This is a genomic window from Agrobacterium sp. 22-210-1 (assembly GCF_053522525.1).
The window spans coordinates 1-57,671 of the sequence record NZ_JBNWCI010000002.1; the positions used below are offsets into that span (position 1 = coordinate 1).

General features: G+C 58.7%; 49 protein-coding genes and 1 pseudogene (1 of these 50 running past the window's edge). 20 read left to right on the forward strand and 30 right to left on the reverse strand.

What is annotated here, in order from left to right; genetic code table 11:
- The first annotated feature begins 1,207 nt into the window (after positions 1-1,207).
- The 3 genes from ACQZ5F_RS13035 to ACQZ5F_RS13045 all read left to right on the forward strand — a co-directional run bounded on the left by ACQZ5F_RS13035 (position 1,208) and on the right by ACQZ5F_RS13045 (position 5,462).
- Positions 1,208-1,828, forward strand: a complete 621-nt coding sequence (locus ACQZ5F_RS13035) for a hypothetical protein (RefSeq protein WP_448731275.1) — start codon at positions 1,208-1,210, stop codon at positions 1,826-1,828.
- A gap of 227 nt (positions 1,829-2,055) precedes the next feature.
- A complete protein-coding gene (locus tag ACQZ5F_RS13040) occupies positions 2,056-3,270 on the forward strand; it encodes an HlyD family secretion protein (protein ID WP_448731274.1) in 1,215 nt (404 codons plus the stop codon).
- Positions 3,267-5,462 (forward strand): peptidase domain-containing ABC transporter, encoded by a 2,196-nt coding sequence (locus ACQZ5F_RS13045; RefSeq protein WP_448731273.1) that lies wholly within the window; start codon positions 3,267-3,269, stop codon positions 5,460-5,462. Before ACQZ5F_RS13040 ends, ACQZ5F_RS13045 begins: the two co-directional genes overlap by 4 nt.
- A gap of 296 nt (positions 5,463-5,758) precedes the next feature.
- Here the strand turns inward: ACQZ5F_RS13045 and ACQZ5F_RS13050 are convergent, their stop codons facing one another.
- Entirely contained in the window at positions 5,759-6,010 is a 252-nt protein-coding gene (locus ACQZ5F_RS13050; protein WP_448731272.1) for a ribbon-helix-helix domain-containing protein, read from the reverse strand.
- A gap of 192 nt (positions 6,011-6,202) precedes the next feature.
- Between ACQZ5F_RS13050 and ACQZ5F_RS13055 the strand changes: the two genes are divergently transcribed.
- Positions 6,203-6,565 (forward strand): hypothetical protein, encoded by a 363-nt coding sequence (locus ACQZ5F_RS13055; RefSeq protein WP_448731271.1) that lies wholly within the window; start codon positions 6,203-6,205, stop codon positions 6,563-6,565.
- Positions 6,566-6,627: 62 nt separating this feature from the next.
- On the opposite strand, the gene ACQZ5F_RS13060 is transcribed toward ACQZ5F_RS13055, so the two are convergent.
- Together ACQZ5F_RS13060 and ACQZ5F_RS13065 are read right to left on the reverse strand one after the other, a co-directional pair.
- Entirely contained in the window at positions 6,628-7,551 is a 924-nt protein-coding gene (locus ACQZ5F_RS13060; RefSeq protein ID WP_448731270.1) for an SRPBCC family protein, read from the reverse strand.
- Positions 7,548-7,889, reverse strand: a complete 342-nt coding sequence (locus tag ACQZ5F_RS13065; protein WP_448731269.1) for an ArsR/SmtB family transcription factor — start codon at positions 7,887-7,889, stop codon at positions 7,548-7,550. The genes ACQZ5F_RS13060 and ACQZ5F_RS13065 overlap by 4 nt, the downstream gene beginning before the upstream one ends.
- 284 nt (positions 7,890-8,173) lie before the next feature.
- Here ACQZ5F_RS13065 and ACQZ5F_RS13070 point away from each other — a divergent pair, with 284 nt between their 5' ends.
- From ACQZ5F_RS13070 to ACQZ5F_RS13085, 4 genes are all read left to right on the forward strand, one after another.
- Entirely contained in the window at positions 8,174-8,392 is a 219-nt protein-coding gene (locus ACQZ5F_RS13070; RefSeq protein WP_046800490.1) for a hypothetical protein, read from the forward strand.
- Between the two features lie 46 nt (positions 8,393-8,438).
- Complete coding sequence (locus ACQZ5F_RS13075) at positions 8,439-8,843, forward strand: hypothetical protein (RefSeq protein ID WP_046800489.1); 405 nt, start codon at positions 8,439-8,441, stop codon at positions 8,841-8,843.
- A gap of 306 nt (positions 8,844-9,149) precedes the next feature.
- Positions 9,150-10,043: a DMT family transporter gene (locus ACQZ5F_RS13080; RefSeq protein ID WP_444562278.1), complete on the forward strand. Its 894-nt coding sequence runs from the start codon at positions 9,150-9,152 to the stop codon at positions 10,041-10,043.
- Positions 10,044-10,196: 153 nt separating this feature from the next.
- A complete protein-coding gene (locus ACQZ5F_RS13085; RefSeq protein ID WP_448731268.1) occupies positions 10,197-12,206 on the forward strand; it encodes a hypothetical protein in 2,010 nt (669 codons plus the stop codon).
- A 438-nt stretch (positions 12,207-12,644) separates the two neighbouring features.
- Here the strand turns inward: ACQZ5F_RS13085 and ACQZ5F_RS13090 are convergent, their stop codons facing one another.
- The 5 genes and pseudogenes from ACQZ5F_RS13090 to ACQZ5F_RS13110 form a co-directional block, all read right to left on the reverse strand.
- The gene (locus tag ACQZ5F_RS13090; protein ID WP_225339019.1) at positions 12,645-15,434 is read right to left on the reverse strand and encodes a bifunctional aconitate hydratase 2/2-methylisocitrate dehydratase; all 2,790 of its coding nucleotides are present in this window, start codon (positions 15,432-15,434) and stop codon (positions 12,645-12,647) included.
- 275 nt (positions 15,435-15,709) lie between these two features.
- The gene (locus ACQZ5F_RS13095) at positions 15,710-17,653 is read right to left on the reverse strand and encodes a methyl-accepting chemotaxis protein (RefSeq protein ID WP_225339020.1); all 1,944 of its coding nucleotides are present in this window, start codon (positions 17,651-17,653) and stop codon (positions 15,710-15,712) included.
- Positions 17,654-18,006: 353 nt separating this feature from the next.
- Positions 18,007-19,086, reverse strand: a complete 1,080-nt coding sequence (locus ACQZ5F_RS13100) for an alpha/beta hydrolase (protein WP_046800478.1) — start codon at positions 19,084-19,086, stop codon at positions 18,007-18,009.
- 89 nt (positions 19,087-19,175) lie between these two features.
- A pseudogene (locus ACQZ5F_RS13105) lies at positions 19,176-19,565 on the reverse strand (cyclophilin-like fold protein); the annotation flags it as partial.
- Positions 19,562-20,770, reverse strand: coding sequence for an MFS transporter (locus tag ACQZ5F_RS13110; protein ID WP_263647242.1), 1,209 nt, complete (start codon positions 20,768-20,770; stop codon positions 19,562-19,564). The pseudogene ACQZ5F_RS13105 and the gene ACQZ5F_RS13110, both read right to left, overlap by 4 nt.
- 109 nt (positions 20,771-20,879) lie before the next feature.
- Between ACQZ5F_RS13110 and ACQZ5F_RS13115 the strand changes: the two genes are divergently transcribed.
- From ACQZ5F_RS13115 to ACQZ5F_RS13145, 7 genes are all read left to right on the forward strand, one after another.
- Positions 20,880-21,773, forward strand: coding sequence for a LysR family transcriptional regulator (locus tag ACQZ5F_RS13115; RefSeq protein WP_225339023.1), 894 nt, complete (start codon positions 20,880-20,882; stop codon positions 21,771-21,773).
- Positions 21,774-21,958: 185 nt separating this feature from the next.
- The gene (locus ACQZ5F_RS13120; protein ID WP_225339024.1) at positions 21,959-23,110 is read left to right on the forward strand and encodes an extracellular solute-binding protein; all 1,152 of its coding nucleotides are present in this window, start codon (positions 21,959-21,961) and stop codon (positions 23,108-23,110) included.
- Entirely contained in the window at positions 23,107-23,991 is an 885-nt protein-coding gene (locus ACQZ5F_RS13125) for an ABC transporter permease (RefSeq protein ID WP_137086159.1), read from the forward strand. The genes ACQZ5F_RS13120 and ACQZ5F_RS13125 overlap by 4 nt, the downstream gene beginning before the upstream one ends.
- Before the next feature lies 1 nt (position 23,992).
- On the forward strand, positions 23,993-24,817 hold the full coding sequence (locus ACQZ5F_RS13130; protein WP_052820073.1) for an ABC transporter permease: 825 nt from the start codon (positions 23,993-23,995) through the stop codon (positions 24,815-24,817).
- A gap of 8 nt (positions 24,818-24,825) precedes the next feature.
- Entirely contained in the window at positions 24,826-25,860 is a 1,035-nt protein-coding gene (locus tag ACQZ5F_RS13135; RefSeq protein ID WP_448731267.1) for an ABC transporter ATP-binding protein, read from the forward strand.
- 2 nt (positions 25,861-25,862) lie between these two features.
- Positions 25,863-26,699, forward strand: coding sequence for a glycerophosphodiester phosphodiesterase (locus ACQZ5F_RS13140; protein ID WP_052820071.1), 837 nt, complete (start codon positions 25,863-25,865; stop codon positions 26,697-26,699).
- Positions 26,696-27,502 (forward strand): inositol monophosphatase family protein, encoded by an 807-nt coding sequence (locus tag ACQZ5F_RS13145; protein WP_065116462.1) that lies wholly within the window; start codon positions 26,696-26,698, stop codon positions 27,500-27,502. Before ACQZ5F_RS13140 ends, ACQZ5F_RS13145 begins: the two co-directional genes overlap by 4 nt.
- A gap of 76 nt (positions 27,503-27,578) precedes the next feature.
- Here ACQZ5F_RS13145 and ACQZ5F_RS13150 read toward each other — a convergent pair whose 3' ends face one another.
- The 9 genes from ACQZ5F_RS13150 to ACQZ5F_RS13190 all read right to left on the reverse strand — a co-directional run bounded on the left by ACQZ5F_RS13150 (position 27,579) and on the right by ACQZ5F_RS13190 (position 37,306).
- Entirely contained in the window at positions 27,579-28,340 is a 762-nt protein-coding gene (locus ACQZ5F_RS13150; protein ID WP_448731266.1) for an SDR family NAD(P)-dependent oxidoreductase, read from the reverse strand.
- A 3-nt stretch (positions 28,341-28,343) separates the two neighbouring features.
- Positions 28,344-30,026 (reverse strand): SMP-30/gluconolactonase/LRE family protein, encoded by a 1,683-nt coding sequence (locus ACQZ5F_RS13155; protein WP_448731265.1) that lies wholly within the window; start codon positions 30,024-30,026, stop codon positions 28,344-28,346.
- Positions 30,023-31,006, reverse strand: a complete 984-nt coding sequence (locus tag ACQZ5F_RS13160; protein ID WP_448731264.1) for an NAD-dependent epimerase/dehydratase family protein — start codon at positions 31,004-31,006, stop codon at positions 30,023-30,025. The genes ACQZ5F_RS13155 and ACQZ5F_RS13160 overlap by 4 nt, the downstream gene beginning before the upstream one ends.
- Complete coding sequence (locus ACQZ5F_RS13165) at positions 31,003-32,085, reverse strand: ABC transporter ATP-binding protein (protein ID WP_225339030.1); 1,083 nt, start codon at positions 32,083-32,085, stop codon at positions 31,003-31,005. Before ACQZ5F_RS13165 ends, ACQZ5F_RS13160 begins: the two co-directional genes overlap by 4 nt.
- Before the next feature lie 2 nt (positions 32,086-32,087).
- The gene (locus ACQZ5F_RS13170; protein WP_448731263.1) at positions 32,088-32,918 is read right to left on the reverse strand and encodes a carbohydrate ABC transporter permease; all 831 of its coding nucleotides are present in this window, start codon (positions 32,916-32,918) and stop codon (positions 32,088-32,090) included.
- Positions 32,919-32,928: 10 nt separating this feature from the next.
- Positions 32,929-33,855 (reverse strand): carbohydrate ABC transporter permease, encoded by a 927-nt coding sequence (locus tag ACQZ5F_RS13175; RefSeq protein WP_046800464.1) that lies wholly within the window; start codon positions 33,853-33,855, stop codon positions 32,929-32,931.
- 83 nt (positions 33,856-33,938) lie between these two features.
- Positions 33,939-35,210 carry an ABC transporter substrate-binding protein gene (locus ACQZ5F_RS13180; RefSeq protein WP_448731262.1) on the reverse strand — a complete coding sequence of 424 codons (1,272 nt, stop codon included), beginning with the start codon at positions 35,208-35,210 and terminating at the stop codon, positions 33,939-33,941.
- Between the two features lie 24 nt (positions 35,211-35,234).
- Positions 35,235-36,401: a mandelate racemase/muconate lactonizing enzyme family protein gene (locus ACQZ5F_RS13185; RefSeq protein WP_080820106.1), complete on the reverse strand. Its 1,167-nt coding sequence runs from the start codon at positions 36,399-36,401 to the stop codon at positions 35,235-35,237.
- Complete coding sequence (locus ACQZ5F_RS13190) at positions 36,398-37,306, reverse strand: dihydrodipicolinate synthase family protein (RefSeq protein WP_448731261.1); 909 nt, start codon at positions 37,304-37,306, stop codon at positions 36,398-36,400. The genes ACQZ5F_RS13185 and ACQZ5F_RS13190 overlap by 4 nt, the downstream gene beginning before the upstream one ends.
- A 115-nt stretch (positions 37,307-37,421) precedes the next feature.
- Here ACQZ5F_RS13190 and ACQZ5F_RS13195 point away from each other — a divergent pair, with 115 nt between their 5' ends.
- Positions 37,422-38,333 (forward strand): 2-dehydro-3-deoxygalactonokinase, encoded by a 912-nt coding sequence (locus ACQZ5F_RS13195; protein WP_046800460.1) that lies wholly within the window; start codon positions 37,422-37,424, stop codon positions 38,331-38,333.
- A 105-nt stretch (positions 38,334-38,438) separates the two neighbouring features.
- Here ACQZ5F_RS13195 and ACQZ5F_RS13200 read toward each other — a convergent pair whose 3' ends face one another.
- From ACQZ5F_RS13200 to ACQZ5F_RS13215, 4 genes are all read right to left on the reverse strand, one after another.
- Positions 38,439-39,215 (reverse strand): ABC transporter permease, encoded by a 777-nt coding sequence (locus tag ACQZ5F_RS13200; RefSeq protein ID WP_448731260.1) that lies wholly within the window; start codon positions 39,213-39,215, stop codon positions 38,439-38,441.
- Positions 39,202-39,969, reverse strand: coding sequence for an ABC transporter ATP-binding protein (locus tag ACQZ5F_RS13205; RefSeq protein WP_046800509.1), 768 nt, complete (start codon positions 39,967-39,969; stop codon positions 39,202-39,204). Before ACQZ5F_RS13205 ends, ACQZ5F_RS13200 begins: the two co-directional genes overlap by 14 nt.
- Before the next feature lie 64 nt (positions 39,970-40,033).
- Positions 40,034-41,035, reverse strand: coding sequence for an ABC transporter substrate-binding protein (locus ACQZ5F_RS13210; RefSeq protein ID WP_052820061.1), 1,002 nt, complete (start codon positions 41,033-41,035; stop codon positions 40,034-40,036).
- A gap of 46 nt (positions 41,036-41,081) precedes the next feature.
- The gene (locus ACQZ5F_RS13215; RefSeq protein ID WP_225339034.1) at positions 41,082-42,164 is read right to left on the reverse strand and encodes a 4-oxalomesaconate tautomerase; all 1,083 of its coding nucleotides are present in this window, start codon (positions 42,162-42,164) and stop codon (positions 41,082-41,084) included.
- A 105-nt stretch (positions 42,165-42,269) separates the two neighbouring features.
- On the opposite strand from ACQZ5F_RS13215, the gene ACQZ5F_RS13220 reads away from it, so the two are divergent.
- Entirely contained in the window at positions 42,270-43,166 is an 897-nt protein-coding gene (locus tag ACQZ5F_RS13220; protein ID WP_046800456.1) for a LysR family transcriptional regulator, read from the forward strand.
- A gap of 138 nt (positions 43,167-43,304) precedes the next feature.
- On the opposite strand, the gene ACQZ5F_RS13225 is transcribed toward ACQZ5F_RS13220, so the two are convergent.
- Positions 43,305-44,639: an aspartate aminotransferase family protein gene (locus ACQZ5F_RS13225; protein WP_225339035.1), complete on the reverse strand. Its 1,335-nt coding sequence runs from the start codon at positions 44,637-44,639 to the stop codon at positions 43,305-43,307.
- 103 nt (positions 44,640-44,742) lie between these two features.
- On the opposite strand from ACQZ5F_RS13225, the gene ACQZ5F_RS13230 reads away from it, so the two are divergent.
- Positions 44,743-45,591 carry a LysR family transcriptional regulator gene (locus ACQZ5F_RS13230; RefSeq protein ID WP_225339083.1) on the forward strand — a complete coding sequence of 283 codons (849 nt, stop codon included), beginning with the start codon at positions 44,743-44,745 and terminating at the stop codon, positions 45,589-45,591.
- On the opposite strand, the gene ACQZ5F_RS13235 is transcribed toward ACQZ5F_RS13230, so the two are convergent.
- The 3 genes from ACQZ5F_RS13235 to ampC all read right to left on the reverse strand — a co-directional run bounded on the left by ACQZ5F_RS13235 (position 45,588) and on the right by ampC (position 49,882).
- A complete protein-coding gene (locus ACQZ5F_RS13235; RefSeq protein ID WP_225339036.1) occupies positions 45,588-46,916 on the reverse strand; it encodes a solute carrier family 23 protein in 1,329 nt (442 codons plus the stop codon). The genes ACQZ5F_RS13230 and ACQZ5F_RS13235 overlap by 4 nt on opposite strands.
- Positions 46,917-47,113: 197 nt before the next feature.
- Positions 47,114-48,523, reverse strand: coding sequence for a diguanylate cyclase domain-containing protein (locus tag ACQZ5F_RS13240; protein WP_225339037.1), 1,410 nt, complete (start codon positions 48,521-48,523; stop codon positions 47,114-47,116).
- A gap of 201 nt (positions 48,524-48,724) precedes the next feature.
- Positions 48,725-49,882, reverse strand: a complete 1,158-nt coding sequence (gene ampC / locus ACQZ5F_RS13245; RefSeq protein ID WP_225339038.1) for a class C beta-lactamase — start codon at positions 49,880-49,882, stop codon at positions 48,725-48,727.
- A gap of 133 nt (positions 49,883-50,015) precedes the next feature.
- Between ampC and ACQZ5F_RS13250 the strand changes: the two genes are divergently transcribed.
- Positions 50,016-50,894 (forward strand): LysR substrate-binding domain-containing protein, encoded by an 879-nt coding sequence (locus ACQZ5F_RS13250; protein ID WP_225339039.1) that lies wholly within the window; start codon positions 50,016-50,018, stop codon positions 50,892-50,894.
- A 6-nt stretch (positions 50,895-50,900) separates the two neighbouring features.
- Here the strand turns inward: ACQZ5F_RS13250 and chrA are convergent, their stop codons facing one another.
- The 5 genes from chrA to ACQZ5F_RS13275 form a co-directional block, all read right to left on the reverse strand.
- Positions 50,901-52,130 carry a chromate efflux transporter gene (chrA, locus tag ACQZ5F_RS13255; protein WP_432704567.1) on the reverse strand — a complete coding sequence of 410 codons (1,230 nt, stop codon included), beginning with the start codon at positions 52,128-52,130 and terminating at the stop codon, positions 50,901-50,903.
- Positions 52,131-52,296: 166 nt separating this feature from the next.
- Entirely contained in the window at positions 52,297-52,767 is a 471-nt protein-coding gene (locus ACQZ5F_RS13260) for a hypothetical protein (RefSeq protein WP_225339040.1), read from the reverse strand.
- A gap of 157 nt (positions 52,768-52,924) precedes the next feature.
- Entirely contained in the window at positions 52,925-53,467 is a 543-nt protein-coding gene (locus ACQZ5F_RS13265; protein ID WP_225339041.1) for a hypothetical protein, read from the reverse strand.
- Positions 53,468-53,696: 229 nt separating this feature from the next.
- Entirely contained in the window at positions 53,697-55,565 is a 1,869-nt protein-coding gene (locus tag ACQZ5F_RS13270; protein ID WP_225339042.1) for a tyrosyl-tRNA deacylase, read from the reverse strand.
- A gap of 49 nt (positions 55,566-55,614) precedes the next feature.
- Positions 55,615-56,514 (reverse strand): hypothetical protein, encoded by a 900-nt coding sequence (locus tag ACQZ5F_RS13275; RefSeq protein ID WP_225339043.1) that lies wholly within the window; start codon positions 56,512-56,514, stop codon positions 55,615-55,617.
- A gap of 566 nt (positions 56,515-57,080) precedes the next feature.
- Here ACQZ5F_RS13275 and ACQZ5F_RS13280 point away from each other — a divergent pair.
- On the forward strand, positions 57,081-57,671 hold the 5' portion of the coding sequence (locus tag ACQZ5F_RS13280) for a hypothetical protein (RefSeq protein WP_448731259.1). It continues 237 nt past the right edge of the window; only the first 591 of its 828 coding nucleotides appear in the window; the start codon lies at positions 57,081-57,083; the stop codon falls past the right edge of the window.

Genomic DNA, 57,671 nt, shown 5'->3' on the forward strand with positions numbered 1-57,671 from the left:
TATCATGATATTGTTATTATGATCGATCGCCGCTCGAATCTGATCTCTGCTCCAATCAATTCCATCTCACTCATATAGTTTCTGCGCATAACCATTCTCCAACCATATCGGTATTTTCAACATAAAAATCATATATTTACGCGTTCTCGTCCCACAATCCGCAAATTGCAGGCCGTAAAAGCAAGGTTTTAGCCGCGGATTTTCATCCGTCCTCAAATATTCATATACAATTCAACGCAGCATATATTTTATATGTTTCCGCATATATATCCTTATAAATATATGTTTATGGAATCCTCCCAGGCCGAAGGGTGCTCCCCTCTTCGTCTCGGTTTCCAAATCCAGATTCTTCTTATGGTTGTGTAAATATTGCTTTTTGCGTCGACGATTCATAATCTTCGCCACCCTTCGCCTCATCAGAGCTGTATCTGCACGAGCTGCAAGAACGTACATTTCATAGAGGCCCATTTGAACACACCTTTCCTATCACGCGACGCAGTTGCGACCGTGTTATGAGCTTCATCTCTCTTTCCCATCTGCCTTTCGGCTCGATGGGCATTGGAACGGGGCACTGAAATGCCACCTGGGGGAATAAAAGACACTTATCAGTGCCCCGCATCAGCGGTTTATGCTTGGCAAACCTGCCCACCAGCCAATGAGCTTCAGAGAACAGAAAGGCCCACCACAAACCCATCATCTCTCCTCCGTTCATTGCAAGAGGAATTTCACTGTCAGGACCGAAATATGAGAGTACCGTCTTCTCTCACAAACGAAGCTGGTTACGTTTCAAAACCGGAATATCTTTCGGTTAATCACGGAACAGGGAGAGTATAGAGTAGGTAAATAGGGTGAGGATGAACAAGGAGGTAAAAATCATCCTAGACCGTGTGACGAGAAGACAGAGCACTCGGCGGCGACGGACAATTTTGTTGAAAGGAAATACGTTTTCGATAACAAGTCGATGACTATGGTGCCGAACAAAATAATTGGAAAAAATTTTTCTTCATCTGCAATCCTCAAATTAAATTAATAAAACTGCAGTAAAAATAATATTTTTATAATATATAAAAATAAAAAAATAAAAAATACTTGGAATTTTCATTTAAATAAGTTGATAATCTCAAAAATGTTAGATAAAAATAAGCGTACCTTTTTGGTATACATTTATCTTTGAAACAGAATTTTTTAAATCACATCGGAGGCTTTTATGACTGATGCTTTGCATACACAATCTGTAGCCGGTCAGTACTATATTGTTCCGTTTGACGACGTCGAATTCGATGAAATTGCCGGTGCCGGCACATGGCGCGGCCATGTCGATCGCGGATATATTTCGGGCACATTTGCCGCGGGCGGAGCTTACGCTGCAACAGGCAGCATAAGCAGGTCAGCAGTTGCAGGAGGGTTTGGTTTCGCAGGAGGTGCAGGTATGAGTATATACAATGGTGGCTGGAGTGGGAGCGGGAACAGCAGTGGTCGTGTGATTTGCACGCACTTCTTCCGTAGAGGAATGCTTGACCGAGACCTATGGCGTGCGGACCTTGAATTCACCTTCAAGAACCTCTCCCCCGCTACTATCCGAGGGTACCAATATTGGGCCATACCATATGTCCGCCTTATGAGAAAAAGCCCTCTTGCCGAAAAATTGATGTATCCTCTCGCAAAAGCGCGAGCGGAAGAGCTCGGTTATCTGGTGGGCGTCCGTGCGAAAGGCTCATTCCGTGGAAAGCTGGTTCGCCTAGTTGGAGAAGCTATTTGCTACACAGTCGGGATGTTCGTGGGCCAAAAGGATTGGAGCGCGCTCTGGTCTGAAGATTCAAAGGCATGATCGAAAGGATCAGAACAATGGGAAATACAAGAAAGACGATAATTAAAGAAATAATTTTATCATTCGTGATTTCTATTGGATCTGTTATAGTACTTCCACAGATATTTGATGCGAAATACTCCCCAAACTACGCGATTGCACTAGTAGTATTTCTAGCCATGTCAGCGACATTTGTCGGATACGAGACGATTTTTAAGAAAAAATAACAATACAATAGAGAATTGCACTTGTTTTCTGTAATTCACATAGGAAGAAAGCTTGACATTGGCGCGGGACAAACCTGGGCCAATGTTTGCTGGATATTCATTATCGCTACAGTTGGCTTGGCGATATTTCTTCTGACTGCAAATTTCTCCCGGCGCGAGCAAGCGACCGGGTTTCTTACGGCCGAACCTCAAATTTCCCGGATCAACGCCCCCAGACCAGGCAGAGTACAGCAAGTTGTTGTTAGAGAGGGGCAGGAGGTGAAGCGGGGCGACATTTTGATATATATCGCCCCAGATCCCTCTTTAGTAAATGGCAAGCCGATCGCCGAGGCCGAGCTAGAGCACCTCCGACTAACGGAGCTTGAACTGCAGCAACGTATGCAATCAATATATGCACAAGTGAAAATTAAAGTCTCGGAGTTAGAAGAACGTGCTGCTGCGGTTGCTAATCAAATTACCGCGATCCGCGCAGGCCTGGATCGCCAAAACCAAATAATCGACGTGTTGACCGAGCAACTAGCTACAGGTCAGACCTTAAGTCGAGTTGGTGCGGTCAGCGTCAACGAAATCCAAAAACGTGAAACCGATCTGCGAAACGCACAAGTGTCGGCTCAGACTTTACTCTCTTCCCTGCACGAAAATGAAGCACTACTGGCTCAATTGAATGGTGAAAAGAGGCAGGCCCCAGTTGAGACAGAATTGCGGCTATCGGATATTCGGCAATCTCTAGTCGAATTACGACAAAAGCGTATCGACGCTCACGGGCGCCTCGCTTTTCAAGTCACAGCACCTGACGATGGCTTCGTGGACGCCATTTTAAGTAAAGCCGGGCAGTCAATAGATACAAATTCAACGTTAATTTCTCTCCTGCCAAAATCCTCGGTTCTCGTTGCGGAACTTTATGTTCCCAGCAGGGCCATCGTGTATATGCAGTCAGAACAGCGTGTACGCATCGCCTATAACGCATTCCCTTATGCTCGATACGGCTTCGCTGAAGGAAAAATTCAGTCGGTGTCAGAGACGATCTTAAAGCCAAGCGAAATCGATAAACCCATCTCGCTACCTGAACCGAGTTACCGTGTTACCGTCGCGCTACAAAATCAGAAGATGAAAGTAGGCGAAAAGAATATCCGACTCCGTCCAGGCCTCACCCTTACAGCCGACATTATCTTGGACCGCCAAACCCTAGCGCAATGGATTTTACGCTCAATCAAAGAGCTTTGGGTGAGAGTATGAATCAGACTTTTCGCCTGAAATGGCGCACTATTGCGAGAGAAAAAACCCCGATCATAAGGCAAGCCTCGCTCGCCGAGTGTGGACTGGCATGCATTGCGATGATTGCTAATCATTGGGGTTGGAGAATTGATTTAGGCACACTCCGGGCGATCTCGCCCCCCTCAATGAAAGGAACGAAACTCAAATCGGTAATTCAGCTTGCGAGTCAACACGGATTAGAAGGGCGGATCGTCCGCGCCCGCCAGATTTCCGACTTAGCTAGGCTGCGCCTACCCGCCATGCTCCATCTCAACAGCGACCACTTCGTCGTATTGGTAGAAGCGAAACGAAAAACCGCTGTCCTCCATGATCCTGCGGTCGGCCGCACGGCAATGAGTTGGGAGCAACTTTCAATTCATTTCAATGGGGTAGCAGTCGAGTTTTCGCCAAGTGGCTCCTTTGTTAAAAAAAACGAACGAAGAACCCTGTCACTGTCCTCAATCTGGTCGCATGTATCAGGGGTCGGACCAACCGTTATTCAAATAATTTCACTATCTATTTTGTTGCAAATCGCGGCAGTCGTTGCCCCACTTTACCTGCAGTTAGTGGTCGATGAGGCCTTAACACGAAGTGATACCGATCTGTTGAACGTACTATTTGCTGGCTTTACGGGGCTGGCAGTGATCAATTGCGTTGCTTTCTTTCTTCGCAGAATAATCACGCTGCGTGTTGGCCAATCGCTATCTCTGGGACTGATGAGCAATTTGTTTCGGCATATGCTTAGATTGCCGACCAATTTCTTCGAGCAACGACATCTGGGGGATGTTACTTCTAGGTTTAATTCCACAGGAGCAATACAATCTTTTTTAACTGGACCAGCACTTGACGCGATCGTTGATACCGTTTCTGCAGCCATCGCGCTTGCAGCTCTGTTTCTCTACGGCAGTAAGCTGGCATTCATCGTTCTGGCGCTTGTATGCCTTGAGGGTATACTTCATTTTGGAACCATCGGTATCAGACGCATGTTGACCGAAGACAAACTCGCGACGGAAGCTAGGGAGGAAACACTATTCATCGAAACCATCCGCGCGATCCGAAGCATCAAACTATTCGGAAGAGAGAATGAACGACTGGAGCATTGGCAAACCCGTCTGACAGACATGACAGAAGCGAACTATCGTCATAGCTCGGCCGATGCCGCGATACGCTCCGTTGGAGATCTAATCGAATCGATAGGCGCCGCACTTATTGTCTACATTCTGGCTCGAGAAGCTATGGGAGGACCGTTCACCATTGGCATGATGATGTCGTTCATCGCCTATCAACTCTATTTCGGACGAACTGCAAAGAATGCGGTCGATGCTTTCGTAAGCTGGCGCACACTGTCAGTTCATCTGGACAGACTTTCAGATTTGGCACTAGCACCTGCGGAAGATGGAGAACTTGGCCTTACCCCTCCTCTTTCAGGTATGCTCGAGGTTAATAGCGTCTCATTCCGATACCATCCTGATGAGCCGGAGGTTCTCACCGATATATCGATATCCATGAAGCCAGGCGAAATGGTCGCAATAACAGGTCGATCCGGAGAAGGTAAGACAACGCTTCTTAAGTTGATGTTGGGGCTGGAACAACCAACCGCAGGGGAAATCCGATACGACAATACTAGTTTGAAACGGATCGCCCGAAACCACTTCGTTGCTGCAATCGCTACCGTCCTGCAAGACGATACACTATTGTCTGGCACAATAGCTGAAAACATAGCTTTTTTTGACACTCAGCCCGATCTTAAGCGCGTCGAAGAGTGCGCCCGTATTGCCTGCATCCATGAGGAAATTGAGCAGATGCCGATGCGATACAGGAGCCTTATCGGCGATATGGGCAGCAGCCTTTCAGGCGGCCAAAAACAAAGAATCATGATCGCACGCGCTCTATACCGTGAACCAAAGATATTGTTCATGGATGAGGGCACATCTCACTTAGATATTGAGGTGGAGCGTTCAATTAACAACAATCTGTCAAAATTGAACATAACGCGTGTGGTAATTGCTCATCGGCCTGACACCCTCCGTATCGCGGAAAGAGTTTTTCATTTGAATGCAGGCAAACTCTCAGAGTTGATGGCTAGCCCGAAAGAATTATCCGCCCTTCACAAAGTGGCTTCGAATCTCGAACTTCATATTCCAATGTGCGCCGAAACTGGTGAAACGACTTAAATCTCGGAGGAGCGGTACACTTTGACGTTCCTTACCGCATCAGGTTTCAAATCGCGCTGGTAATGCAGCCACTCGCACCTATAAGCAAGGGCCGGCTCGGGAAAGCCTTTCAGGCTGTAACGGTGGCCATGCACAAGGACATCGGCGCTGCCATATTCCCGAAAGGTGTTGCAAATGCGCGTGCAGGCCACGCATATAGGTCTCAGCCTGCACTTCGCCCCAAGCATCCACAGTGTCATGCCAGATTTTATCCTGTGCGGCGTTGGCAGGCGCATAAAAGCGATAAGTTGCCATAATTAGCGACGTTTGTTGCGGCCGATGACATCGTCAGCAGAGACGGCTATAAACTCGCTATCACCCGCGCGCATGGCAAGAGCCAGTTCCTTTTGCAAGGTATCCCATGCCTTGTCGCGTGTTTGAAGGTCACACCGAATAAGCGCCCGAATATATTCGCTCGCATTCTCATAAAGACCGTCATCACCAATCTGCTGCTGGATATGGTCTTGCAATGCTCCGCTGACTTTAACGTGAATGCTTCCTGACGCCATGGCGTTTTCCTTTGGGTCTCCTCAATTGTGAAAAGCGTAGCATATATTGTCAATATTCATCACAGCGTTACGGCTGCTCCTGCTCCCTAGCCAATCATGAGCATCACCTGAATTAAATCGCTATATCGTTTACTTTGCCAACGGGGCGAAATATTTCTAGTTTAACGAGAAAACACGAATGAGGATCAAGACTTGAAAGTCATCACAGGAAGCGGATTTGCCGCTGCTGCCCTGCTTTTTTCAGGCTCTATTGCTTTTGCCGCGCCGACATATCTCAGCTGCGAATTCGCAGGTTCGAAAGGAACCCCTCAAACGTTCAATTTCGCTCTCGACGAGGCCGCCGGGACATTTGGAGTTTATGTCCCGGCTTCTGGAAGTCAGAGAATGGAGAAAGGCACCTTTGCCGGTGGTAAAGCGAGCTTGAATGAAGGCTCGGTGGCATGGGAGATCGACATCGCCAAGGGTTCGGTCATCCGCGATAAACGCATGGTTGGCGAGAAGGATGGCGGGACCTGCAAGACAATCTCGCACGCGCAGAGCGGCTTTGAAGAGTAATGCCGGCTGGACAAGAGGCCGGTATCGAGACCTCTGCACATGGAGTTGACGGCACGGCGCATCTATAGCGCCTTGGCGAAGCGTTCCAGTTTGCCCAGCGTTTGCTGACCCAGCTCCACGGCGCCGAAACCCTTCGCTTGCTGGAACTCGGCTTCCGTGCTGAACACCATGCCCAGCACAACTTTCGTCGCGCCATCCTGATCTTCGAAGGAGGCCCAGGCGTCGGCATGTTTCGGCCCGTTTTCGCCCCAGAGCAGCGTATAGGCGAGCCTCTCTTCGGGGCGGACCTCGACATAACGATGGTGGTTTGGGAAGACTGTGCCGTCTGGGCCGATCATGTCAAAGACCCATTCCCCGCCGGTTCGCAGGTCAATTCTCTTTGTGCGGCACGAAAACCCTTCAGGACCCCACCATTGCGGCAGCATCTTTTCGTTCATCCAGGCTTTCCAGACGATGTTTCGCGGCACCTTCATCACTCGCTCCAGCACCATGGTTCGCCCGGCCACGCTGGCCAGATTGTTGAGACCGGCGCTGAAACCTTGTTGATAGCCATCGCGCATATCCTCGGCCAATGAGGAAAGCTGCACCGTTACGGTCAAGCGGCTACGCTCTTCCGCCGCCTGAAAATCGGCAGTGACCAGCGCTGCCGACTGGGTTACGCCGCCGGATGAGACCACCTCGTAATTCACGCTGCGGCGGGTTGGCTGCAGCTCCAGCCAGCCGCATTCACAGCGAATATCCGGCTGGCCGGCAACCTTGCAGAGCGAGACTTCGCGACCGCCCAGCCTGCTATCCGCCTCCAGGAATTCCACGGTGACCGAGGGTGAAGGAGAGGCCCACACCGCCCGGGCGGCAGGTGACAGCCAGACCTGCCAGAGAGCCGATAGCGGAACGGCAATCTCCCGTTCGAAGCTGAGCGTCGCAAAACGATCTTGCGGCAGATGCGGTTCAGCGTGTGCGCTTTGTTGACCCGATTTCGTTGTCATTGTGAATCCTCCTTCATGGCCTGCATTGCAAATGCCTCCAACCGGTCAAGCCGGCTCTCCCACATGGCCCGCTGCTCATCGAGCCACGTGCTTACCGGCTCCAGCGCTTCGGGCACTATCGCGCAGGTGCGCACCCGCCCATCCTTGGACGTGATGATCAGCCCCGCCTCTTCCAGCACGGAAAGATGCCGCATAACCGTGGGCAGACGCAGCCCCGTGGGAGCGGACAACTCCATGACCGGTGCCGGCCCGCCGCCGAGGCGGGCCAGAATTGCCCGCCGCGTTGGATCGGCCAGAGCCTGGAAGATCAGTGATAGCTCCTGATGATGCTTAGTCATGTTGCTAACTATCATGCTTCATCGCGACGGAGCAAGGGGAAACTTAGCAAATCAACTAAGTTTTATCAGGAGGCATGGCCTTGAGGATGAAATGCCGATGCGTCTCCCGACCGTTCGTTTGGGTAACCGAGCCTTTCCCCTTCATGCGCCTGGCGTTCGGCAACCGGCAGCAGATGCAACTGCTGGGTCGGAAACAAGCCATCAAAAGTTGCAGAAAAAGATTGACTCTCGCAGCTGCCTGAGTGAGCTTCGCGGGGAAAAGACGGGGAAAATATCAAATCATCATGTCACCAGAACGCTTTAATCAATGCCTGCGGGTCATCCGCTGGACGCCGATCAATATTGCGTCCGCGCTGCAATGCGAACTTTCGTGGATCGAGGCACTGGAGGCGGGCAATGAGGAAGTTCCCGCTGGCCTGGCCACATGGCTAGAAACGCTTGCACAGGCGCATGAAGCTCTCCCGCCCCCATCAACCTACAGAGGAAAACGGTCGGCATTCTGATGCGGCCGATAGCTCTTAATCTTCACCAACAACTGGATTACTCGAAATGAAATATGTCATAGCAGCTCTTGGCCTGATCAGCTTCTCAAGCCCTGCCTTCGCGGCCTCCTGCGAGAAGAACTTCGCTGTCTCCGGCGTGCCGATGGTGACGGCTGTCTCTTACAAATCATGGCAGGAATTGCCGAAGGCAAAAGCGCCCGCTGTGCTTCAAAAGCTCGCTCAGGCTGTGGCCGCGGAAGGTTTTTCCGGTATCCAGATCAACAAGGCACTGTCTTCCATTGATGCGCACCAGGAGACCAGCGGCAGCGGCAGAATTCAGACCCTGCGGGTTGTGGCCCGGCAGAAAGGCGCCGGCGTGCGGATCGACGCTGTTTTCAACATTCAGGCCGGACAGATTGCGGACAAGAACGTCATCCGCGAGGGCATTTGCAATATCATAAACGGCGTGTGAAGTGCTGTAGATAAGACTGTCCTTTCGACGGAGCGGGCCAGCCGCTTCGTCTGCATTGGCATTTCTGCTGTTGGCAACAAGAAGCGGGCCAAGGCCTCACCGCTCATTCGCAATCTTGATATGGTGCACACTGGCATCAGGAATGGCACGACCGCCGGCTGGTCCGGCATAGGCGGTGAACGGTGCACTGCTCCACGCTGTTTATGACGATGCTTATGGGATGGCGGGCGAACCCGGAATCTGCGATGGGTGCAGGCAGGGATAGTGTCCGTGGCCGGAAGCGCGCCATGAAGCGACGGGGAAAAAATGCCGATCTATGAACTGGCTGCCGTGGGCGCCGCAACCTGCTGGGCGATGACCGGACTTCTGGCGGCGCGTCCGGCGGGGCATCTGGGAGCGCTCGCCTTCAACAGGACACGGCAGCTTTTTGTCGCTTCCCTGCTGGGGGTCTATGTCCTCGCTTCGGGAACCTGGCGGGAACTGCAACCCGAGGCGCTTTCGGCGCTTCTGCTATCCGGTTTCATCGGCATCTTCGTTGGCGATACGCTGCTGTTCACCTGCCTCAATCGGGTTGGGCCACGCCGCTCGGGGATCCTGTTTGCCCTCAACGCCCCAATTGCCGCGCTGCTGGGATGGGCGGTGCTTGGCGAACAGCTTTCCGCAACAACGGTCACCGGCATAGGCCTGACGCTGTGCGGTGTTCTGCTCGCAATCCTCTTCGGCAAGCGCAAGGCGCAGCTGCACGAATGGGAAAGAGTGAAGGGACCACTCTGGCTCGGCGTGCTGCTCGGCCTGCTGGCCGCACTCAGCCAGGCCGTCGGCTCGCTGATCGCAAGACCCGTCATGGCGAGCGGGATCGATCCGATTACCGCTTCCATGCTGCGCGTCGGGGTCGCGGCGCTCTGCCTGACGGCGCTTACCATGCTGCCCATCAAGGCAGTCCAGCCGAACGGCCCGCTGACGAAGAGCATTTTCCTGCAGACGGCGCTTACCGGCATCATCGCGCTTGCCTTTGGCATGACGCTGCTTCTTTTCGCGCTTTCCGGCGGCAAGATCGGCATCGTCTCGACATTGTCTGCGACAACGCCCGTCATCATCCTGCCATTGCTCTGGCTAAGAACGCGGGAATTGCCGGCACCCGGCGCATGGGCCGGGGCAGCACTGGTCGTGGCCGGCATGGCGCTGATGTTCTGGAAGTGACCGAAGCCCTCAAAAGCGCCGCAGATGACGCCGCGCGCGCCACGATATACCACTGCAAATAATGTCCAGCTATTCCGGCGGCACACTTGCGCGGCAACTTTCGCGTGTCTAAAAGACGCGCAAAGTTAATTCGCATTACAGAGGACCAATTTCGTGGAACAGGCAAACACTCCAGTCGGCAAGGGCCGGCGCAAGGCTTTATGGGCAGCGGTTGCGGTTATTGCCATCGCGGCTGCAGGTGTCATCGGTGGTAAAGCCTTCTACGAAGCAAAAGTCGACGAGCTGGTTGCCCGCAGCGGCGCAACGGCGCGTTCCGTGGACGTCGATTTTCTCGGACAAATTCATATTCGCGAGCTGACCCTGCCGCTTGAAGACGGGAAGAAGATCCAGATCGCCGCTATCGACGGACGTCCCAAACTTCCTTTCCTGGAAGGCGCGCTCGATATGAATGGCATCGATATTGACGTGCCGACCGGCAAGATCTCCATGGCACATGCCCGTGTCGAGAATGCCGCTTTCAAGAAAGTGGAAACGGCATCTGGCGATGGCAATGCAAACTCCCTGTCCCGGCGCATGGAGCGCTTCGCAGCGACGCGCATTTCCACGCCTGAACTGACATTCACCCAGTCTATCGCCGAGACCGAGCAGAAGACCGTGTACAACAACGCGGCTCTGCTTGATATCGCCGATGGCAGGGTCGCCCGCTATACGATCGACAATGCCAGCTATGACATCAAGATGGCTCTGCCGGACAGCACTGGCACGATGGAAAAGAAGCACATGGTCGTCTCGACAGGTGCGATAACCGGCCAGGACTTCGACGCCGCCTATCTTGCAAGGCTCTACACGGAAAAAGCCGGGCCGGAAGACAAGGATGCAAAACCTCTTTACGGACCACTCTCCGTCAGCAAGGTTTCCTTCTCCGACGGTGACGGTCAATTCAGCTACGACGAAATACGCAGCGACGGCTTTACCGCTCGCATGCCGGCCGAGCCGCTGCTGGAAACCCTGAAGGCGCTGACGACAACCCAAAATGCCGATGAGCTTTCACCGCAGGAGCGCCAGGCATTTTTCGGCAAGGTCGTGTCCATTCTGGACATGATGGGCAAGAGCAACATGCAGCTGCTGGGCTTCAAGGTGGACGCGCCTGATCAAAGCGAAGGGGCGGACGGCAAGCGGGTCAAGGCCACCATCGAGCGCATCGACATGCAGATGGACAGCCGCAAGCTCGATTTCGGCCTGAACGGCATGTCGATTGGCGATGGCGACGGCAAGATCGAGGTCGCCGAAGCAAGCCTCAAGGGCTTTGACTGGAGTTCCACAATCGAAGGTCTCTCCCAGATCGTCGGCTTCGATGAAACGAAAATCGAGACATTCCCGTTCAATCGGCTGATACCGGAACTCGGCAAGGTGCGTGTCGGTGGCATCAACGTTGATATCGCCGCACCGGAAAAGACCGATGAAGAGGCCGCAGGCACGCCTGAGCGCATCAAGTTCACGCTCAAAAATTTCGAGATGGGACTGACCAAACCCTTCAATGGTATCCCGACCGATATCGAGATCAGGCAGGAGGACCTCTCCCTGCCCATCCCGGCGGATTCGACGGAAGAAGTTTTTGTTGAAGCACGCAAACTGGGTCTGGAGTCACTCGCCTTGTCTTACGCCCTCGCCGCTGGCTGGGACGAACCCAACAAAAACCTGCTGATCCGCGAAGTCTCGCTCAGCAGCAAGGATATTGGCAGTGTCAATTTTTCCGGTCTGGTAAGCGGCTTCACGGAAGAGTTTTTCTCCTTCGACCTTGGTCGCGCCCAGGCTGCGCTTTTCGGGCTTGCCGGTCGTGAGGTAAAATTCACGATCAAGGACGAAGGCATGATGGCCAAGGCGATCAAGCTCTATGCCCTGCAGAACGAGATGACCGAGGATCAGGTGCGTGGCACTTTGACGTTGGTTGCCAACGTGATGCTGCAGCAGGTGGCCGCCGAACAACCGAAACTCCAGGAGGCGGTGAACGCACTCGTCCAATTCATCAACACGCCGGGAACCTTGACTGTCACGGTCAAATCGACAGGCCCAAATGGCCTTGGCCTTTTTGATCTTGCTGCAGCCTCCGAGAATCCGATGCTTCTTCTCGACAAGGTGGATATTCAGGCAACGGCGGAATAAGCCGGCCTATCAGCCGCCAATTGTCTCGAGCTCAGTTTCCTGAGCTTGAGATAACCTGAAAATATATATTTCGGCACCCATTTGCGTAGACGCACCGAGCTTTTAAATGTAATTTTTATAAGCTTGTTTAAGCAGTTATGACGATTACTGGAAGTCAAACATTACACTCCCGGCAGCCGCCTTTCAGGATTCCCGGGAAAAGAGGTCGGCGACGTGATGACTCCCGAAAACAACTCCGGAACGAACTGATATCTTGAAGAATCCGGACAGCCCCCGGCGCATTCGGGCCGGCGGTGCGACAATTGCCGCCTCCATGCTGCGATGGGCCGGCGCGTGGTTTCGGATGCCCACCCTTCGGCAGGCATCCGTCAGATCATCATGAAGCGCTCCAGATAACGCGTCATGTCCGGGAGGCTTTCACCTCCCGGTGTCGAAACATCAATAATGGACCGAGAGGGAATCGATCGGCGTGCCCTTCGACGGGGTGAACTTGGTCAGATCGATCCCTTCGACGGCTGCCTTGTATTCCTCAGCGCTCGGCGTGCGGCCAAGGATTGCCGACAGGACGACGACCGGGGTCGAGGCCAGAAGCGATTCACCCTTCTTTTCAGCCGTGTCTTCCACGACGCGGCCCTGGAACAGGCGGGTCGAAGTTGCCAGAACGGTATCGCCCTTTTCCGCCTTTTCCTGGTTGCCCATGCACAGGTTGCAGCCCGGGCGTTCCAGATAGAGGATGTTCTCGTATTCGGTGCGGTTGGTGGTCTTCGGCTTCAGGTCATCGAATTCGAAGCCTGAATACTTCTGCAGGATTTCCCAATCCCCTTCCGCCTTCAGCTCATCGATGATGTTGTAGGTCGGCGCGGCAACGACGAGCGGCGCCTTGAACTCGACCTTGCCTTCGGCCTTTTCGATGTTCTTCAACATCTGGGCGACGATCTTCATGTCGCCCTTATGCACCATGCACGAGCCGACAAAGCCCAGATCGACCTTCTTGGTGCCTCCGTAATAGGACACCGGACGGATCGTATCATGGGTGTAGCGCCGGGAGACATCGGCATTGTTGACGTCGGGGTCGGCGATCATCGGTTCGTCGATGACATCGAGATCCACAACGACTTCGGCGAAATATTTCGCATTGTCGTCGGGGGTCAAGGCGGGCTTTTCGCCAGAACGAATCTCGGCGATGCGCTGATCCGCCTTGGCGATCAGGCCCTTCAGCGTCTGGGCGGCATTGTCCATGCCCTTGTCGATCATGATCTGGATGCGCGACTTGGCGATCTCCAGCGACTCGATCAGCGTCTCGTCCTCAGAGATACAGATCGACGCCTTGGCCTTCATCTCGGCCGTCCAGTCGGTGAAGGTGAAGGCCTGGTCGGCGAGCAGCGTGCCGATATGGACTTCGATGATGCGGCCCTGGAAGACGTTATCGCCATGCTGCTTCAGCATCTGCGCCTGCGTCGCATGCACAACATCGCGGAAGTCCATATGCGGCTGCATCGTGCCCTTGAAGGTGACCTTGACGGATTGCGGGATCGGCATGGTCGCCTCACCCGTCGCCAGCGCCAGCGCCACGGTGCCCGAGTCGGCACCGAAGGCGACGCCCTTGGACATGCGCGTATGGCTGTCGCCGCCGATGATGATCGCCCAGTCATCCACGGTGATGTCGTTCAGCACCTTGTGGATCACGTCCGTCATCGAATGGTAGACGCCCTTCGGGTCGCGCGCGGTGATGACGCCGAAATTGTTCATGAAGGACATGAGCTTCGGAATGTTCGCCTGCGCCTTCTTGTCCCAGACGGAGGCCGTGTGGCAGCCCGACTGATAGGCGCCATCCACCAGCGGCGAAATGACGGTTGCCGCCATCGCCTCAAGTTCCTGCGCGGTCATCAGGCCGGTCGTATCCTGCGAGCCGACGATGTTGACCTTGACGCGAACGTCCGAACCGGCATGCAGAACCTTGCCGGGGGTCACGCCGACGGCGTTGCGGTTGAAGATCTTCTCAACGGCGGTGAGGCCCTGACCTTCGATCGCGATTTCCTTGTTCGGAGCAAAGACCGGCGTAGCCTCGATGCCGAGCGTCTGAGCCGCAAAGGTCTGGAGCTTCTTGCCGAAGACGATGGCGTAGGAGCTGCCCGCCTTCATGAATTCCATCTTCTGGGGCGTGAAGGCGGCGGCAACGTCAACCAGCTCATTGCCGCTTTCGTCGCGAAGCTTGCGGTTCTTGGCGTCGATCTTGAGGACAGTGCCGGTCTCGACCGAATATTTCTGCTCGAGGATCGGGTTGCCGTCATTGTTGAGGATCGGCTTGCCGTCTTCACCGAGCTTCTTCACCCAGTTCTTCAGGTTGATGCCGATACCACCCGTCACGTCGACGGTGGTGGCAAAGATCGGCGAGATGCCGTTGGTGCCGGCGACGATGGGGGCGTAATTGACGAAGGGCACATAGGGGCTGGCCTGCTTGCCGGTCCACAGCGCCACGTTGTTGACGCCGGACATGCGCGACGAGCCAACGCCCATCGTGCCCTTTTCGGCGATCATCATCACCCGCTTGTCGGGATGCTGCTTCTGAAGCGCGACGATTTCCGCCTGCGCTTCCGGCGTGATCATACACTGGCCGTGCAGCTGGCGGTCGGAACGCGAATGCGCCTGGTTGCCGGGGGACAGAAGGTCGGTCGAAATATCGCCTTCGGCGGCGATGAAGGTCACGACCTTGATCTCGTCCTCGACGTCCGGAAGCTTGGTGAAGAATTCAGCCTTGGCATAGCTTTCAAGCACGCCCCTGGCGACGGCATTGCCTGCCTTGAAGGCATCGCGCAGCCGGAACATGTCGGCGTCATAGAGGAAGACCTGAGTCTTCAGAATCTCACCCGCCTGCGCGGCAAGTGCCGCGTCATCACCGAGCGTGATATCGAGCAGCACTTCGACAGAAGGGCCACCCTTCATGTGCGACAGCAGTTCCAGCGCGAAGGCAGGCGTGATCTCTGGCACAACGACTTCGCCGAGAATGATCTGCTTGAGGAAGGCCGCCTTGACGCCCGCAGCACTCGTAGTGCCCGGCAGGGAGTTGTAGATGAAGAATTTGAGGGCGTCCGTCCGGTATTCGCTACCGGCATCCTTGATCAGCGCAATGATTTCGGCGGTCAATGCGCCGTCATCGATCGGCTTGGGTGCGAGCCCTTGTTGTTCTCTGCTTTTGATCTCAGCCAGGTAATCCAAGTAAAGGTTCATCGCTATCCCAACGTCCTGATATGTATGGAGCCAAAACCCAGCACCACCGAACTGTCACGTCAATAGGTCTGGGTCTTTTACCGGTTTCGAGTACGCCAACCGGGGCCGGCTGACAAGATGTCGCATTTCAGTATAATCGTTTCAATCGTTCCGTTGTTCGACTGTCGCGACAAAAATGGGCGGCCCTTCTGCGAACCGCCCATTCCTATATCAGACCATCGTCACGCCGGCGATCAAAAGGAGTTGTGAATTCGCCGCCAAAAATGCGGCAATCATCAAAACTCCTCCCAGCTGTCCGCAGATGTATTCAGTGCGGCATTGCCGGAAAACGCAGCCCTGATCCTGCCGCCAAGAGCGCGCGCCGGAGACGCTGCGGGCCTGTCAGACGAAGAGACGGTGCGAACCGGAGCGGAGGCTTCACTGTAACCGCCTTCGGACAGTTTGAACTGGGCGATAAGCCCGTTGAGCGAAGACGCCTCGCGTGCAAGGCCGTGGCTTGCAGCCGTGCTTTCCTCCACCATGGCGGCGTTCTTCTGGGTGTCCTGATCCATCTGGTTCACAGCCGTGTTGATCTGCTGGAGGCCGGAGGACTGTTCCTGTGCCGATTCCGCGATCGCCGCGACGTGCCGGTTGATGTCCTGCACCTCGGTGACGATCAGTTCCAGCGCCCTGCCGGTTTCGCCAACCAGCTGCACGCCCTGCTCCACCTGACTGTTCGATGTCGTGATCAGGTTCTTGATTTCCTTGGCGGCACCGGCGGAACGCTGCGCCAGTTCACGAACCTCCTGCGCGACAACGGCAAAGCCCTTGCCCGCATCACCGGCACGCGCCGCTTCCACGCCGGCATTCAGCGCCAGAAGGTTGGTCTGGAAGGCGATCTCGTCGATCACGCCGATGATGTTGGAAATCTGATTGGCGGATGTCGCGATCTGTTCCATCGCCGCGACGGCCTTCTGCACAACCTCGCCCGACTTTTCCGCGCCGACCTTGGCGCGGCCGACGAGATGACCGGCTTCCTGCGCGCGTTTGGTGGAGTCCTTCACCGTGATGGTGATTTCTTCCAGCGCCGCCGCAGTCTCTTCAACGGCCGCCGCCTGCTGCTCCGTGCGTCTCGCCAGATCATCTGCCGCGGACCGGATTTCGTTGGCGCCGGCATCGATGCCACGGGCATTCTGCGCCACCTGGGTCAGGGTCGACTGCAGCTGTTCAGCGGCCCGGTTGAAATCACCGCGAATACCGTCAAGGCCGGCAACGAACGGCTGAACGATCCGGTAGGTAACATCGCCCTCAGCGATCTTCGAAAGCGCGGTGGCAAGATTGCCGACGGCAAACTGTACGTCGGCAGCCTCCTTCGCCTTCTGTTTCTCGCGCTCTATCCGGTCCTTTTCAGAAGTCGACCGGTTGGCCTCGGTTTCATTTTCAAGCCGCACACGTTCGATTGCATTTTCACGGAAGGCCTGAACCGCAGCGGCCATCTGGCCCACTTCATCCTTGCGGTCCATTCCGTCGATTTCGCTTGCCGTATCACCGGCCGCCAGCGATCCCATGCGCTCACGAAGCCGCGCAATCGGGGTGGTGATGCCACGCGACGAGACAAACAGGCCGAGTGCGATCAAGGCAAGGGAAACAAGCGCAATGCCGATCAGTCCCGTCCAGATCGTCGTATCGGTGCTGGCGGTGAGCTGCTGCCTGCCATCATTCATGACCTGAATAAGCTGCTCGTTGCCCGCGCTGATCTTTGGCGACACTTCGCCGATTTTCCGAAGGACGTTCAGCGCCATCTGCTGCGCTTCGGCGGCTTTCCCCGCCTGCATCAGAGCGATGACCTGATTGCCGATCTCCTCCACTTCAACGACACCCTTCAGGATATCGCGGGCAGCATCCGTGCGGGCCGGCACCAGTTCCATGATCTTGTTCTGGCGCTCTTCGAGCTGTTTGCGGTCTGCCCTGAAAGTCTTGACCGCCGATTCGAAATCACTGCCGGCGGGATCATTGAGGCTAGCGCGAAGCATCTGCATGCCGAGCGCATTGAGATTGCCGCTGGTCCGCGCGTTCAGCACCGCCGCAAGAGCCTCGTTGGCAATGAAATCGCTATAGACGCGGTCGGTATTCTTATATTGCAGGCTGACGTAGCTAATTCCGGAAAGCGACATCAAACTCATCAGCGAGATGACAAAAACGACCTTCGTTTTTATCTTGGTATTCTTCAGGAAAGACATGAAAGGCCTCGGGGCAAGCGCTCCGCCAGCCGTCCGCATAGGGTGGCCGGGGAGAGATATAAAGATACATCGCGGGTAGCTGTGCCCCTCATAGGGCTACAAGCGGATGCCCTTGTTCGAGCCGCCACGAGGCAGACCGAGGGAACCGCTTGTTCTACCGGCTCCGCCGATGAAACCTTGGAACCTGCTTGTTTAGATTTCACGAAACCACTGAATGAATTGTTACCTAATATATGCAAGTGCTCATAATTTGCTGCGCCGCGACATTCCCGTGCGGCTGCCGACACGCAGGCGCGTGTCAGCCCGCCCCCGAAGTGTGCCGGCAATCATAACCGGCACACTAACGTCCTCGGTTAAGCCAAATGCTGATTGAAGAAACCGGCGATCCGGTCGAACGGGATTTTGTCCGCACGGTCGTAAAGATCGACGTGATTGGTATCCGGAATAATTACGAGTTCTTTCGGTTCCGCCGCGGCGGCGAAAGCGGTTTCACTGAAGTAGCGCGAATGCGCCTTCTCACCATGGATAATCATGACCGGACGCGGAGATATCTCGGCGATATAGGTCAGGATCGGCATATTCATGAATGACAGCGGCGTGGTCTGCGACCAGGCATTGCCCGAGTTGACGGCACGCGGATGATAGCCGCGCGGTGTCATGTAATAGTCGTGATAGTCGATCAGGAACTGCGCTTCACCGCCCTTCAATTCATTGTAGCGCGACTGATAGGCCGGCGTTCCCTTCTCGGCATCCACCCAGCGCTGCCGGCTCATCTGCTCCAGCGCCTGTGTACGTTGTTCAAGGGTAACGCTGTCATTGTAGCCCTTCGACATAACGCGTGACATGTCGTACATGGTGCTGGCAACGACTGCCTTCACGCGCTTGTCTGCGGCAACTGCATTCAAGGCCATGCCACCCCAGCCGCAAATGCCAATGACGCCGATACGCTCGCGATCGACATAGGATTGCAGGCCGATATAGTCCACCGCCGCACTGAAGTCCTCGGTATTGATATCAGGCGAGGCAATGTTGCGGGGCTCGCCGCCGCTTTCTCCGGTATAGGACGGGTCAAACGCCAGCGTGGCAAACCCGCGCTCCGCCATGGTCTGCGCATAAAGCCCCGAGGACTGTTCTTTCACGGCACCGAACGGACCGCCGATGACGAGAGCCGCCGATGGCTGGGTTGCGCGGTTCTTCGGCAGATAGAGATCGCCCACTAATGTGATCCCATAACGGTTCTTGAACGAGACCTTCTGGTGGTCGACATTGTCGCTCTTCGGGAAAACCTTGTCCCAGGCTGTGTTTTGGGCGAAGGCCGGTATTGTGCCCGCAGCCTGCACCATGCTGATCGCGGCAACGGCGATGCCTGTAGCCTTCATCAGGTTGCGCCTGCCGGCATTGAAAATCTCGGTCGTTTCAGTTTCGTTGGTCATGGGAGGTCTCCAGTGGTGGATTAGATGCGTTCGATACGCAGTGGAAATTCCCCGGGGAGATGCAGCGCTTCATAGCCTTGTTCGAAGCGTCCCAGCCGGACCAGACCGGGATGCTTGTAGTCGGCGTAGAACATCGCAAGATTGCCCCAGGGCATGTAATAACAGAGGTCGTATGGTCGCTCATTGTCGAATGGCCCATGGCCTTCGACGGTCAGCTTCCGAGGGAGATAGGCGATCTTCTCGTTGGAGCTGAAGTCCGTGATTTTGAGATCTAGCGGAAGCATGGATGCGAAATCGCGTGCCGATGGATTATCGTAGAGCGTCGCTATCATCGTGTTCCTTGCAAAAGTCAGCTGGATCCTCACCTCAGTTCGCTCCTGATCGTTAGGGCCGCCTTTACTGAAAACTCGGCCGGGGAAGATGAAAGCCGCGACCGCCAGCGCCAGCAGTTTGCGTCGTTTGGCGTGGGCAGATTTCATGCGCCTGCTGGTCTCCGCGTCACACGCCACGCGACAAGGGAAACGAGCGAGGAACCCCAGAGCAGCAACGCGCTCATCGTGAAGGCGGACCACCAGCCGAAAGCGTCGAATAGAACCCCGCCGAGCGACGCCCCGGACGTGATCGCCAGTTGAATGACGGCGACCTGCAGCCCACCGCCTGCCTCTGCGTCATCGGGAAGAATGCGGCTGAGCCATGTGCCCCAGCCCACGGGTGCCGCGGTTCCAAGGAAACCCCAACCGACAAGTGCGGCGACGACGGGAATTTTCGTGCTGCCAAAGGCGACCATGACAAAAGCGATACCGGCCATCAGCAAGGGGACGATCACGAGGATGCTGAACAGGCGACGGTGTAGCAGCCGTCCAATCATCCATGTCCCGACTGCTCCGGCCAACCCCATGACCAGCAGAAGAAACGACAGCGTTTCAATTCCCACCTGTGTGACCCGCTCGAGAAATGGCCGCAGATAGGTGAAAAGTGCGAACTGCCCCATGAACAGCAGGAAGATCGCAGTCATGCCTGCCGCGACAGGCGGGCGTGCAAGCAACCGGAAAACATTTGCGGATGGACGTTCGCGCCGAGGTGAAAGTGGAGGCAGGGTGATCCATTGCCACACCACCGCAAGCAATCCGATCGGCACGACCAGAAAGAACGCGCCGCGCCAGCCGATATAAGCGCCCAGGAGGCTTCCAAGCGGTGCAGAAACCGTTGCGGCAACGGCGTTACCAGCGTTCAGCAAAGCAAGCGCTTTCGGAACCTGATCGCGAGAGACGAGCCGCATCACGATCGCGGTGGATATCGACCAGAAGCCGCCGATCGAGATGCCAAGCAACGCACGGCCGAGCATCAAAACCGGGAAAGACGAAGCCAATGTCACGATCAGACCTGATACCGTCAGCAGCGCCGTCAGACCGAGGACGACGATACGCCGATCAAGCCGCTGCGTCAGGCTGGCTATGAACAGGCTGGTCATCACCGCAAAAATTCCGGAGACAGAAATCGCCTGCCCGGTATTTCCTTCCGAAACCCCGAGGTCGGCGGCAATCGGCGTCAGCAAGCTGACAGGCATGAATTCCGACGCAATCAACACGAAAGCGCACAGCGTCATACACAGAACAGCGCTCCACGCCGCGCCTTTGCTTTCTATGTTTTCATTGTAGATAAGGGTCACTTGTCCAGGTCCCATCGAAATTTGGTCATGTATTCGGACCGCAAGATATTGCCGAGAGACTTTGCCGACAATCCGTGTTAATCCGCATGGACTTATCGAAATTCAATATCAATCGGGGATTTTGATGCAGCGCGAGGACATGAAGGACCTGCTGTGGTTCATGGAGGTAGCCAAGGAACGCAGCTTCACAAAAGCTGCGGCTGCGCTTGGAACGTCGCAATCAACATTGAGCTATACCATCAAGCAGTTGGAGGCCCGCCTGGGCGTGCGTCTTTTGACAAGGACGACACGCAGCGTTGCGACGACGGAAGCCGGCGAGCGTCTTTTTCTGTCGCTTGCGCCACGATTTGAGGGCATTGAAGCCGATCTGGTGGACCTCGTCGCTTTCAGGGAAAAGCCCTCCGGCACCGTTCGCCTCACCTTGTCTGATCATGCTTTGCAGATGACCGTCTGGCCGAAATTGGCCCGGGTTCTCTCGGCCTACCCGGACATCCATGTTGAACTTTATAGTGACAACGGCATGCGCAATATCGTCGAGGAGCGTTTCGACGCCGGCGTGCGCTTGGGAGAAAGTGTCGACAAGGACATGATCGCGGTACGGATAGGCCCGGACTGGCGCCTCAGGGCCGTGGCTTCACCGGACTACTTTTCAAGGCACAGCGTCCCCGCCACGCCACAAGACCTCGTTGACCATATCTGCATCAATACACGCCAGGCAACCTGGGGCGGATTTTACGCCTGGGAGTTTGAAAAGAATGGACGCGAGCTGCGGGTCAGGGTCGACGGGCAGCTGAGCTTCAATTCCTCGATGTCCCAGATCGATGCGGCCATAAAGGGCTTCGGGATCGCTTACGTTCCCGAAGATATAGTCGAGGAACATATCGCCGAGGGACGATTGCAGGCAGCTCTCGATAACTGGAGCGAACCCTTCACCGGCTACCACCTGTATTATCCCAGCAGACGCCAGATGTCGCCGGCAATGAAGGTGATTATCGAAGCGCTACGGCATCATGCTTGAGTAAGGTTTGCTCAATGGCCACCAGCGTCTCCGGGTGTCACGAAAGCGTTAAGGAAAGGCATTAGAAACGCCGCCGACCCGTTAAAAAATGCACGGCTGTGCAAAGGCGGGCCAGCGCCGTTCCGATCTTTCCAAAAAGGGTCAGCGCTCAACAATTCCACTCGCCGAGAGCACTGGAGACAGAGATGAAACGCCGCACCTTCATGATATCAGCAGCAGGCGCCGCCGCCGGCCTTGCCCTTGCGCCGCGCATGAGCTTCGCTGCCCCGGGCACGATCGACTGGTATACTGGCGCTGACAGCAACATCCTCGATTTTTGGACCAACACGGTGAAGCCCGCTTTCGAGGCCGCCAATCCGGGTATCAAACTCAACCTCGTGGACGCCGGTGACAATGCCGGCATTATCGCCATCGGCGAACGCGCCATTGCAGCAAAGCAGACAGGCACCGACCCGCAGGCTGACTATTTCGAGCATTCCGACCCGCTGCTGCCTGCAGGCGCGATCGATGCCGGCATCTATGTGAACATGGCGAAAGCCGGTCTCTCCAACTATCCGCGCGTCAACCCGCTTGCCATCCGAAGCGAATACAGCCTGCCCTATCGCGGCAGCCAGGTTCTGCTCGCCTATGACACAGCCAAGCTGAAACCCGCGGATGCCCCGAAGACCTGGGAGCAGCTGGTTACCTGGATCAAGGCCAATCCCGGCCAGTTCGTCTATAACCGTCCCGACAAGGGCGGCTCCGGCGGCAATTTCGTTCGCCGCGCCATCCATCAGGCCAATGGTCTCGACCCCAAGGCCTTCACGGTCGACAACTACACCCAGGAATTCGGCGACAAGGCACTGGGCAAAGCCTGGGATCTGCTGACCGATATCGCCCCGTCGCTTTATGACAAGGGCGCCTATGCCTCCGGCAATACCCAGTCTCTGCAGCTTCTGTCGCAAGGCGTCGTGACGATGACGCCCGTCTGGTCCGATCAGGTTCTGAAAGCCATCGATCAGGGTGTGCTTCCTGCGGAAACGGGCCTCGTTCAGCTTCAGGATCTCGCGCTTTGCGGCGATTTTTCCCGGGCCGTGGTGCTGGCCAACGGCACCAATCGCGATGCCGCCCTCAAGCTGGCGAACTTCGTTCTCTCCGAAGAAATCCAGGGCGCCATCCTTACTGAGCTCGGCGGTTTCCCCGGTGTTTCCTGGGACTATGTATCGGCCGATCTGCGCAAGCGCTTCGCCGACATCATTCCGCAGACCATTCCGACCTTCCCGGCCGGCAAATGGGAAACCGCCATCAATGACGGCTGGTACCGTCACGTTGCTCCGAACGTCGACCGCAAGTCGTGACCGAGGTAGCAGAAGGAGCGGTTCGTCCGCTCATCGACAATTCGGCAGGCAGGAGGCCCATCGGCCTCCTGCTCGTCGCCATTCCCGTTTTCCTGATGATCTGGCTCGTCATCTGGCCGGCCATCAACGCCATAGGCCGCACCATCTGGCGTATCGGGGCCAATGGAGAAACGACGTTCGATCTTTCGAGCTACGTCTTCTTCTTTTCGGATCGCTACAGCCTCGACAATCTTGCCGTCACGCTCTGGACCACTTTGGTCTGCGCCATGCTACTTCTGGTGATCTGCCTGCCGATCGCGCTTTATCTGCGCTTTTCCCAGGGCCGCCTTTCGGCCTATGTGCAGGCGCTGGCCATCTTTCCGATGTTCGTGCCTTCAATCATCCTCGCCTTCGCCTTCATCCGCGTGCTTGGGCCCAATGGCATGGTGGATATTCTGCTCAACGCGGTCGACCTGCCGAAAATCCGCACGCCCTATCTGACCCCCTGGGGACCGGTCATCGGCCTTGTCTGGGACAATATCCCGCTGACGGTGCTGATCCTGCTGGCGGGCCTCGGCAGCGTCGCCAACCAGTCGGTGGAAGCGGCGCGGGATGTGGGCGCCAACGCGCTGCAGGTTTTCTGGCACATCATTCTACCGCGCATCTCCAATTCCATTCTCGTGGCGCTTTCCTTTTCGGTGCTCGGCATTTTCTCCTCCTTCACCCTTCCTTACCTGCTTGGCCCCGCATCGCCGGAAATGATTGGTCCCTTCATGCAGCGCACCCTTCGCGATATGCAGGATCCCATCGGCGCCATGACCCAGGCCGTCATCGCATTCGGCTTCTGTATTGCCTTCGGCCTCTTTTATGTGCGCTCAGTCGCACGCAATCAGGGGAAGTAACATGGCCGCTTTTGCACCGGCGCGCAGGCGCCTCGACTGGCCCGGCATATTCTTCGCCACTCTTCTGACCGTTGCGATCGTCGGGCCGCTCATCGTCGTTGGCACCTGGGCTTTCACCGAAGTCTGGCGTTACCCCAACGTCGTGCCGCAACAGTTCGGCTTCCGTTTCTGGGGCCAGACGCTCGGACGCCCCGATGTGTGGAACGCCCTGATGCTGAGCTTTCGGCTGACGACGGTGGTGACCCTGCTTTCGGCGCTGATCTGCCTTCCCGCCGCTTATGCCTTTGCCCGCATGAGCTTTCCCGGCCGCAACCTCTTGTTCTTCTCCTTCCTTGCCGGTCATGCCTTCCCGAAATTCGGGCTGCTGGTAGCAATTGCGGCGATCTTTCTGCAACTCAACCTCATCGGCACCTTCTGGGGCGTCGTTCTCATCCAGCTCGTCGGCACGCTGATGTTCATGATCTGGATACCCGTCGCCGCGTTTCAGGCCGTCGATCGCCGCATGGAAGAGGCGGCCCGCGATGTCGGCGCCAGTCCCCTGCGGGTCTTCTGGTCGATCACGCTGCCGCAGGCCGGACCGACCATCGCCGCCGCCGTGCTCCTGAGCTTCGTCGGAACCTTCTATGAAACCGAAGGGGCCTGGCTCATCGGCGCACCCGGCATCCGCACCATGCCGGTGCTGATGATCAGCTACATCAACAACCAGATGGTCATCCAGTATGGTGCGGTCCTGTCCGTCGTGCTCTGGGTACCGTCATTCATTGCCCTCATGTTCGCCCGCCGCATCATCGGCGGCGGCGCCTTCGCCCGCGGCTTCGGCGGTTAGGAATATTCATGTCCGTACTTCATATCCGCGGGGTCACAAAAACCTTCGCCGGTGGCACCAATGCAGTCGACAATTTCTCGCTCGACGTCGCCGATGGTGAACTCGTCTGCCTTCTCGGCCCGTCCGGTTCCGGCAAATCGACGCTGCTGCGCATGGTCGGCGGTTTCGAACAGCCGACCGGCGGACAGATCACCATCGACGGCGAAGATGTCACCCATCTGCCACCCGAGCGCCGGCCCACCGGCATGGTGTTCCAGAGCCACGCACTCTGGAGCCACATGAATGTCTTCAAGAACCTCGCCTTCGGTCTGAAGCTGCGGCGCATGCCCGCCTCCGCGATCCGGGAAAAGGTCGAAGCGGTACTCGAACTGGTGGGGCTTTCCGGTTATGGCGAACGCGCCACCAGCCAGCTCTCCGGCGGCCAGCAGCAGCGCGTGGCGCTTGCACGCTCACTGGTCCTGGAGCCGAAAATCCTCCTTCTGGATGAACCCTTCGCCAGCCTCGACCAGCATCTGCGCGAGCGCCTGCGCGAAGAGGTGCGCGATATCCAGCAGCGTCTCGGCATCACCACGCTGTTCGTCACGCATGGGCAGGACGAGGCCCTTTCCATGGCCGACCGCATCGTCGTGATGGCCAATGGCAGGACCGAGCAGATCGACCGGCCGAACGTCATCTACCGCGAACCGCAGACCCCCTTCGTCGCCGGCTTCATCGGCACGATGAACCTGATCGAAGGCGTGGTCTCGGGCGGAAACTTCACCCATGCCGGCCTGACCGTGCCGCTGCCCGTCTCCGACGGTCCCGCCATTCTCGCCATCCGCCCCGAGGCCGTTGACCTGACGGCATCCGAGACGCCGCAGGCAAGCGTTCACCGGGTGACCGATTACGGCACCCATGGCCTTGTCGATCTCGATCTTCCCGATGGTATCAGGATCAAATCGATGGTCGCCCATCCCGATCTCTTCCGGGCCGGACAGGGGGTCGATATCCTGCCGCGCGCCGTCACGGCCTTTCGCGACAACCGGCAAATCTACCGGAGCTGACCATGAACATGCCCATCCTACTCGAACGCGACGGCCACCGCACCTGGCTCAAATGGCATCGCGGCCGCCGCCGCGCCGCCGATCCCGCCTTCACCGGCGAGCGCATCATCGAGGCCATGTGCCTTGGCGCGAGCATCGAAGTCGATCTCGTCATTCACGCCGACCACGGCTGCGCCGTGCTGCATGATCTGACGCTGGAGCGGGAAACCACGGGCGCCGGAAGGGTGCGCAACACCTCCGCCGCCGCGCTGCGCCAGCTGCATCTGCGCGACAATCAGGGCCAGCCCGTATCCTCAAGGGTGATGCTGCTCGAAGACCTCTGCGCCCTGCTCGCCCGCGAGATCATCCATCCCGATGCCCTTCTGCAGCTCGATTTCAAGGAAGACCGGCACGCCCTCACCCCGCAGGTCATCGCCGGTTTCAGCGCAAGCATCGCGCCATTGGCGGGCTCCATGATCCTGTCCGGCGGTGATTTCGACGCAATCGCCGCGCTTGCCGCATCGGTCCCCGATCTCAAAACCGGATATGATCCATGTGAGGACGACACACTCGCACGGCTGCAGCAGGACGGAAACTTTTCCGGCTTCATCGAACAGGCGCTTGCCACGGCACCGGCTGCCGGAATGATCTATCTCGACTACCGGATCGTCCTTGCCGCTGAAGATGCCGGCATCGATATCATCGCCCCCATTCATGCCGCCGGCCGCCGTGTCGATGCCTGGACCATCAACCGCATCACCCCGCAATCCATCACCGATGTCGAGCGGCTTTTGCGGCTCAAGGTCGACCAGATCACCACCGATGACCCGGAAGGGCTAACCGAGGCATTCAGCCGATGACCGTCAATTACACCGCCATTCTGGAAGACATGATCGCCACCACCCGCGAGGCCGGCGCATTGACGCTCGAGCATTTCAGGCGCTTCCGCGACATCGAGATCGGCGTCAAGGGACCGGGCGACTTCGTGTCCGATGCGGACCGGCAGTCTGAAACGCTGATCCGCGAACGCCTGCTCGGCCGGTATCCCTGGGGGCTGACCGGCGAGGAATTCGCTCCGGTTGACGGTTCGGATGCCGAACATCGCTGGCTGGTCGATCCCATCGATGGCACCACCAATTTCATCTATGGCCAGCACTACACCATCACCATTGCGCTTCGCCGCGGCAACGAGACGATCTGCGGGCTCGTCTATAATCCCGTCGCCGACGAAATGTTCACCACGATCAAGGGCGAAGGCGCATATCTCAACGGTGAGCGCCTGCGCGTCAATGCCAGCAGCGATATCGCGCTCATGTGCGTCGGCACCGGCCTGCCAACACCCAACCTCTCGCTTTATCCCGGCGCCTATCAGCGTCTCGACGATATTCGTGCCCCAATCGGCGCGGTGCGGGTCGTCGGCAGCGCCGCCAATTCCTGCGCCTACGTGGCCTGCGGCCGTCTTACCGGCTATTACGAGGAGACGGGGTTTGTCGATACCGCAGCCGGCATCCTGCTCGTTGAGGAAGCCGGCGGCATCGTGACGGACTGGTGGGGGCGCGGGCCTGAAATCTATGAGCGGACCGGCACGCTGATCGTCGCCAATGCCGCAACCCACGCCTATCTTCTCGAGCGGCTTCGTGGCGTTCCGCCCAAGGATCCCTGAGCGGCGCAGCGCGCGGTCAACACGTATCCGTCAGCACGTATCCGCCAATATGCGGGTCCTGCGAAGGATAGCGTGATCAGTAACCGCCCGTCATCAGCACGGTTTCACCGGTCATGAAACTGCAGGCCTGCGACGACAGGAAGATGGCGGCACCCACCATTTCTTCCGGCTGCCCGGCACGGCCCATCCAGTTCAGCGTCCGGACGTATTCCGCCCAGCCTTCGGGGTCCTCATCACGACGGTGGGCATTACGGTCGGTGTCGATGAGGCCGGGCGCGAGCGTGTTGAGCAATACATTGTCGCGCGCATAATCCCGCGCCTGACTCTGGATCAGATTGTGCTGCGCTGCCTTGGTGGCGGCATAGGCGGTGACGATGCCCTTCGGCCGCAGCTGATTGACCGAGCCGATGGAAACCACCCTGCCCCATTTGCGGGCCGCCATGCGCGGCAGGGCCGCCTGTAGCATATCCACCGTCGAGCCGAGATTGACCGCCAGCTGAAACGCCAGATCGGCGGGTGTCAGTTCCGAGAGCACGGCGTTGATCTGGGCGCTGGCATTGATGACAAGAATATCGACCGGTGCAATCGCCTCGGCCCGTTCGATGAGATCACGACCGGCACCGGGTTCGGAAAGATCGCCCGCCAGTTCCTGCGCCGTGCCGCCGCTTGCGACGATCCGGTGCTGCACGGCTGCGGCAGCGCCCGGCTTTACGCCATGCAGGATGACATGGGCGCCCGCGCCCGCCAGCCCCTCGGCAATGGCGGCGCCTATGCCGCGGCTGGAACCGGTGACGAGCGCCGTGCGGCCCTTCAAACCAAAGACGCTTTCGAGACGCATCCTTTATCCTTCAAACAGCGAGATGCGCGCGCCGGCAATTCCCGGGCGGCAGGAAAACAGGCCGCCGGAGAGCGGCGCGTCGGCGAGCGTGGAGGCAGGCAGGCGCGTGCGGGCGCTGGTGATGAACAGCGTCGACAGATCAGGCCCGCCAAAGGCGATGCTGGAGGGGCGCGGCACCGGCATGTCGATCACCTGGTCCAGCTTGCCGTTCGCAAGATAACGGCGCACGCACCAGCCATCCCAGATGGCGCACCACACCCCGCCTTCCGCATCCACAGCCAGACCATCCGGCCGGCCATCGGCCACTGGAATGCGGGCAAACTCACGGCGCTGCGACAGGGCACCCGTCGCCGGATCGCAATCATAGGCGTGGATGAGGCCGGGCACGGTATCGACGAAATAGAAGGTCCGGCCATCGGGGCTCCAACCGAGACCGTTGGAGACGATGATGCCGCCTTCCTTGCGCTCGGATGCGCCATTGGCGTTGATACGATAAAGCGCACCCGTGGGCTTGGAGGCATCGATGCGCATCGAGCCGACCCAGATCGCGCCATCCGGCCCGCATTTGGCATCGTTCAGGCGGTTATCGGCGATGCCCGCTTCCGGGCTGACAAAGGGTGTCAGCCGGCCGGAGGCGAAATCCAGCCATTCGACGCCATCCTGCGACGCGACCAGCAACCGCCCGCCAGTGACCGGAATGACGGCGCTGACCAGCTTGCCGGTCTCGCAGGTTTCGTTGCGGCCAGTGGCAGGATCAAAGCGGTGCACCGCCGGATGCAGGATATCCACCCAATAGAGCGCGTTTTCCCCCTCGTGCCAGACCGGGCTTTCCCCCAGCTGCGCACCCCATGGCAGAATGCAGCTCAGTTCGGCGCTGGGGCGGCCCGTTGCCGAACGCGGGCGTGGCCGCGAGCTGATCGCCACGGCCCCGGCTGCACCGGTAATGCGACGGGCGGCGGCAATCAATTCACGCCCGGCGGGATGGATATTGGAGGAATCGAGCCGCGACGACGGCCCGAGCGCAACGAGCACGCCCATCGGCGTATTGTCCCGGCCCATGACGGGGGCGGCGACCGAATTCACCCCCGGCAGATGCTCCTCGTAGGAAATCGAATAACCCCGCGCCCGTGTCAGCGTCAGATCGGCCTGCAGCGCATCGAGGGTGGTGATGGTTTTGGGTGTCTGCAGATCGAGCGTCAGGCGATCCAGCAGCGCGCGGCCAACGGCGGGATCCTGAAAGGCGAGCAGCGCTTTGCCCGGTGCGGTGCAATGCAGGGGAACGCGACGTCCCACCTCAACACGCACCGAAAGACCGTTCGGCGAACGCTCGGCGAGATATTGCGTCATGGTGCCGTCAAGCCGGCACAGTGCAACCGTCTCCCCCAGTTCGGCGGCCAGCCGCTCGAGTTCCGGGGTCGCCGCCGAGACGAGATCGAAGCTCTCCCAGACCTTGTGGGACATTTCCAGAAAACGCTGGCCGAGGACATAGGTGCCACGGGCCTCATCCTGACGGACGAGGCCATAGGCGATAAGGGTGCGCAGGATGCGCGCGAATGTCGGCTTCGGCAGACCGGAGGCACGCAGCAGCTCGGCAAAACGCAGCGGTTCCGGTGCATCGGCGACCATGTCGAGCAGGGTCAACCCCTTGGCCAGCGCCGCCGTGCCGCCCGGCGTCTCCGGTTTCATTGCCTCTGCTCCTGCGCGAGTCGCTGCCGCCTTGCGGCCGCCGCGTCGTCCAGCATCCGGTCCATCGTCCATTCCGCTTCAAACCCCAAAGTGTTTCTGATCCGCTCGTTGGACGTATGGTAATAAACGCCGTCGCCGGGAAAATCGACTGTCACGATGGGCAGGCCGGTCAGCGCGGCAATCTTCGGCAGAAGCGCGGCGAAATCGGCCGGTTCGTCGGCACCGAGATTGAAGGTGCCACCCGCCGCCTCGGGGTGATCGAGAGCGAGCAGAATGCCCGCCACCATGTCGCGTGTATCGGTTATATGCATACGGAACGGTCGGCCGTTTTCATTGCGCGCCAGAATGTGCGACGGCTCACCGATATCGCGGGACTGGAGCAGTTCGGCGATGGCAGTATTTCCGAAATTCTGCTGCTGGCGAATGCGCGGCCGCAGGAAAAACCGGGGACCGGAAAAGAAGCTGTCCTCATCCAGCAGTTCCGCCGCATCCTGCGTATGCGAAAACCGCAGGATCACCGTTTCCATGGTGCCGCTTCGCTGGTGAAAGCGCACCAGCTCTTCGCCCAGAAGCTTGGTCAGACCATAGGGCGAATTGGGGCAAAGCGGATGGTCCTCGGTGACCGGCAGGAACTCCGGCCGGTTTTCCGGATAGACCTCTCCCGAGGAGGCGAAAACGAACCGCCGCACGCCAGCCGCCGAAGCCGCATCCAGAAGCCGGCGCGTGCCCTCGACATTGACGGCGAACATGCGGTCACGATCCGCCGGAGCCCATGACATGAAGGCGCCAAGATGCAGGACGGCCCTCACGCCCTTGATGGCCTCGGACAGTGCCTGCGCATCCTCCAGCGACCCGACGACTTCCTCGCCGCCGGTTGCCGATGGCCTCAAATCAAAACCGCGAACGGCGCGGCCCTGCGCGCGCAAGGCGGCGACAACGGCACGGCCGACACGGCCTGCCGATCCGGTGACGAGGATCATAGCCGTGCTCCGGTCTTTGCATCGAAGAGATAAAGCTGGGCCGGATCAAAACCGAGCCGGAGCGCCTCATTACCGGGAAGGTTGCCGGTATGCGAGACACGCGCGATCAGCCCCTTGGACTTGCCCTCCTCGCCATCCGCAACCCTTGCGCCCTCCGCATCGAAATAGACGTATTTTTCCGATCCGAGGCTCTCCACCAGCGTCGGGCGGACATCGAAGGTAACCGGTGCATCGCCCAGAACGAGATGTTCCGGCCGCAGGCCGACGATCACGTCGCCTTGGCGGACGGCTGCGCCCGGCAGGAAAACCTGTTGCCCAAACAGGGTAACAGCGCCATCACGCAGTTCCGCATTGAGGAAATTCATGCCTGGCGAGCCGATGAAACCGGCAACGAAAAGATTGGCCGGATTGTTGAAAAGCTCGTCGGGTGCGGCGATCTGCTGGATGATGCCGCCCTGCATGATGACGACGCGGTCCGCCATCGTCATCGCCTCAACCTGATCATGCGTCACATAAACGGTGGTGACACCGATGCGTTTGTGCAATGCGCCGATTTCGGCACGCATGTGGACGCGCAGCTTGGCATCGAGGTTGGACAGCGGCTCATCCATCAGGAAGGCCTGCGGCTGGCGCACGATGGCACGGCCCAGCGCAACGCGCTGCCGCTGGCCGCCCGACAGGTCCTTGGGCTTGCGATCGAGATAGGGTGTCACTTCCAGAATGCGCGCCGCGTCATCAACCCGGCGATCGATCTCGGCCTTATCAGTACCGCGCATCTTCAGGCCGAAGCCGATATTCTGGCGAACGGTGAGGTGCGGATAAAGCGCGTAGTTCTGGAACACCATGGCGATGTCGCGGTCGCCCGGCGCCAGATCCGTCACTTCGTGGTCGCCGATGAAGATCTGCCCTTCGCTTGCCGGTTCGAGACCGGCAAGGATTTTCAGCATCGTCGACTTGCCGCAGCCGGAAGGCCCGACCAGCACCACGAACTCGCCGTTCTCGATCTCAAGCGAAAACGGCCTGAGCACGTTGAGCGCGCCATAGGACTTGCTGACGTTGCGAATGGAAATATTGGCCATGCTTATTTCTCCGCGCCAGCGGTGAGGCCGCCGACCAAATAACGTTCCAGGAACAGGTAGATTGCGATGATCGGCAGCGCGATGAACACGGATGCGGCGGAAATGTCGTTCCAGTAGGTGACATATTCGCCCTGCATCGTGGTGATGCCGAGATTGGCCGTCCAGTTGTCCGGCGAGTTGACGAGGAAGGTGCGGGCATAGGCATAGTCTGCCCAGCTGAGCACGAAGGCATAAAGTGCGGTGGCGGCAAGGCCCGGCGTGGCGATGGGAAGCACGACGCGCACCATCGCGCCGATCGGCGAGCAGCCGTCGACCATGGCAGCCTGTTCCAACTCTTTGGGAATTGTGTCGAAATAGCCTTTCAGCATCCATGTGGCGAAAGGAATGATCATTGTCGAATGCGCCAGAACCAGCGTCCACAGGCTGCCGATCAGGCCGAAGCTGGAAAAGATCGAAAACAGCGGAATGACGAGCAGCGTCGCGGGCAGCATCTTCGCCGTCAGGACGAAGAGACCCATGGTCGCGCCGCCCCGCATGGAATAACGCGACAGCGCATAACCGGCGCTGACCGAGACCAGCATCGACAGCGCCACCGAGCCGATGGCCGCCAGCATCGAGTTCCAAAGCCACAGCAGGATCGGTTTTGCCACCCAGACGCGGGCGAAGATGTCCCACTGCGGATCGTCAGGCCAGAAGGTCGGCGGCAGGCGATACAGCTCATCGGTGGTGGAAAGTGCCGTGACCAGCAGCCAGTAGACCGGGAACAGGATCATCACCAGCGTGAAGATCACAGTCGCGTAAAGGGCAAGGCTCTGTAAAAATGTCCGTTTCATCAAAGCCTCCTCAATAGATCGATTTCGAACGCCGGCCGAGCATCAGAAGGCTCGCGACGATGCAGATCACCAGCGTCAGCACGCCGACGGCGGCGGCACGGCCGAAATTGTGATACTGGAAGGCCTGGTCATAGGTCATGATCGACAGTGTCTGGGTTGAACGCAGCGGCCCGCCGCCGGTCAGAACCTTGATGATGGAAAAGTCGCGGAATACCCACAGCAGCGTCAACACCAGCGTCACGCCCAGAACCGGCATCAAAAGCGGCATGGTGATCCAGCGGAAACGCTGCCACACACTCGCACCATCGACCTTCGCCGCCGCATAATAATCGGCGGGAATGGACTGCAGGCCAGCCAGACACATGATCGAGACGAATGGAAAACCCTTCCACACCATGGTGATCGCCACTGCCCAGAAGGCGGCCGTGGAACTGCTGACCCACGGGATCATCTGGTCGGTAAAACCGAGTTTGATCGCCAGCCAGCCGAACAGGCCGAATGAAGTGTCGAACATCCACGCAAAGATGACGACCGCGATGATTTCCGGCACGGCCCAGGGCAGTGCCATTCCCAGCCGCGCGACGGTGCGGCCCTTGAAACGGTTATTGGCGAGAAGCGCCGTGCTGAGGCCGACCGCGACGCTGCCGGCGGTAACGACGATGACCAGTTTCAGCGTTACCCAGCAGGCCAGCCAGAATTCCGGCGACGAGAACAGCCATGTGTAATTGCTTAACGAAAACGGCCGGCTGGCGCCGCCAAGCCTTGGTATCTTGACCTGCTGGAACGACAGGTCGATGGCCAGCACGAGCGGCCAGACGATGATGGCGGCAACCATCAGGACCGCGGGCGCGATCAGAATATAGCCGAGGAGATGTTGCCGGCTGGGACGAGCAAGATCGAAGAACTTGCGACGCCCAGCCCGAACGGGTTCGGTCATGGATGGTCCTCCTGCCGGATGCGAATGATGGCCATGGCCCTTTACGGGCCATGGCAGGACAACAAGATCAGGACAATGGGGGATCAACCCTTGATGGCTTCGGCCTTTGCCTGCATGGTTTTGGCCACCTCCGCCGGATCGAGATCCTGAATGATCATCCGCTGGCTTTCTTCCATCACCATCTTGCTGAACTCGTTGTAGAAAAGCTCAAGACCGGTCGGAATGCGGTCTATACCGGCTTCAGACGCGGCCTTCATGGTTTCGATCAGCACCGGGAAATGCGGGATGGTCTTTTCAACACCCGAAACATCCGCCTTCGGGCTTGGCGGTGTGTTGCCGCCAAGGGTGGCGTAACTGCGCTGGAATTCCGGCGTCATCGTCAGCTTGATGAAATCCCAGACCAATGCCTTCTGGTCGTCGGGAATATCCGCCGGCATCGCCAGCACGTTGGACGAGCCGCCGAGCGGCGGGTGCAGCGGCGGCGCGACATAAACGATGTCACTCTTGGCCGAACCCTTTTCAGTCGTGCCATAAAGCCAGGGTCCATCGAGCCGCATGGCCATCTTGCCATCGGCAAACAGCTTGCGCACGTCGCTGGCGCTCATGTCCACCGGGCTGATGCCGCTCTTCATCACGGTTTTCCAGCGTGAAAGGCCCTCGACCATCTGTGGCGTATCGATGGTGATGTTGCCGTCCTTGTCGGTCCAGTAGGCGCCGGCATCGATGATGTAGTTCAGCATTTCCGTCAGATATTGCCCCGGACCACCCTTGGTTTCGTGGCCGGTGCCGAACTGGTCGATGATGCCGTCGCCGTTCAGATCCTTGGTCGTGGCTTTTGCAGCGGCCAGGAACTCGTCATAGGTCTTCGGAACCGCAACGCCCGCTTCTTCCAGCAGCTTCTTGTTATAGGCCATGACGAAACCGAAATAGTTGTTCATGATGCAGACGGTTTCGCCGTTCCATTCGCATTTCTGCTGGCCGGCCCAGCCGGTCATGTCGATGCCGTCCTTCTTCAGCCACGGGTCAAGCGGTTCCAGCCAGCCGCTATCGGCAAACATCTGGAATTCGAAGGACGCCAGATGCACGATCTGCGGCGGCTGGTTGGCGGCGAAAAGCGTGGTCATCGTATCCGCGTAGGAACTGCGCTCCGCCTTGGTGAATTCGATCTTCACCCCCGGATGCTGTTTCTCGAAGGCGGCGATGGCGGAATGCCACCATTCGCCCGTTCCGGCATCATCGGTCTGCCAGGAAATGAACTTCAGCACGGTATCGGCCATGGCGGGCGCAACAGCACCCATGGTCATCAAAACGGCGGTCGCGGTGCTGAGCGCCAGCTTTTTCATTCTTTTGGTCATGGTTTCCTCCTCCAAAAAACCAAATCAGATACGTTCAATCAGACCGAGCGCCGCCTCCGACGGTCTTACCCCAAGTCCCGGTCCCGATGGCAGGTGATACCTGCCCTCGCGGCAATCCATGTCGCCGTCCAGCAGGCGGCGGTTCGGCTCGAAGATCGAGTGCTGGAATTCGTGTCCCTTCAGCATCGACAATGTCGACGACGCCTGCAGGCTGGCGGCAAGGAAGATGCCGGCGCCAACGGTGGCGTGCGGGATCACGTCAATGCCGTGTTCGGCGGCAAGAGCGCCGATGCGGATGAAATTGGTGATGCCCTTATGGCCCATTTCCGGCTGCACGATAGCGATGCGGCAGCGTTCGATGCGGGCGCGCATATCCCAATGGGTGCGCCACTCCTCGCCGACGGCAATCGGCACGTCGGTATTCTTCGAAACCTTCTCCAGACCGGCAATGTCCTCCGTCCAGACCGGCGCTTCAGCGAACCACGGGTCGAAGGGCTGCATTTCGGCAATCAGTTCCAGCGCCCGTTCCGGCGTCTGGTTCCAGTGCATGTCGGCGGCGATCTTCGCCTGGGGCCCAAGCACCTGCCGGAGATTGGCAATTTCCGCCGCCGGGCCATCATCAGCCACCGGTGTTGCGAATTTGAAGGCGTTGAAACCGCGATCCTGCCAGTATTTCGCCAGCTCTCCCCGCGCCTTCAGCGTTTTTTCAGGCAGGCCGGAAACATAGGCTGGAAACGTATCTACCCCGCCGCCGAGAAGGTCGCGAACCGATTTGCCGGCTTCCTGCCCGGCAATATCCCAGAGCGCGATATCGAGCGCGGCGAGCGCGTCGACGTAAAAGCCGCCGGTATAACCGCGCACCCGCATCATGTCGTAGAGGTCGTCATAAACAGCCGAAGGATCGGACGCATCGCGGCCGATCACGAAACCGGCGAGAAGATCATTGATAAGGGCGGCGACCGCGCCGGGAGCGACGATGCCATAGGTCTCTCCCCAGCCAACAGTGCCGGCCTCGGTCGTCATGCGCACCAGCACGCTGCGGTCGAAGGTGGGGTAGACCGTGCGATTGCCCTTGCGAACGATATAGCCGTTGGGATTGACCACTTCGCCTTCCCTGAGCGCGCCGAGATAGGGAACCTTGCGCGGCTGGGTCAGCGTGAAGACTTCAACGGTTGCGATGGGGCTGTTCATGCGGCCTCCGCGGCAACGAGGCCGAGTTCGACCAGATTGGCGTCAATATCCGCAATGGCCGCCGCATCAAGCTCGGGTGTCGGTGCACGCACGCCGACACCTTCGATCACGCCGCGACGGGCGAGCACATATTTGGTCAGCCGCATGCGATAGACAGCCTGCAGAACCAGAAGCGGCAGGGTGCGGACATAAATCCGGCGCGCCTCCTCCTGCCGCCCGGCGACAAGCGCCCGGTCGATGGCCACATGTTCCTCGGCGATCTCCAGCGCCGGCATGGCCGCCGTAGCACCTCGGGCATATTCGTCGAGAATGTAACGGGCGCCGCCGCCACCGATGACGCCCTTCAGCGTCGAAGGCGCATGGGCGATGATGTGGCTTATGGCCGGGCCGGCGGGAAGCGTTTCTTCCTTGACGTAGGTGACCTGCGGCAAGGCGCGCACGATCTCCACGATCGCCTGCGGCGAAAGGTCTGAGCCGCGCGGCGCAGGCGCATTCTGCAGGATGATTTCAACCTCGGGCAGCGACTCGACGACCTTGCCGAGGAATTCGATCAGCGCCGGCGCATCCGTGCCGACCGACTTGGGCGGCTGCACCATCAGGTGGCGAATGCCGAGCGCCGATGCCGCCCGCCCATGCTTGACCACGTCACGCCAGTCGGCCGCACTTGCACCCGCCACAACAGGCACCCGCCCGGCCACCGCATCCACGACGATCTTCAGCAGCGTAGCGCGCTCGGCAGCATTCAAAGTCTCCACCTCGCTGGCGAAACCGGGAAACACGACACCATCCACACCCTTGTCGAGCGCGAAGACTACCAGCCGCTTCATACCCGCTTCGTCAATGCCGCCACCAGCCAGAAACGGCGTGGGCAGAACAGGCAAAATCCCCTTGAGGCCAGCCACCATTTTTCTCCTCCCAATTAAGTATCATATTTTGATACCTTGAATTCACTAATTGACACTACATAGACTCGCACCCTATGACAAGCCCCAAGATGAAATGAACGAGGAGGTTCAAGACATGGCAGCAGCGGCGACATCGATCATCGTCGATTGGGGAACGACATCACTGAGGGCGGCGCTCGTCAGTGAAAGTGGCGAAGAACTGGATCACCTGGAAACCGCCGACGGTATTTCGAGCCTTGGCAAGGGAGAACATGAGGCGGCGCTGATGGCTGCACTCGCACCCTGGTTCTCTCGCCACGGGGCCTTGCCCGTCGCCGCACTCGGCATGATCACCAGCCGTAACGGCTGGGTCGAAGTCGCTTATGTGCCGTGCCCGGCAGGCCCGGCAGAACTTGCCGCCGGCACGGTGCGCAAGTCGCTGCCGAACGGGTCCGATCTCGTCTTTCTGCCGGGTCTTAACGACCCCGCCCGCCAGCCCTTTCCGGATGTGATGCGCGGCGAAGAAACCCAGATCGTCGGCCATGGCCTCGGCGAAGACGCCACCCTCATCATCCCCGGAACCCACAGCAAATGGGCGCGGGTGAAGGCGGGGCGGATCGACGGTTTCCAGACATTCGTGACCGGTGAAATCTTCAACCTGCTTATCAATCATTCCTTCATCGCGCGCGGTTCAACGCAGCCGCCGGTCGACGATCCGGAGGCCTATCGCTGGGGTCTGAAAGAGGCAAAACGATCCGCCGCCATGCTGTCGCTGCTGTTTTCAGCGCGAACAGGCGGGCTTGCCGGCCGGCTTTCGCCGGATCAGCTGCGGTCCTATGTGCGGGGACTGGTCATCGGGCAGGAGTTTCGGCAAGCCCGCGATGCCGGATGGTATGCGGAGGGAGACGAGGCAGCTATCGTCGGCAATGACGGGCTGAACGATCTCTATCTGGTTGCCGCAGATGTGTTCGGGCTCAAGACATCAGTGGGCGCGGACGACGTCCTGACCAAGGGGGCACTGGCCGTCCTCAAACAGACGCTTTCCTGAGCGCAGACTATCGCCGGGTGCAATCCCGACAGGACAGAGCCTTTGCATTTCATGAAACGAGGCGGCCCAAGGGCCGCCTCGTTTGGTATCAGCAAAAGCCAGACCTCAGGCAGGCCGTTCTTCACCCGCATTCGGCCGCCAGGTGATCAGCCTCTTCTCGGCAATATCGAGAATAAGGTCGATGATGAGAACGAACACGGCGAGAATGATGATGCCTGCAAAGACACCCACCGCGTCGAAATTCCCTTCGGAGCGGGCGATCAGGTAACCAAGGCCTGCCGAAGCCCCAAGATATTCACCGATGATGGCGCCAACCACCGCAAATCCCACGGATGTACGCAGCGACGACAATATCCAGCTGGCCGCCGCCGGAAAATAGACGTGGCGCAGCAGATCAGAACGCTTGGCGCCGAGAATGCGGGAGTTGGAAAGCACGACGGGGTTCACCTCGCGCACGCCCTGCATGGCGTTAAAGAAGGTGACGAAGAAGACGAGCGTCACCGCAAGCGCCACTTTGGACCACAGGCCAAGGCCCAGCCACAGGACAAAAATCGGTGCCAGAACGACGCGCGGAATGGCATTCACCGCCTTGATGAAGGGATCCAGCACGCGGGCGACAAAGGGGCTTAGCCCCAGCCATACGCCGGCGCCGACGCCAAGGCCCGTACCGATGAGATAACCGAGCACCGTTTCGCTGAGCGTGATGCCGACATGCTTGTAAAAACCCGAATCGGCTACCCAGGTGACCACCTGCATGACGATGTCATAAGGCGCCGGGAAGAAAAAGCGGTCGATCGCTCCCGAGGTGACGCCGAGCTGCCAGCCGCCCAGAAGCACCACCAGAAGCACGACCTGAATGATACGAACATTAACGGCTTGCATAGCTTTTCTCCACTTCACCGCGCAGCGATGCCCATATGTCGCGATACAGGGTCATGAATTTCGGATCGAGTTTGATTTCCGCAACGTTGCGGGGCCGTTCCAGATCAACGGGGAAGCTCTCGATGACACGGCTTTTGGGACCGGCAGCGAGAACGACGACGCGGTCTCCAAGCGCAATCGCCTCTTCGAGATCATGGGTAATCATGACCACCGCCCGACGGTCTTCCTGCCATAACCGAAGCAGCTCGTTCTGCATCAGATGGCGGGTGTGGATATCCAGCGCCGAGAAGGGTTCGTCCATCAGGATGACCTTCGGTTCGGTGATGAGCGCCTGCGCCATCTGGACACGTTTGCGCTGCCCGCCCGAAAGCTGGTGTGGAAAACGACTTTCGAAGCCCTTCAGCCCGACCTTTTCGAGCCAGGCCAGAACCTTCTGGCGCCGTTCATGTTCGGGAACGCCGCGGAACAACAGGCCAAGCTCGACATTCTGATACGCCGTCTTCCAGGGAAGCAGCGCGTCCTGCTGGAAAAGATATCCGATGGTGTTCTGCACGCCCTGAACCGGAACATCGTCAATGGCCACTTTCCCCTGCGCCGGCTTCAGCAGCCCCGCAATGGCGTTGAGGATGGTGGATTTTCCGCATCCCGTTGGGCCGACGATGGAGAGAAACTCTCCATCGCCCACTTCGAGGTTCACGTCCTGAACGGCAACGAACGAACCGAAAGCCATGGTCACGTTATCGATTGTCACCATGGGCTGGGGTTTGAATTCGCTCACGGGCTCTAGCTTTCTGGCTGGTGATGACATCTCGCCCCCCTCAGTTTGCAGCCTTCGAGGCGGCAGCCTCGACGAACTTGTTGGTATAGGTGGTGTTGAGGTCGATCGTTGCCTTGGCGACTGCGTCGTTGAAGCTTTTAAGAACCGCCAGCGGCGTTTCCAGATCGGCCGGCTCGAACCTGCCGTCTTCGGAGAAGATCGCCTTGGCCGCTTCGACAGCCTTGATGTAGGTCTTCTTGTCGCCGGAGACGAAATCATCCGGCAGCCTGTCGACGATTTCCTCGGCCGAATGCTGTTTCATCCAGTGCAATGCCCGCACGGTGGCATTGGTGACTTTCTGGATCACCTCCGGATGGGCATCGATATATTCCTGCGTCGCATAGAGCACCGAGGTGGGGTAGATGCCGCCATAAACATCCCTGGCGCCCTGGTCGCTTCGCGCATCGATGAGGATCTTGCCCAGCCCGCGCTCGACCACAATCGTCGCGGCCGGATCATAGTTGACAAGCAGGTCGATTTTTTCCTGCTGCAGCGCAGCCACGGCCGCAGCGCCGGAGCCCACACCGATGATGGAGATGTCATTGTCGCTGAGATTGTGCTGCTTCATGTAATAACGGATGAAGAAATCCGAGGACGAGCCGGGAGACGTGATGCCGACCTTCTTGCCCTTGATGGTTTCCGGCTTTGCCGGATCGAAGTCGGTATCGTTCTTTCCCGCAAGCACCAAACCCGAATTGCGGGCAAGCTGGACGAAGCCGATGACGTGCTTGTTCTGGGACTGCATCTGGATGGTATGGTCGTAAAAGCCGACGGCGACATCCGTCGAGCCCGCAACCAGCGCCTGCAGGACCTTCGAACCGCCCTGGGCAAAATTCTCTGTCGTCACGTCAAGGCCTTCATCCTTGTAGAAGCCGAGGCTGGCGGCGACAGGAAAAGGCAGGTTGTTGAGATTGTACGAGCCAACGCTCATTCTGACGGATTCGGCATTTGCAGATGCCGCCAGCGCACAGAGCGCGGCTGTTGCAAGCAGGTATTTACGCATATGGGTCTCCTCCCGGTTTGCGATGTTTTGAATGACTGACTGTGGTCTAAGCTGCGTCGTTGATTGCAGCGACTGGTTTGGCGAAGGCAAAACCCTCAAAAAGCCTGCGGGCCGTTCTCACAAGTCCCGCCGTTATTGCCCCGTTGCGCATCTCCAGTTGCACGTCGAGGCGACCGGCGGGATGTTCGAGGCGGATCTGGGTCGGTACGGACGGACTTCCGGCAAGTTCGAAAGCAACCGATCCCTCCGTCACGGCCGCCCGGGCAATCCCCACAGCACCCGTTGTCGCGAGGGCGGGATGACATTCGTCCGGCATGAAATAACGCACGGAAAGTGTGCCTCCATTGCGCGCCGGAGCGACCAGCACGGGCTTTGGTATTACCATGTCCTTCACCTCCCCCATTCCCATCTGCCGGCCAGCCTGAATTCGTATGCGGCTCATCCGCTCGATAAGGTCCCTGTTGCCGCTCAGGGTTTGCGGATCTTCATATCCGCTGACGCCGAGATCGGCTGCGCGCATGAGAACCATCGGGATCGCACAGTCGATGGCCGTCACATCCACCCCGTCGATCTTGTCGAGAGGGTTTCCCGTGGGCAACAATCTGCCGGTCTTTGCCCCGGCGGCATCCACGAAAGTCAGGGCAATCGGCGCGGCCAGACCCGGAACTCCGTCGATCGAGGCATCGCCAAGATAGATCACCTCGTTGCCGCGCGTCGGCACCTTCGCCTCGATCAGCTTGCCGGTGTTCACATTGTGGATGCGCACCACTGTATCGTGCCGATGAGCCGCAACAAGCCCCGCTTCGATCGCAAAAGGTCCGACAGCGGCCAGCATGTTCCCGCAATTGGGAGAATAATCGACATATTGCCGGTCGGTGCGGACCTGCGCGAACAGGTAATCGATATCGGCCCCTTCGACGGTTGCAGGCCCGATGATGGCGACTTTCGACGTCACGGGATTACCCCCGCCAATGCCGTCGATCTGAAGCGGATGCCCCGACCCCATGATCGACAGGAGGGCTGCATCGCGCTGTCGTGGATCACGCGGAAGGTCGGAGGCGAGAAAGAACGGTCCGCGCGAAGTTCCGCCGCGCATCAGCACACAGGGTATCTTAAGCAGATCATTCATCGCACGCCTCAATCTTGCATTTAGCGGATCAATCCGCTTCGTTGTTGCAATATGGGCAAAAGACGCTAATCTGTTAAATGCAATGTTTAGGGGTATTATTGCGATATGAGCATTAATTGCGAGATTCTGGATTTGCGGGCTTTTCAAGCCGTGGTTGAAATGGAAAGCTTTCACAGAGCGGCGGAAGCGCTCCATATTTCGCAACCGGCACTGACCCGGCGCATCCAGAAACTGGAGCAGACGATTGGCGCTCCGCTGCTGGAAAGAACCACCCGCCATGTGGCGCCGACAGCCATGGGTCAGGAAGTCATTCCGCTTGTCCGGCGCATGCTGGAGGAGTTCGACGGATCGCTTTTTGCGATGAAGGACGGCGCGCAGCGACGCGGCCTCATCACCATGGCGTGCGTTCCGACAGCGGCATTTTATTTTCTTCCCGCCGTCATCAAGGCGTTCAGCCAGCAGTATCCGCATATAAGGCTGCGTATCCGGGATCTGACGGCCAATGAGGGGCTGCAGGCCGTCGCCAGAGGCGAGGTCGAGTTCGGCATCAACCTGATGGGCAATTCCGATCCCGATCTGTCATTCGAGCCGCTCATCGACGACCCCTTCGTGCTGGCGATGCGGAAAGATCACCCGCTGGCGGCTTTCGAAACAATCGAGTGGAACCAGCTGGAGGCCTATCCGCTTGTCGTCGTGGACCGTTCCAGCGGCAACAGGACACTTCTCGACGGCGCGCTCGCAAGACACAATCTGAAGCTGAACTGGTTTTACGAGGTGACCCACCTCAACACCTCGCTTGGGCTGGTGGAAGCGGGACTGGGGATTTCCGTGCTGCCGCGACTGGCGACACCGCAGGACGATCACCCCTTTCTCGTCAGCCGCCCGATCGTCAATCCCGTCGTCTCACGCACGATCGGCATCGTGCAGAGGCGAAGCAGCACACTCTCCCCGGCAGCGGAAAAATTTGTCGGGATGTTGCTTGAGACCTGGAAAACACAATAGCGCCGACCGGGAGACATGACGCGAAGATCGACCGGCTTAACTGGCACGGCAACGGGCTTCCCTGAAGCCTCGTCGCACCGAGTGGATCACGCCGCACCCGCTCGCCTGAAATCTGACCGTCAGGCGAGCGTCACCGCCCTATCGCACGGCCTGCGCGGATTCGATGGAATCCGCCAGAATATCCAGCCCGAGATCGATTTCGGCATCCGAAACGGTCAGCGCCGGGGCGATGCGGAAGACGCCGCCCATGCTTGGCAGCTTGACGATGTTCATGCTCATGCCGCGCAGCATCGCTTCCTGCATGATGCGGGCACCGAGTTCGAAACCCGGGGCCTTCGTATGCCTGTCTGCCACGACTTCCAGCCCGAGCAGGAGCCCGCGACCGCGCACGTCGCCAACGCATTCGAACCGCTGCTGCAAGGATAAAAGCCCGTCCTTCAGGCGCTTTCCGCGGGCAATCGCCTGTTCCACGAGACCGTCACGCGCAACCACGTCAAGGACCGTCACACCGACAGCCGCCGGCAGCGGATCGGACACATGGGTGGTATAAAACAGGAAGCCCCGCTCGAAGGCCTTTTGCTCCACTTCGGCGCTTGTCATCACGGCTGCCAGCGGCAGGCCGGCGCCGAGCGTCTTGGAGAGTGTCATGATGTCGGGCGTCACGCCATCGCGCTGGAAGGCGAACATATGCCCCGTCCGGCCGACGCCGGTCTGGGCTTCGTCGAGGATGAGCAGCATGCCGCGCTCCTCGCATTTCTTCTTCAGGGCGGCGAGATAACCGAGCGGCAATTCGAGAATGCCGCCGCTTGAGAGGATAGGCTCGGCAATGAAGGCGGAGAGATTGCCGGTCGACTGGCGATCGATCAGCTCGAAGGCGTCGTCAAGCTCGGCCTGCCAGTCATTCGATCCATCCGGGTTGCGGAAGCGCGGGCGATAGGCATTCGGGGCGGGAATGACCAGCGAACCGGCCGTCGCCGGGCCGTAGCCCCTGCGGCCGGCACTATAGGTTGCAGACGCCGCAGCGCCCGTCATGCCATGCCAGCTCTGGGCAAAAGCCACGACCTCATGGCCGCCGGTGACGAGCTTTGCCATGCGGATCGCCGCTTCATTGGATTCCGCCCCTGTCGTCAGCAATTGCACACGGTCGAGACCGGGCGCCAGCGCCGCCAGCCGCGCTGCTAGTTCGACGACGGGGCGCGACAACATGCCGGAGAAGAGATGCGCGACCGAGGCCATCTGCCGGTTGACGGTGGCGACAATATCCGGGTGGGTGTGCCCGATAAGGGCGCTCATCTGCCCAGAGGTGAAATCAAGAATGGCGCGGTCATCCGCATCGTAAACGAAACTTCCCGCGGCGCGTTCGACGATGATTTCCTCGAAGGCCGGCCCATAGCGGGTCAGGTGTTTGTTGGCGGCGGCCCAGAAGGCCGGCTCATCGTTCAACGAAATGGCGTTTTTCGAAATATTGTCCATGGCACGTTCCCCAAGAGGTGATCCTGAAGAACGGTAACAGGCCCTTGCGGATGCAGTCCAATTGATAGTATCTGAAGCAGATATCGATAATTTTGATATCGCCATGCTCGACCTTACGCTTTTAAAGAACTTCGTCATCGTCGCCCGCGCCGGCTCCATCAGCGTCGCCGCCATGCAGGTCGGGCGCACGCAATCGGCGCTCAGCACGCAGATGCAGCGGCTTGAGGAACAGGTGGGCCGCAGCCTGCTGCAACGAACGGGTTCGGGAGTGCGGGTCACTGCGGCGGGAGAAAAGCTGCTTGCGCACGCCAATGCGCTGCTTGCCCGGCACGATGAAATCCTTGCGGATATGAGCGAGGCGATCCTTCAGGGAACCGTCAGCCTTGGATGCCCGGAAGACTATTCCATCGCCTTCCTGCCGGAGCTGCTACGCGGCTTCTGCGCAACCTACCCGAAAGTCGACCTGCGGATGGTCTGCGCGCCAACCATAGAGCTGCATCCGCTGCTGCGCCGCCGCCAGATCGACATGGCGCTGGTCTCGCAGGCCGATCCGGATCATCCCGAGGTTCTGCGCAGGGAAAGTTTCGTCTGGGTGGCGGATAGTCCGGACCCGGATCTGCTTGCCAAGGACGTGCTGCCGCTGGCGCTCTCGGCACCGGCGACGCTGGATCACCGCGCCGCCTGCGACGCCATGGAAAGCGCCAATCGCCGCTACCGGGTCGCCTTTGCCAGCACCAGCCTTTCAGGCCTCATCGCCATCGCCCGCTCCGGCCACGCCATCAGCGTGCTGACGAAAACAGCCGTTCCGCCCGACCTCCACATCGTCAGGAGTGGCCTGCCGCCGCTGCCGACGATCGGAATAGCCCTCGCATTTTCCGATCCCCAGACATCATCGGCGGCCAAGGCGCTTGGCGATCACATTCGTGCGGTTCTTCCGGGCCTCAGTCTTTAGCGTGATTTCCCCTGGGCCGAGGCACCAAGGCTGAGGAGATGATAAAAGACGATCGCGCCGATCGTCGCCGTGCCGATACCATCCAGCGTGAAACCGCCGACATTGAGCTTGAAGTTGCCAGCGCCCAGCACCAGTGCGATGCCCACGGTGATGAGATTGCGCGGCTCGGAGAAATCGACCTTGTTCTCCACCCAGATGCGCCCGGCAGTCGCCGCGATCAGGCCGAACACCACGACGGATAGGCCGCCGATGACGGGTCCCGGTATCGTCTGGATCAGCGCGCCGAATTTCGGCGAGAAGCCGAGAATGATGGCCACCAGCGCCGCAACGATGAAAACCAGCGTCGAGAAAATGCGGGTAATCGCCATGACGCCCATGTTTTCGGCATAGGTCGTCATCCCGGTTCCGCCAAACGCGCCGGAGAAGATGGTGGCGATGCCGTCACCGATGAAGGCGCGGCCAAGGTAAGGGTCGAGGTTGCGGCCGGTCATCGCGCCGATCGCCTTGATATGCCCGAGATTTTCCGCCACCAGAATGACGACGACAGGCGCGATCAGCGCGATTGCCGAGGCGGAAAATACCGGCGCGGTAAATGTCGGCAATCCAAACCAGGACGCGGCTGCAACGCCGGAAAAATCCACCGGCTTGCCGAGACCGAAACCATTGGCCAGCACCAGATAGGCGATGTAGGCAATAGCCCCGCCGAGGAGGATGGGCAGGCGTCGCGCCATGCCGGGCGCATAGACAGCAATGGCGCCGACGGATGTGACGGTCAAAATTGCAATCCAGCGCGACAGCTGGTCGCCATCGGGATTGCCGGGGCCGGTGCCGGAGGCGCTGGCTATGGCAATCGGCGCCAGCACCAGACCGATCGCCGCAACGATGGCGCCGGTCAGAACCGGCGGCATCAGCCGTTCGATCCAGTTATGGCCGGCAATCATGACGATGACGCCGATCAGGGCATAAAGCACGCCCGCGGCGATGATGCCGCCAAGGGCGAGCGCGATATTGGGGCTCGCCGCACCGGCGGCGGCACCGGTTGCCACCAGCACGGGACCTATAAAGGCAAAAGACGAACCGAGATAACTCGGCACGCGGCCACCGACGGCGATGAAGAAAATCAGCGTCGAGATGCCCGAAAACAGGATGGAGACGTTCGGATCGAACCCCATGATCAGTGGCGCGAGCACCGTGGAGCCGAACATGGCGACGACATGCTGCAGACCGAGAACTGCGGTCTGCCCGGCGGGCAACCGCTCATCCGGCATGATGCGCCCTTCGGTTTTCAGTCGCCAGCGCGGAAAATAGCCACCTGTATCGCTCATCGTCGTCTGTCCCCCAGAAAGCGGCCGGCGCGATTTGACGAACGTCCCCGTTGCAGATCGCAGCCGTGCAAAAAGATTTGTCTTTATGTGATATGCGACCGTCGTCCCGGACCGAATCGGTGGCGGCGCATCCAATCTCCGGTAGCGCGATTGCCGGCTGCTGTCATCGGGCATCAAGGGGTTACCCACCCCTCAGTTCAGCCGAACCGGAGAACGGGCTCGATCTCGCAGAGCGATGTCATGACCTTGCCGCGGCCTTCACCCTTGGCGCGGTAAAGCGCCTCGTCCGCGCAGCGGAAGGCCTCGTCGCAGGAGGTTTCCGCCCCGGTAACGCTGCTCAATCCGAAGGATGCACCGATGATCATCACGCCGTCATCGACAATATAAGGCTCGGAGAGAAGCACGCACAGCTGGCGGCAACGCATCTCGGCTTCGGCAAGGGAAATGGCGGGCATCAGCACCGCAAACTCATCGCCGCCCAACCGGAACACCACGTCGCGCTCCTGACAGGCTGCGCGAAGGCGGGCGGCGACCGCCTTGAGCAAGGCATCACCGGCGGCGTGTCCGTGGCTGTCATTGATGGCCTTGAAACCGTCGAGATCAAGGCAGGCGACAGTCAGGTGTCCCTGCTGTGACAGTCTGGCGAATTCGGATGCGACGAGCGACCTGTTGGCCAGTCCGGTGAGGAAATCATGGGTAGCAGCGTGCCGCATCTGTTTTTCGGCCTCGACAAGCGAATGAACCGCGCGGCGGGACATCCGCACCGCGAAGATGCCGCCGGCTATGAGGACGACAAGAACCGTGACGGCAAGCGGCAGGGACTGACGAAGCAGATCCCGCGCCGGGGTCAGCGGCTGCCAGGACAGCGCCTGCGCCTGCCCATTTGGCCCCATGGCGATTTCCACCCTTGCGCGCTCTGCCGGAACGCTGCCGGCCGGCCCAACGGAAGCATCGTCCAGAAGGAAGCGGTTTCCGAGAAACTCCTGCAGGCTGCCGGCGATGGGAATTGCGGAAATGAGCACCGGCGCCCGTTCACCACGGGGTGTCGCTGTCCTGAAGTCCGACTGGAAGAGGCTGGCTGTCAAAAGGACGGCGTCATCACCGATCACCTCGATCTTGCTGAAGGCGATCGGCTGCGGAATTCCCTCCGGCCTTTCGCCGCGTTCCTTCTCGCGCACGGCATCCACAAGCGAGTGCGCGTCCTGCGCAATGACATCCGCGCCGCGGGCAAAAAACGGGCGTTGCAAAACTTCGTCATCCGTCTTCGAATAGATCAGATCGCCGTCGCCATTGAGAATGCTGACGAAACGTGTACGCGAGGTGCCGATGAGCGACCGTCCGATATTCCGGTCGGTCCACTCCGGATCGAAGAGATTGTCGATCTTGGCGATGGATTCGTCCCAGATCGTCCACGCCGTCAGCGCAAATTCCACGTCGGAAATCCATATGGAGATGTTGCGTCCGACCAGCGTTTCCTGCCGCTGGCGAAGCTCCGCGTCAAGACGCGCAACGCCGTAATAGGGAATGGCCGCCAGCCCCGCCAGCAATATGGCGATAAGCACTGCGGCCGGTCCGGCAAGCCTGAGTTGGGTGAAACGCATCGTCATTTATGGTCCGATTATTTGTCGGATGTCATTTTCGACACGGCACGTTTCACCGCAGTTACCACGATGGGAATTTCAAACGGGTCGGTTAACACTTGGTTCCTGACGCCGACCGGCGCTTTCGATGAAAGCGCAATCCGCCTTGACGCGGGAGCGATTGAGCTCCCGCGCACGGGTGGCGGACAGCAGACCGCCCGACGGGTATTATTCCGCCTTGTCGAGCGCCGTCAAAATCTCATAGGCCAGGGCAACACGATCCTCATTGGGATAGTTTTTATTGGCCAGAAGGACGACGCCGCGTTTCTGCTTCGGTATGAAAGCGACATAGGCACCAAAACCATTGGTGGAGCCCGTCTTGTTGATGAGGACGTCCTGACGCGGTTTCATCGGCGGGGTGATTTCGGAGACCGGAACCGTCTTCAAAAGGGCGCCGGAATTCGTGTCCACCAGCGTCTTCAGGGCAACCGGATAGGCATATTGTTCCCAGACCATGTCCTGCACCATCGCGCCGACACTGAAATACCCCGTATGGGTGTTGAGGAGCGCCTGCTGCATTTTTCCATCCAGCTTCTCAAGACCCATATTGGCATTGATGAAACGGATCATGTCGCTTGCCGAGGATTTGACGCCGTAGGCCTCCGAGGAGAGGATGGCCGGCGTCACCCGGGCCGGGTCGCCGTTTCTCTTATAGCCTTGGGCATAATCCCCCATCTTTGCCTTCGGCACCACGGTGAAGGTGTTCTTCAGGCCCAGTCCGGGCAGCAGCGTGCCTTGCATCGCATCATCAAAGCTCTGGCCCATGGCCTTTGCGGTAACGTAACCAAGCATTCCGATACTGGGATTGGCATAGGTACGGTGGGTTCCGGCCTTATATGACGGCTTCCAGGCCTTGAGATAGGCCAGCAGCTGCTGTTCCGTCTCGACGTTATCAGGCACCTGCAGCGGGAACCCGCCGGCGGTGTGGGTGCCGAGATGCATCAGGGCAACATCGCCGAAAGGTGTGCCCTTCATGGACGGAAGATAGTCCGCGACCTTGCCGGACAGCGACAGCTGGCCATTCATCTCGGCATAGGTGCTGAGCGCGACCGTGAATGTCTTGCTGATCGAGCCGAGTTCGAACAGGGTCTGGGGCGTCACCGGCTGGCCGGTGCTCTTCGACGTGACGCCATAGGTGAAGACATGGTTTTCACCATCGACGCTGATGGCGACGGCCAAGCCCGGAATGCCGTTTTTCTCCATGACCGGCTTTATCGCGGCATCCGTTATTGCCTTCAGCTTCGCTTCATCGGCGGCGGAGACCTGTGTGAACAGGCCGGCCGAGAGCAGCGCGGCAAGGGCGATATGTCCGTGATTGAGTTTCATCTTTCGCATTCTCCAAAACCTCAGGTCGATGACCGGCGCTTGCGCCGTCCCCAGCGAAAGAGCTTTAGCGGCCCTACATTGCACGAACAAACCATGATATCTCGGAAGAGATACAAGAAAATCTAGGTCTCAAATGGTTCGGCAATTTCTTCCCCTGAACGGTCTTCGGGCCTTCGAAGCATCGGCAAGACACCTCAGCTTCACCCGTGCAGCCATCGAACTCTGCGTCACGCAGGCGGCGGTGAGCCAGCAGGTGAAGGTGCTGGAAAAGCGGCTGGGCGTCTCGCTGTTTCAACGGCTTCCGCGCGGGCTGAAAATCACCGCCGAGGGTGAAGCGCTTCTGCCCACCGTTACCAGTTCCTTCGACCAGATGGCGACCACGCTCGACAGGATCGAGGCCGGACAGGTGCGCGAATTGCTGTTTCTGGGGGTGGTCGGCACATTTGCCGTCGGCTGGCTTCTCCCGCGGTTGAAGGAGTTTCAAAAACAGCATCCCTTCATCGATGTCAGGGTTTCCACCAACAATAACCGGGTGGACATGGCGGCCGAAGGGCTGGATTTTGCCATCCGCTTTGGTCAGGGTTCATGGCACGGCACCGATGCCTTCCGGCTTTTCGAGGCGCCGCTTTCACCCCTGTGCACACCCAAACTGGCGGAAACTTTAAAAACGCCCGCCGATCTTGTCGAGGCGACGCTTCTGCGCAGCTACCGGTCCGACGAATGGAGCACATGGTTTGCGGCGGCCGGTGTGGCGCCGGCTGCCCAGGTGAATGCCGGGATCGTTTTCGACACCTCGCTCGGCATGATGGAGGCCGCGCTGCAGGGGCTGGGCGTGGCGCTGGCGCCGCCATCGATGTTTTCGCGGCATCTGGTGTCAGGTGCAATCATCCAGCCCTTCCCCGTCACAATATCGCTTGGAAGCTACTGGCTGACCCGGTTGCAATCCAAACCGCAGACATCAGCCATGCTGGCCTTTTCGGACTGGATGTTGACCCATGCGGAATTTGCCTGACATGGCTTACAGCAGCGCCAGCAGAACGCCGCCCGCAGCACAGATCACCACCACAACCCATGGCGGTGTCTTCCACACCGTCAACAGGATGAAACCCGCAAGGGCCAGTGTGAAATCCTTCGACGTGAAGATGGCGCTGGTCCACACCGGGTCATAAAGTGCGGCACCAAGAATACCGACGACGGCGGCGTTTGCTCCGCGCATGGCCGCCTGCGCCAGAAGATGCCGGCGAAACCCTTCCCAGAAGGGCAGCGCACCGATGAGAAGCAGCATGCCCGGCAGGAAGATTGCAATGAGGGCAATGGCTGCGCCTGCCACGCCGTTCGGCTGCGGCCCCACCACGGCACCGAGATAGGCGGCAAAGGTGAAAAGCGGGCCGGGAACGGCCTGTGTCGCGCCATATCCGGCGATAAATGCATCCTCCGTCACCCAGCCCGTGGCGACGACCTCGGATTGCAGCAGCGGCAGGACCACATGCCCGCCGCCGAAGACCAGCGCGCCGGCACGATAAAACGCATCGAACAAAGACAGGCCCTGCGATCCAGCCACAGCCGCAAGCAGCGGCAGCAGGCCAAGAAGCAGGATGAAGGCTGTGAGCGCGATATATCCGACGCTTTTCGGCACCCGGAACTGGAGATGGGCAGCGTCCCGCACCGCACCGTTGCGACAGAAGGCAAGCCCGGCAATGGCGCCGACGGCAAGCGCCAGGATTTGTCCGAAAGCTCCAGCCAGAAAAACCACACAGACAATGCCGGCAAGTGCGATGCTGGCGCGCTGCCGATCCGGCGCAAGGCTTTTTGCCATGCCCCAGACCGCCTGCGCCACCACGGCGACGGCGACGATCTTGAGGCCATGCAGCAGGCCGGTGCCGACCGGCCCCTCGATCGAAGCGGCAACGGTGGCAAACAGCAAAAGCAGGATGGCGGATGGCAGGGTAAAGGCCGTCCAGGCCATGAGAGCGCCAAGCGGCCCCGCCCTCAGGAGCCCCAGCGCAAAGCCCACCTGGCTGGAAGCCGGACCGGGAAGAAACTGACAGAGCGCCACAAGATCGGCATAACCGGCCTCATCGATCCATTTGCGCCGCACGACCAGCTCATCGCGAAAATAACCGAGATGGGCGATGGGCCCGCCGAAAGAGGTGACGCCGAGCTTCAGGAAGGCGGCGAAAACTTCACCGGGAGTGCCGTTTTTTTGGCTGTCGGTTTCGGCTGGCAGTGCTTGCGTTGACGGCTTCACGAAAAGCTCCCTGAGCGTGCAACGGCTATTCGTCAACACAAATGGGTATCAAAAAATCATGTCGGTATCAGACACTATTACGACAGGGATATGAAGGGGCAGGCTGCATCGACACGCCGGAAAGTCGCTCTGACTTTCCGGCGTCTCTTGATGCTATCCGGAACCGCTACAGCAATTCGGAGAAGTGGGATATCCATCCCCGCTCATCGGTGCCGCCGGAGAAGCCGGCCGCACCCAGAGTGATTTCATACTGATTGCTTTTCCTGTGGATGGTTACCGCGACCGCGATCGGCGTCTTGGGTCTCCATGTAAAATTACTGTCCGGCCCCGGCTCGAGATGGCTGAGGGATTCGAGCTGAACGGCGTCGAGAAACATGACCGTGCTTTTTCCGGTTTTGTAGAGAGACTCCCACCGCGCCTGGGCAACGGCATTTGCCGCCTCGGCGAAGACATCGCCGTCCTTCCTGGGATCAGCCAAGGCAGCCTTGCGCCATGCGGCGAAGATATTGATGGTATCGTTCATGTCGAGTCCCAGCTCCGCGAGAAACTCGATGGTCTGGGTGTTGCCAAATGTGTTGTAACCGTCCTCGCTGAAAGGGCGAATATGCTTGATCATGAAGTCGCTGAGAATTGGCATATGTGTCTCCTTTGGACATGAGCCAGCTGTTCCCGGCCTTTGATGGTAAGGACAGGTTGGCATGATTTTGAGGGGTTGCTGGGTGCCGGAATGCCTCCGGCAAGACGTCTGGTGCCGTTGTGCGCCTTTGCGCGCAGCCGACATTCCGCTTGCAGGCTTAGCCGAAGGTGATGGCGGTGTGGCCGGCCATCCCGAGGAATTCCTGCAGGCCGATGCGCGTTCTGCTGCCGCCCTGCCCTGTCGGCCATGGATCGAGGATATGAAGTTCAAGATCCTTGCCTGCATCGGTATAACCATAGACGACGTAATAATGGATATGTGTGCCGATGACGAAGACGCGGTTGTTGTCGATCTCGCCTCTCACGATCTCCGGTGTCAGATCGGCGACGAAGTGGCCGCCGGTCGTTGCATGATCGAAGGCGTTCCACTGGCTGGAAACCAGCCGTACGATGTTGCTGTCGGGGTTGGCGCCGCCCATTTCATCGATGGCAGCGGATTGATCCAGAATGAGCGCCAGCTCCCAGCGCTCCTGAACCTCCGGGTCGACGGTCGCAAGCGCTGCGGTGTTACGTCTTGCGATGGCATATTGCGTGGCGGCGGCAAGTTCACGATAGGCCCGCACCATCTGCTCCACGGCGGCAAAGCACCAGGAGGGCGTTTCCTGAGCGACCAGCGCCGGAGGATTGTTGACTGTCGGCATGATATTCTCCTTCCTTAAAGTGACACGGCACGGGTTGCGCTTCGATGGCGGCCGGATGCCCGTCGTTGATTTTGCGTTGGTGAATGGTGAGATTTCGTTCCTAGCCGTCCTGCCGGCATATTCGCCGGCAGGACATTGCCCGTGATCCATGCCAAGGGGGACGATTCCGGCTGAGACCATGGATACGCTTCCTGCCGGGCCGGAAAAGGAACGGCAGGATCTCAAGGGATCAGGCTGTTTTGCTCAGATCCTGACGATAGGCCTGCAGCGATGCGATTTTTGCGTCCGCAGCGGCCTCGCGTTCGGCGACGATGGCCGAGAGCTTTTCCGAGGCTTCCGCCATATAGTTCGTCAGGCCGGTGCCGGTGAGATATGTCCCCTGCAGCTTGTTGAGCTTTGACCATCCGTCCGCAAAGCTGCGGTTGAACCTGTCGCTGACGGTCCCGACCGCATACCATTGGGCGGTCTGCCTGACGAAGAACTCGTTGACGGAGCGAACGAGCTGGGCGAGACGGTTCTTGCGAATGACCTCCAGCTCGGCCACATTGTCGATCGCCTTGATCTGGTGCTCGGCATCGTCGGCCACGGCCTGCATGAAATCGGCGAAACTTTTGAAGAAAAATGCGATTTCCTCAATGATTTCCTTCATGCGTTTCAGCGCCGTAATGCTGACGTTGAGGGATTGAACCGCAAGCTTGATCTTATCGTCCTCAGCCTGCTTTCCCTTCAGCAGAGCGTTGATCTTTATGAGTTCGGCGGCCTGGGTACGGCGTTCGTTCTCATAGGATTCCGCCTTGTCGATCATCTTCATCTGCATTTCGCGCAGGCTTGCGGCCTGTTGCTGCTGCTCGTCGGTGAGCTTGCCCAGCCCCTTGTCGAGCGCGTCGAGTGAAGCCTGCAGACTGGAAATCAGAGTCTGCTGACTTGCGATCTTCTCCTCCTGCGTCTTCAGTTCCGCGGCGCGCGCGGTCAGACGCTTATCAAGTTCGGCAAGTTCCACGGCCTTGCTCGATTTCGGATCGGTGCCCTCGGCATCTTTCGCCAGCGCCGACCTGCTGTCTTCCAGCGCCTTGATATCCGTCTTTAAGGTGTCGCGTTTTTCCTCGCTCTTGCGCAGTTCGGCCTTCTGCTCGGAAAGCTTGCTCTGCGTGGCGGCCCCATCCGCCTTTCCGCCGCCGGTTGTCGGTGTGCGGGAGCCGCCATCCTGCCCCTGCCCGTCCGCATCTTGGCCGCCCTTGGGCTGTCCCGAAAGCGCGCCGCCGACCGACGAGGCCAGCATGGAGGCAGGACCGCCCGCCACCATGGCGATGGCGGGAATGGCGCTTGAAATCATCTGCGCGCCGACCCGGACGATCGACATGATGAAGGCGCGCTCCTCTGCCGTATTGGCCCGCTTTTCATATTCACGGGCCTTCTTTTCGAACTCCGCAACCTGTGCCTTCAGATCGTTCACAAGCGATTCCAGCTGCTGGCGCCGCGCATCGGCCTCGCGGATTTCCCGCTCCATGGTCGCCTTGTCTTCGAGACGCTTGCTCAAGACCATTTCGCTCGCATCGGTGATCTGCGCCGTTGCCTTGATGATGCCATCATAGGTGGAGGCGACCTTAAGGAGATCGTCCCGCACTTCCAACGCCTTGTCGCGGATATTTTTCGCGAGCTTTATCAGGTCGTTGGAGACGAAGGCCTTGATCTCGCTCTGGTCATTTCCCTCGCGGACATCCAGCCAGTCCGGGAAGAGGTCGTCGACTGAAATGCGGATGCGATTGGCAACATCCATCGCATGTTTCATGGTGAGTTCACTGCTCTGCTGCGCGGTTATCAAGCTGTCCATGATGGCGCTGATGCGTCCGCGAATTTTGCCCTCCTCCTGCGGCGTGGTGTTGTAAGCGATGTAGAGCAGGTCGATCGCATTGTCGGTGTCGCGCTTGGCGCGCTCGACATCGTAGGTCCCCTGGATCTTATCAACATAATACCGGACGAGCGCCGTATCCGCCTTGGGAAGGCTGAATTCCGGCTTCGACACGATCGCTTCGACATCTGCATCGATCGCGCTGTTGAGTTTGGTTTCCCGGCTTTCGAGATTGACGACATTATTCATTTTCATACTCCTGTTGATGGTTGTTACGGAGAGTCATGGAGTTGATCGTTCACGATCCGCATTGTTTCCTGGCATCTTCAGGCAATCCGGCCTCGGTGGAGGAAATGAACTGCGGCACGTCCTTGGTCAGGCCGTCGATCTCGGCGGACAGCCGGTCGACCTGACGTATTTTCGCGTCGTCAGGATTGACCTCGCTCGCTTCCTTCAGAGCATTGGTGAAGTTGCTGACCTGAATGTTGAAGTCCTGAACCTTGCCGTTGATGGTGGAAATCGCCGCTTTGAGCCTGGTGATCTGCTCTTCCAGATTTTTCACTGCGCTCTGGTTTTCCGCGTGGCTCTGCTGTGCCGCTATCAGCTGGCGGCGATTGTTTTCGAGCTGGTTGCGAACGCCCTCAAGCGCCGTCCGGGCATTGTCCAGCCGCGGCAGTGCGATGCGGTATTCCCTCTCCGCGTCATTCATCCAGCCCAGCGCCTTCACCGCGGCGTCACCGGCCTGGCAAATTCCCGGTAGGAAGAAGAGGACGCCGCTGCATATTGTTACTCTCTTGGCCTGCTCGTCCCTTTCCCTTCGGGCTTTTTCGAACACGGCCTGACGCGCCCTGACGTTCTCGCTCTCAGACTGAACCAGTTCTTCATAGCCCTTCACGGCCGTCTCGGACTGCGCCACCTGCCGTTCCAGCTCGATCTGCAGGTACATGGCTTCTCCCAGCGCCCTCTCCCGTTCGGCGCTGAGCTGCTGTTGCGCCGTCAGATGCTCCATCAGGCATACGGACCGTCGGCCAAGCAGCTCCCGGCTTGCCTCCGCCTGTTCAAGTTTTGACTGGAACGCCGCCACCTGTTCGGTGGTGAGGGCGGCCGCATTTGCAATGGCCGGCTGGCCCATGGACGGAATATCAAACTGCATCGCAATTGCCGCAAGGCCGGCAAAAATAACATGTCGAAGTTGCATCGCTTTATCCTCCTTCTGAGAATTGGTGGTGAATGGACGTGCCGCGGCCCAGCCGGCATCGCTGCCGGACGCGCCAGAAACTCGGTAGAAACATGCGGATGCCAGGCGGCTTCGGGATGCACTTTCCGTCACCTCGTCAAGGCCAAGAAAACAACCATCAAAGATTGTGTTTTCGGTTGCCCAACGAAAGATATCGTGTCCGAAGCCAAATAAAATTATGCAATAAAAACAGACGATAACATTGTTATTATCGCCACTCTCGCAAACCGTTCCAAAAGGGCACATATTTCAACGCGCTCTTTAACACTCAATTTATGAGAGTATTTTTTAATACCCCTCGGGAGAGCGATGCGGGAGTGCAACAAATTGCACGCATCTCCCGAACCCGGAACATTTCAGCTGTAATGTGCGCCTGAACGGCCGCAGTCGGTGAGCAAAACTCATATTTTTAAATTCGCCATAAAGTAGCGAAACTTAAATTCCGTGGGAGAAAGGCATCTGGAAAAGCAGCTGCGCAGGATTCAAAATCGCTCCCGCAAGGAGACCCCGTTCGGCCGCAGCCGGACATGCTTCAGGAGAGGCTGACACCCCTTGCGAACCGGATCCTGAACGATGCCGCTTTTGACGAGACTGTCATCCGTCTTTGCTCGCAGATATCGACGGTCTTCAAGCAGGAACCACGCCTCGTCCGCGCTCTCGGTGATTTCGGCGCATTCGCAACGATCCTGTGCGCCGTCGCTCTGGCATCGGTTCATGGCGGACGATTTACCCTGGCTGAGGTTCAGGCCGTCGTCGTCCCCCGAGGCTGGGCCTCAAGCCGCAGGACACGGGCGCTGATCGACTGGCTGGAACTCGAAGGCGCCGCCCGGCGGCATCAGCCCAATGGCGACAACCGCGAACGTCCATGGTCGTTGTGTGGCTGGCTGATCATGGCGATCGAGACACTCGCCGAGGCTTATCTTGCCGCAGCCGTGCCATGGCAGGCGCAACCGTTTATGGACAGGCCGGCGAAAGACATCGGCGTCAACATCCTTATCGATGGCGTCGGCTGGCTTTTGAAACAACCGCAGGAGTTCAGCCCCACATCAATGGAAACCCTGATGTTCCTGGGCCATGCGCCCGGATTTCCTCTGCTGCTGGATCTGCTGTCTGCGGCC

Coding starts and splice junctions, on each gene's coding strand:
- ACQZ5F_RS13035 (WP_448731275.1), top strand. CDS start 1,208: ATGACTGATGCTTTGCATACACAATCTGTAGCCGGTCAGTACTATATT.
- ACQZ5F_RS13045 (WP_448731273.1), top strand. CDS start 3,267: ATGAATCAGACTTTTCGCCTGAAATGGCGCACTATTGCGAGAGAAAAA.
- ACQZ5F_RS13050 (WP_448731272.1), bottom strand. CDS start 6,010: ATGGCGTCAGGAAGCATTCACGTTAAAGTCAGCGGAGCATTGCAAGAC.
- ACQZ5F_RS13060 (WP_448731270.1), bottom strand. CDS start 7,551: ATGACAACGAAATCGGGTCAACAAAGCGCACACGCTGAACCGCATCTG.
- ACQZ5F_RS13065 (WP_448731269.1), bottom strand. CDS start 7,889: ATGACTAAGCATCATCAGGAGCTATCACTGATCTTCCAGGCTCTGGCC.
- ACQZ5F_RS13070 (WP_046800490.1), top strand. CDS start 8,174: ATGTCACCAGAACGCTTTAATCAATGCCTGCGGGTCATCCGCTGGACG.
- ACQZ5F_RS13075 (WP_046800489.1), top strand. CDS start 8,439: ATGAAATATGTCATAGCAGCTCTTGGCCTGATCAGCTTCTCAAGCCCT.
- ACQZ5F_RS13080 (WP_444562278.1), top strand. CDS start 9,150: ATGCCGATCTATGAACTGGCTGCCGTGGGCGCCGCAACCTGCTGGGCG.
- ACQZ5F_RS13090 (WP_225339019.1), bottom strand. CDS start 15,434: ATGAACCTTTACTTGGATTACCTGGCTGAGATCAAAAGCAGAGAACAA.
- ACQZ5F_RS13095 (WP_225339020.1), bottom strand. CDS start 17,653: ATGTCTTTCCTGAAGAATACCAAGATAAAAACGAAGGTCGTTTTTGTC.
- ACQZ5F_RS13100 (WP_046800478.1), bottom strand. CDS start 19,086: ATGACCAACGAAACTGAAACGACCGAGATTTTCAATGCCGGCAGGCGC.
- ACQZ5F_RS13110 (WP_263647242.1), bottom strand. CDS start 20,770: ATGGGACCTGGACAAGTGACCCTTATCTACAATGAAAACATAGAAAGC.
- ACQZ5F_RS13115 (WP_225339023.1), top strand. CDS start 20,880: ATGCAGCGCGAGGACATGAAGGACCTGCTGTGGTTCATGGAGGTAGCC.
- ACQZ5F_RS13120 (WP_225339024.1), top strand. CDS start 21,959: ATGAAACGCCGCACCTTCATGATATCAGCAGCAGGCGCCGCCGCCGGC.
- ACQZ5F_RS13130 (WP_052820073.1), top strand. CDS start 23,993: ATGGCCGCTTTTGCACCGGCGCGCAGGCGCCTCGACTGGCCCGGCATA.
- ACQZ5F_RS13135 (WP_448731267.1), top strand. CDS start 24,826: ATGTCCGTACTTCATATCCGCGGGGTCACAAAAACCTTCGCCGGTGGC.
- ACQZ5F_RS13140 (WP_052820071.1), top strand. CDS start 25,863: ATGAACATGCCCATCCTACTCGAACGCGACGGCCACCGCACCTGGCTC.
- ACQZ5F_RS13145 (WP_065116462.1), top strand. CDS start 26,696: ATGACCGTCAATTACACCGCCATTCTGGAAGACATGATCGCCACCACC.
- ACQZ5F_RS13150 (WP_448731266.1), bottom strand. CDS start 28,340: ATGCGTCTCGAAAGCGTCTTTGGTTTGAAGGGCCGCACGGCGCTCGTC.
- ACQZ5F_RS13155 (WP_448731265.1), bottom strand. CDS start 30,026: ATGAAACCGGAGACGCCGGGCGGCACGGCGGCGCTGGCCAAGGGGTTG.
- ACQZ5F_RS13160 (WP_448731264.1), bottom strand. CDS start 31,006: ATGATCCTCGTCACCGGATCGGCAGGCCGTGTCGGCCGTGCCGTTGTC.
- ACQZ5F_RS13165 (WP_225339030.1), bottom strand. CDS start 32,085: ATGGCCAATATTTCCATTCGCAACGTCAGCAAGTCCTATGGCGCGCTC.
- ACQZ5F_RS13170 (WP_448731263.1), bottom strand. CDS start 32,918: ATGAAACGGACATTTTTACAGAGCCTTGCCCTTTACGCGACTGTGATC.
- ACQZ5F_RS13175 (WP_046800464.1), bottom strand. CDS start 33,855: ATGACCGAACCCGTTCGGGCTGGGCGTCGCAAGTTCTTCGATCTTGCT.
- ACQZ5F_RS13180 (WP_448731262.1), bottom strand. CDS start 35,210: ATGACCAAAAGAATGAAAAAGCTGGCGCTCAGCACCGCGACCGCCGTT.
- ACQZ5F_RS13185 (WP_080820106.1), bottom strand. CDS start 36,401: ATGAACAGCCCCATCGCAACCGTTGAAGTCTTCACGCTGACCCAGCCG.
- ACQZ5F_RS13190 (WP_448731261.1), bottom strand. CDS start 37,306: ATGGTGGCTGGCCTCAAGGGGATTTTGCCTGTTCTGCCCACGCCGTTT.
- ACQZ5F_RS13195 (WP_046800460.1), top strand. CDS start 37,422: ATGGCAGCAGCGGCGACATCGATCATCGTCGATTGGGGAACGACATCA.
- ACQZ5F_RS13200 (WP_448731260.1), bottom strand. CDS start 39,215: ATGCAAGCCGTTAATGTTCGTATCATTCAGGTCGTGCTTCTGGTGGTG.
- ACQZ5F_RS13205 (WP_046800509.1), bottom strand. CDS start 39,969: ATGGTGACAATCGATAACGTGACCATGGCTTTCGGTTCGTTCGTTGCC.
- ACQZ5F_RS13210 (WP_052820061.1), bottom strand. CDS start 41,035: ATGCGTAAATACCTGCTTGCAACAGCCGCGCTCTGTGCGCTGGCGGCA.
- ACQZ5F_RS13215 (WP_225339034.1), bottom strand. CDS start 42,164: ATGAATGATCTGCTTAAGATACCCTGTGTGCTGATGCGCGGCGGAACT.
- ACQZ5F_RS13220 (WP_046800456.1), top strand. CDS start 42,270: ATGAGCATTAATTGCGAGATTCTGGATTTGCGGGCTTTTCAAGCCGTG.
- ACQZ5F_RS13225 (WP_225339035.1), bottom strand. CDS start 44,639: ATGGACAATATTTCGAAAAACGCCATTTCGTTGAACGATGAGCCGGCC.
- ACQZ5F_RS13230 (WP_225339083.1), top strand. CDS start 44,743: ATGCTCGACCTTACGCTTTTAAAGAACTTCGTCATCGTCGCCCGCGCC.
- ACQZ5F_RS13235 (WP_225339036.1), bottom strand. CDS start 46,916: ATGAGCGATACAGGTGGCTATTTTCCGCGCTGGCGACTGAAAACCGAA.
- ACQZ5F_RS13240 (WP_225339037.1), bottom strand. CDS start 48,523: ATGACGATGCGTTTCACCCAACTCAGGCTTGCCGGACCGGCCGCAGTG.
- ampC (WP_225339038.1), bottom strand. CDS start 49,882: ATGAAACTCAATCACGGACATATCGCCCTTGCCGCGCTGCTCTCGGCC.
- ACQZ5F_RS13250 (WP_225339039.1), top strand. CDS start 50,016: ATGGTTCGGCAATTTCTTCCCCTGAACGGTCTTCGGGCCTTCGAAGCA.
- ACQZ5F_RS13260 (WP_225339040.1), bottom strand. CDS start 52,767: ATGCCAATTCTCAGCGACTTCATGATCAAGCATATTCGCCCTTTCAGC.
- ACQZ5F_RS13265 (WP_225339041.1), bottom strand. CDS start 53,467: ATGCCGACAGTCAACAATCCTCCGGCGCTGGTCGCTCAGGAAACGCCC.
- ACQZ5F_RS13270 (WP_225339042.1), bottom strand. CDS start 55,565: ATGAATAATGTCGTCAATCTCGAAAGCCGGGAAACCAAACTCAACAGC.
- ACQZ5F_RS13275 (WP_225339043.1), bottom strand. CDS start 56,514: ATGCAACTTCGACATGTTATTTTTGCCGGCCTTGCGGCAATTGCGATG.